Here is a 57127-nt window from a genome sequence, read left to right on the forward strand (position 1 = left end):
CCCCGTCGCGCGCCACAACCCGCGCGCCCCCGCCATGTTGCGGCCATGCGTCGTCGTGCGGGAACGGTAGGAAGGCATCAATCTCGTCCTTGGCTAAGAGGCTAGGGGGCGCCCTGATCGGCGGCGGGCACAATAGGTCCGAGGCGCCGCATATGCCATCTTTTTCTGACGCCGCGGCATCGCGCCTTTTCCGGCAGGCCGATGGAGACATAAAAATCAGCGGCGGTGTCGGAATCCCCATTGCTGCCGCGTCCTCGGTCCACAGTCCGCCACCGATCACCCCACGACAGATTGCAGGGAGCGAGGAAATGCAGAAAATCACCCCATGCCTGTGGTTCCGGAACGAGGCCGAGGAGGCGGTCGACTTCTATGTCTCGATCTTTCCCGACGCGAAGAAGGGAAACGTGCTGCGGAGCGGCGAAAGCGGCCCCGGGCCCGCGGGCAGCGTCATCATGGTCGAGTTCGAACTGGCCGGCCAAGCCTTCCAGGCGCTGAACGGCAACATGGAAGATCCCTTCAACAATGCCATCTCGCTGTCCGTCGACTGCAAGGACCAGGCCGAAGTCGACTATTACTGGGACAGGCTGATCGGCGACCGCGGCAAGGAGATCGCCTGCAGCTGGCTGAAGGATCGCTACGGCGTGTCATGGCAGATCGTGCCCGCCATCCTGCCGAAACTGCTTCGCGACCCCGACAAGACCAGGGCGGCGCGCGCCATGCAGGCGATGCTGAACATGACCAAGATCGACATCGCCGCGCTGGAAAAGGCCGTCGCCGGCTGAGCGGGCCCCCCCAAAAAAGCAAACAGCCCGGCCAAGGCCGGGCTGCTTTTTTGCAGGCGGCCGCCGCTCAATGGGAGGCGGCGGGCTCGGCCTCCGGCGGCGGCGTCTCATGGGCATAGGCATCGCCATGATCCTTGCTGGCCAGGAAGGTGTAGAACATCGGCACGACGAACAGCGTGAACACGGTGCCGATGAGGATGCCGGAGAAGATCACCAGGCCCATGGAGTAGCGGGCGGCGGCGCCCGCGCCCTGGGCGGTGATCAGCGGCACCACGCCCAGCGCCATCGCCGCCGTGGTCATCAGGATCGGCCGCAGGCGCACCTTGGCCGAGGCCACGATGCCCTCGCGCCGCGACAGGCCCTGTTCGGCGCGTAGCTGGTTGGCGAATTCCACCAGCAGGATGCCGTGCTTGGTGATCAGGCCGATCAGCGTGATCAGGCCGACCTGGGTGTAGATGTTGAGCGTGCCCAGGCCCAGATTGAGCGGCACGATGGCGCCGAAGATCGACAGCGGCACCGACATCATGATGATGAGTGGGTCGCGGAAGCTCTCGAACTGGGCGGCCAGCACCAGGTAGATGACGACCACGGCGAGGCCGAAGGCGATCAGGATGGTGTTGCCCTGCTCCTTTTCAAGACGGGACTGGCCCGAATAGTCCATGAAGAAGCCCGTCGGCATCAGCGGCCGCGCGATCTCCTCGATGGTCTGCACGCCCGTGCCGGTGGTCACGCCGGGCACCGGCAGCGCCGAGATCGTGGCCGAGTTCAGCTGGTTGAACTGGTCGATCGACGCCGGCGAGGAGTTGGTCGAGATCTTCACCACGGCCGACAGCGGCACCATCTCGCCGGTGGAGGCGCGCACGAAGAACTCGCCCAGCCGGTCGGGATTGTTGCGATATTCCTGCGGCACCTGCGGAATGATGTCGTAGGAATTGGAGTCGCGGTCGAACTGCGCCACCTCGGCCCCGCCCACCAGCAGGCCGAGCGTGGTGCCGATGTCGCTGATGGGAATGTTCAGCGCGGCGGCGCGGTCGCGGTCGATGGTGATGGTGACCTGCGGCGCGTCGTAGGACAGCGAGTTCTGCACGATGATGAACCGGCCGGAAGCCTGCGCCTCCTGCTTGATCTTCTCGGCCACCTCATAGACCTGGCTGGCCTCGCCCGTCGACTGGATGACGATGGAGATCGGCAGGCCGCCGCCGGCGCCCGGCAGCGAAGGCGGCGCGAAGACCAGCGCCTCGACGCCGGCCACCTTGGACAGGCGGCCCTGAATGTCGGTCTGGATCTCCTTTTGCGAGCGCGAACGCTCGGCCCAGTCCTTGAAGGCCCAGATGGCGAAGCCGCTGTTGGTGCCACCGCCGATGCCGACCACCGAGAAGGCGGCGCGCAATTCGGGCAGGTCCTCGGTCAGCTCGTAGATCTGGTCGAGATAGACGCTGGTATAGTCGGACGTCGCATAGCGCGGACCGGTCACCAGCGAGAACAGCGCGCCCACGTCCTCCTCGGGCGCCAGTTCGCTGGAGGTCTTGAAGAACATGAAGCCGGTCACCGACACCAGCGCGATGACGATCATCAGCGTCACCGGGCGGTATTTGAGCGAACCGGACACCAGCCGCTCGTAGCGGTTGGCGACGCGGTCGAAGGTGCGGTCGACGAAGGCGGCAAAGCGGCTGTGGCTGCCCGACTTGAGGATGCGCGCCGACATCATCGGCGTCACCGTCAAGGCGACGACGCCGGAAATGACCACGGCGCCGGCCAGCGTCAGCGCGAATTCACGGAACAGCGCGCCGGTAAGGCCGCCGGTGAAGGCGAGCGGAGCGAACACAGCCGCCAGCGTGATCGTCATCGACACGACCGGACCGGTGATCTCGCGCATGCCCATGAACGCGGCGTCCATCGGACTGAGGCCTTCCTCCATGTGCCGGTGGATGTTCTCCACCACCACGATGGCGTCGTCGACCACCAGGCCGATGGCCAGAACCATGGCCAGCAGCGACAACAGGTTGATCGAATACCCCATCAGGAACAGGAAGAAGCCGACACCGATCAACGACAACGGAATGGTGATCACCGGCATCAGCACCGAACGCAGCGAGCCGAGGAACAACAGGATGACGAGGATGACGATGATCACGGCCTCGCCGATGGTCTTGAAGACCTCCTCGATCGAGGCGCTGATCTGGTCGGTCGCGTCATAGACCAGGGTGATGGTCATGTCCTGCGGCAGGCTGGCCTGAATGTCGGGCAACTCCCGCTCCACCGCTGCCGCGGTGTCGAGCGGATTGGCCGACGGCGTCGGGAAGATGCCGATGAAGGTGCCTGGCTTGCCGTTGAACACCACGCGCGTGTCGGTGCTCTCGGCGGCCAGCTCGACCCTGGCCACGTCGCGCAGGCGCACGACATTGTCGCCGTCGGACTTCAGCGGCAGGGCACCGAAGGATTCCGGCGTCTGCAGCGTCGATTCCAGCGTGATCGACTGCGCCACATATTCGTTCTCCGTCTTGCCCGGCGCAGCCAGGAAGTTGGAGTTGTTGATGGCGCCCAGCACGTCGGCGGCGGTGAGGCCGCGCGCGGCGAGCCGGATGGGATCGATCCACACGCGCATCGAATAATTGGCCGCGCCCAGCACCTGCACCTGCGCCACGCCCTCGATGGTCGACATGCGCGGGCGCAGAACGCGCTCGATATATTCGGTGAGCTGCTCGGCCGTCATGTGCGGGTTCTGCACCGCCAGATACATGATGGCGAACTGCTGGCCGGTGCCCTTGACGATGGTCGGGTCCTTAGCGGCGCTCGGCAGCTCGCCGCGCACCTGCTGCACCTTGGACATCACCTCGGTCAGCGCCGTATCGGGATTGGAGCCGAGCTTCATCTGCACGGTCACCACCGACGACGACGGCATGCTTTGCGAGCTGACATAGTCGATATTCTCGGTGGTCGCGACCGCCTCGGCGATCGGCGAGGTGATGAAGCCCTGGATCAGGTCCGGGCTGGCGCCGGCATAGACCGTCGTGATGGTGATGACGGTTTCGTCGACCTTCGGATATTCACGAACCGACAGGTTGAACAGGCCCTGGAAGCCGAGCAGCAGGATCAGCAGCGCGACAACGGTCGAGAGGACCGGGCGTCGGATGAAAAGCGCGGAAAAATTCATTCGGCGTTGCTCCGCGGCTGCCCGGCTGAAGACGGGTCGATGGTGTTGTCGACGGTGACGGGCGAGCCGTTGGCGAGGCGGTTCTGGCCGGCGGTGACCACCTCGTCACCGGCCTGGACACCGCGCACGATCTCGACGCGACCGTCCGAGCGGCGGCCGATGGTGACGAAGACCTGCGTGGCGACCTGGCCTTCCTTGGCCCCCTCGTCGGCCCCGGCGGCCGGCTTTTCGGCGGCGGGTTCTTCCGCCGGCTTGTCCTCGGCCGGCTTGTCCTCCGCGGGCGCGGCCACGGCGGCGCCGGTCTCGGCATTCTTCGGCTCGGCTTCCGTCTTGCCGGCCGGGCGCACGACATAGACATAGTCGCCGTAAAGGCTGCTGACCAGCGCCGTCTGCGGCACGGCAATGACATCGCCCTCGCTCGGCAATTCGACGCGCACCTGGAGGAACTGGCCCGGGCTCAGGCGGCCATCGGGATTGGCGATCTCGGAGCGGACCGAAACGAGGCGGCTGACCGGGTCGATCTTGGGGTCGATGCCGGTGATGGCGCCCTTGTAGGGCATGTCGTCGCCGTTGAAGCCGTACCGGACCGGCTGGCCGATCTTCAATTCGGGGAAGCGCTGCTCGGCCACGGTGAAATCGGCACGCAGCCTGTCGAGGTCCTGCAAGGTGGCGACCGGATTGCCCGGAGCCACATACTGGCCCTCCTCGATGCGCGGAATGCCGATGGTGCCGGAGAAAGGCGCCTTGAGCAGCTTCTGGTCGAGCACGGCCTGCAGCTTGGCGACCTGAGAAATCGAGGTCTGCCAGCTCGCGCGCGCCGCGTCGAGCGTCGCATCGGTGCCGACGCCGCGCTTCTGCAAGGCCACGGCGCGGTCGAGCGCCTGCTTATCGAGCGCCTCCTGCGTCTTGGCGGCCTCGAGATCGGCCTTCTGCACGGCGTCGTCCAGGCGCACCAGCACCTGGCCCTGTTCGACCTTCTCATTGGCCTTGAACAGGATTTCCTTGACGATGCCGGTCGTCTCGACCGTCAGGTCGACGCCGCTGGCGGCCGAAACCGTGCCGATGGCCTCGATGCCCGGCGTCCAGGTCATCGGCTCGACCTTGACGGTCGACACCGTCAGCGGATTGACCGGCATGTTGGCGAAGAAGTCCTGGATCGCCTTGTCGCGGAACAGGTTGAACCCGACAATGCCGCCGCAGACGATCACGAGGAGGATAAGGGCGATAATGAAGCGCTTGATCAAGGTGGTCCCTCTCGGTCGGCTGGTCTGGAGTCAGCTTTCGGGCAGCGTGGCGTAAATTCGGGGCTCTCTACTGTACCGTCTGGACGGTATTGTCAATTGGGTTTAGGCTTCGTATGGGGAGCGCCTATGAAACCCAGAAAGTCAAATTCACGCGATAGAATCCTCGTGGCGGCAGCCGATGTAGCGCGAGAAGCCGGTCCCGGCAATCTCTCGCTCGACGCTGTTGCCAGCCGCGCCGGTATATCGAAAGGCGGCCTGCTTTACAATTTTCCGAGCAAGGCGAAGCTCATGCAGGCGCTGGTGGAGCAGCATTTGCAGGACTTTCACGCGGCGCTGGAAGCCACCCACGCCGCCGACAAGCGGGAAAGCCTGCTGTCCGCCTATATCAGGCTTTCGGTGCAGGAATGTCAGGAGACTGAAGCCGCGGCCTCCTGGATTTTCTCGGCAATTGCCGAGGACCCGGAATTCCTGACGCCATTGAAGTCGTTCAAACACCAGCTTTTCGAGCGCCTGAAGTGCGAAACGCCGGATCTGAAGGCGCTGCTGGTCACCTATCTGGCGATCGAGGGGCTGCGCAGCATGACCCTGTTCGAATTTCACGCCTTGGGCGAGCAGGACCGGCAGGTCCTGGTCGACGCGCTGCTCGACATGGCCAAAAGCTGAGCCGCCTCCCCGCCCTTTCGGGCGAATCAAACTCTCCGGACATCCCTCGTTCGCCCCGCGCCCCCCAGGACGCCCAAAGCGGACGAAGAGGCACAAAGGCCGTTGCCGTCAAAACCGGAAAGACACAGCTTTCAACCCGGGACCTTTTCGGCCGGCGGCGGCTGGCGCACCGCAGCGGCGGCCTCGACGACCAGTCTGTCGAAGCCCGCACCGCCCGCCTCGATCATCTCGAAGAACTGGCGGCGCATGCGCGGCTCCCAGAACTTGTTGATGTGCTCGGCCACCCCGGCGACGCCTTCTTCGTGCGGCTTGGAGTGGAAGAATTTCGCGATCTGGTTGGCCTGGTAGACGAGTTTGTCAGGCGACATGCGTGGCAACTCCGGAAACGACACGGTCGGGGTGGGTGAAGATGTCGAACTCGTCGCCGCGCACCAGCGCCACCAACGTCATACCGGCCGCATCGGCCGTGCGGATGGCGAGCGCGGTCGGCGCCGAGACGGCGATAATGAGGGGCGAGCCGATGGATGCGGTCTTCTGCACCATCTCCACCGACACGCGCGAGGTGACGACGACCGCGCCGCCGGCACCGGCAATGCCGGCGCGCGACAACGCCCCGGCGAGCTTGTCGAGGGCATTGTGGCGGCCGACATCCTCGCGCGCCATCACCACGCCCTTGCCGGGAATGTAGAAACCAGCCGCATGGACGGCCCCGGTCTGCCGGTGCAGGGGCTGCTGCTGCGCCAAAAGCCGCACCGAGCGGGAAATGTCGTCAGGCGTCAGCGCCAGCCTGGGCGCGCCGACGGCGGGCACGGCGCGCATCGCCTCCTCGATCGATTCGATGCCGCACAGGCCGCAGCCCACCGGGCCGGCCAGCCGGCGCCGCCGCGCCTCGAAACGGGTGTTGGCGACGTCGCGGAGGCGGATCTGGATGTCGATGCCGGCGCCGAGGTCCTCCACCTCGACCGCCTCGATCTCGTCGGCGGCCGCGACGATGCCCTCGGTGATGGAGAAGCCGAGGGCGAAATCCTCGAAATCGGCCGGCGAGGCCATCATCACGGCATGGGTGGTGCCGCCATAGGAAAGCGCGATCGGCGTCTCCTCGGGCACCATGCGATCGGCGGTCGAAATGCTTTCGGCCCGATGGGCGATGCGCCGTGTCGCGGTCACCACGGGGCGCGCATCACTTTCCTTTGCCGGGGAAGGCCAGGCCTCACCGGAAGGGCAGGCAGCGGAATGCGTCACGTCAGGTCGGCTCATGGCGCCAATCATAGCACCCGGCGCGGCATCCGGCACCCCGCCGCGCCCGGGCGCCCGCCTGCCGGTCCGGACGGAATGCCCGTCCGGCATCGGAAAGAAGAGGCGCCACGGCCGGCCGCCTCACTCTGCGGCCGCCAAGGGCGCGATGCGCCGGCTGCGGCGGGCCTGCTCCTCATATTCGACCTGCCAGTCGCTCGGGCCGTTGGACGGCGCGATCTGCACGGCGGTGACCTTGTATTCGGGGCAGTTGGTCGCCCAGTCCGAATACTCGGTGGTCACCACATTGGCCTGGGTCAGCGGATGGTGGAAGGTCGTGTAGACCACGCCCGGCGACACCCGGTCGGTGATCAGCGCCCGCAGCGTCGTCTCGCCGGCGCGGCTGGCCACGCGGACCCAGTCGCCGTTGCGGATGCCGCGATGCTCGGCGTCGTGCGGATGGATCTCCAGCCGGTCCTCGTCATGCCACACGACATTGTCGGTGCGCCGCGTCTGGGCGCCGACATTGTACTGGGACAGGATGCGCCCGGTGGTGAGCAGCAGCGGGAAGCGCGGACCGGTCTTCTCGTCCGTCGCCACATATTCGGTACGGATGAACCTGCCCTTGCCGCGCACGAAGCCGTCGACATGCATGATCGGCGTGCCCTGCGGCGCCTTGTCGTTGCAGGGCCACTGCACCGAGCCCATCTCCTCGATCAGGCCGAAGGAGACATTGGCGAAGCTCGGCGTCGTCGCCGCGATCTCGTCCATGATCTCGGAGGGATGGGTGTAGTTCCAGTCGAGACCCAGCGCACGGGCCAGCTCCTGCGTCGCCTCCCAGTCGGCATAGCGGGCCTTGGGCTCCATCACCTTGCGCACGAGGTTGATGCGGCGCTCGGCATTGGTGAAGGTGCCGTCCTTCTCCAGGAAGGTCGAGCCCGGCAGGAAGACATGGGCGTAGTTGGCCGTTTCGTTCAGGAACAGGTCCTGCACCACCACGCATTCCATGGCGGCAAGGCCGGCGGCGACGTGATGGGTGTCGGGGTCGGACTGCAATATGTCCTCGCCCTGCACATAGAGGCCACGGAACGTGCCCTCCACGGCGGCGTCCAGCATGTTGGGAATGCGCAGGCCCGGCTCGTTGTCGAGCTTCACGCCCCATATCTCCTCATAGATGGCGCGGGTCGCGTCGCCGGAGATGTGGCGGTAGCCCGGCAGCTCGTGCGGGAAGGAACCCATGTCGCAGGAGCCCTGCACATTGTTCTGCCCGCGCAACGGGTTCACGCCGACGCCCCGGCGGCCGATATTGCCGGTCGCCATCGCCAGGTTGGCGATGCCCATGACCGCGGTCGAGCCCTGGCTGTGCTCGGTCACGCCGAGGCCGTAGTAGATCGCGCCGTTGCCGCCGGTGGCGTAGAGGCGCGCCGCCCCGCGGATGTCCTCGGCCGGCACGCCGATATAGGCGGCAACGGCCTCGGGGCTATTGGCCTCGTCAGCGACGAATTCGGCCCAGTCCTGGAAGGCGTCCCATTCGCAGCGCTCGCGCACGAACGCCTCGTCGACCAGCCCCTCGGTGACGATGACATGGGCGAGCGCGGTGAGCATGGCGACATTGGTGCCCGGCCGGAGCGGCAGGTGATAGTCGGCCTTCACATGCGGGCTCTTGACCAGGTCGATGCGGCGCGGATCGATGACGATCAGCCGCGCGCCCTCGCGGATGCGCTTCTTCATGCGCGAGCCGAACACCGGATGGGCGTCGGTCGGATTGGCGCCGATGACGAGGATGACGTCGGTGTTCTCGATCGAATCGAAATCCTGCGTGCCGGCCGAAGTGCCGTAGGACTGCCCGAGGCCATAGCCGGTGGGCGAGTGGCAGACGCGGGCACAGGTGTCGACATTGTTGTTGCCGAAGCCCTGCCGCACCAGCTTCTGGACGAGATAGGTCTCCTCGTTGGTGCAGCGCGAGGAGGTGATGCCGCCGACGGCGGTGCGCCCGTACTGGTACTGGATGCGGCGGAACTCGCTGGCCGTGTGGGCGATCGCCTCCTCCCACGTCACCTCGCGCCACGGATCGGAAATCTTCTCGCGGATCATGGGCTTAAGGATGCGGTCCTTGTGCGTGGCATAGCCATAGGCGAAGCGGCCCTTGACGCAGCTGTGGCCGTGATTGGCGTCGCCGCCCTTGTAGGGCATCATGCGCAGCACCTGGTCGCCCTTGACCTCGGCCTTGAACGAGCAGCCGACGCCGCAATAGGCGCAAGTGGTGACCACCGAGCGCTCCGGCATGCCGTGCTCGAGCACCGTCTTCTCGCGCAGCGCGTCGGTCGGGCAGGCCTGCACGCAGGCGCCGCAGGACACGCATTCGGACTCGACGAAATCCTCGCTCATGCCGGCCACGATGCGCGAATCGAAGCCCCTGCCCTCGACGGTCAGCGCGAAGGTGCCCTGCACGTCCTCGCAGGCGCGCACGCAGCGCGAGCAGACGATGCATTGCGAGGCGTCGTAGGTGAAGTAGGGGTTCGATTCGTCGCGGACCAGATAGTCGATGTTGAGCGAACCGTTGCCCGGCGCGACATGGTTGCGGCCGTCATGACCGTAGCGGTTCTGTTCCAGCCCCACCTGCGCGGCGACCCTGTCGAACTCGCTCTGGCCGGTGCCGCGTTCTTCGTTCCAGCCGCTCGGATGGTCGGAGACATAGAGCTCCAGCACGCCCTTGCGCAGCGCGTCGAGCCGCTCGGAACGGGTGTGGACGACCATGCCTTCGCCGACCGGCGTGGTGCAGGAGGCGGGCGTGCCGTTGCGGCCCTCGATCTCCACCAGGCAGATGCGGCACGAGCCGAAGGAATCCAGCATGTCGGTGGCGCACAGCTTCGGAATCTCGATGCCGGCCTCCATCGAGGCGCGCATGATCGACGTGCCCTCGGGCACGGTGACCGGCTTGCCGTCGACGATCAGCGTCACCTGCTTTTCGGCCTGCGATTCAGGCGTGCCGTAGTCGATTTCGTGGATCAGACCCATGGCTCAGGCTCCCAGAAAAGAAACATAGCACCCAAAGACGGCGCAATCGCGGAAACGGGCGCGGAAATGGAGATGTGTGGACATGGCTATTCCGCAGCCTCCCGCACCGGCGCCGGCTTGAAGTCCTCGGGGAAGTGCGTCAGCGCGCTCATCACCGGATAGGGCGTGAAGCCGCCGAGCGCGCACAGCGAGCCGAGCTTCATGGTGTTGCACAGATCGGTGACCAGTTCGATCTGGCTGTCCGGCGCGATGCCGGCGGCCAGCCTGTCCAGCACCTCGACGCCGCGCGTCGAGCCGATGCGGCAGGGCGTGCACTTGCCGCAGCTTTCGATGGCGCAGAATTCCATGGCGAAACGCGCCTGCTTGAGCATGTCGGCGCTGTCGTCGAAGACGACGATGCCGGCATGGCCGATCAGCCCGTCCTTGGCCGCGAAGGCCTCGTAGTCGAAGGGCGTGTCGAACAGGTCGCGCGGGAAATAGGCGCCGAGCGGACCGCCGACCTGCACCGCCTTGACCGGCCGGCCGGTCGCCGTGCCGCCGCCGATGTCGTCGACGATCTCGCCGAGCGTCAGGCCGAAGGCCGTCTCGAACAGGCCGCCATGGCGAATGTTGCCGGCGATCTGGAGGGGGATGGTGCCGCGCGAACGGCCCATGCCGAAATCCTTGTAATAGGCGGCGCCCTTGTCGAGGATGATCGGCACGGAAGCCAGCGAGATGACGTTGTTGATCACCGTCGGCCTGCCGAACAGGCCCTTGTGGGCCGGCAGCGGAGGCTTGGCCCGCACCATGCCGCGCTTGCCCTCGAGGCTGTCGAGCAGCGCCGTCTCCTCGCCGCAGACATAGGCGCCGGCGCCGACGCGCACCTCCATGTCGAAGGCCCGGCCGGAGCCCAGCACGTCCGGCCCAAGCACCCTGGCGCGGCGTGCGATCTCCACCGCCCGGCGCATGGCGGCAACCGCATGCGGATATTCGGAACGGATATAGATGAAGCCCTTGGTCGCGCCCGTGGCGAGGCCGGCGATGGCCATGCCCTCGACCAGCACGAAGGGGTCGCCCTCCATGATCATGCGGTCGGCAAAGGTGCCCGAATCGCCCTCGTCGGCGTTGCAGACGATGTATTTGCGCACGTCGCCGGTATCGAGCACCGTCTTCCACTTGATGCCGGTCGGGAAGCCGGCGCCGCCGCGCCCGCGCAGGCCCGATTCGGTGACCTCGGCCACGATCTCGGCCGGCGCCATGGAAGCCGCCTTGCGCAAGCCGGCAAGGCCGCCGTGGCGCTCATAGGCCTCCAGCGAGAACGGATCGGTGATGCCGCAGCGGGCGAAGGTGAGGCGGGTCTGGCGTGCGATGAAGGGAATCTTTTCCGGATCGCCCAGCGCCAGTTCGTGGGCGCCGCCCGACAGGAAACCGGCATCGAACAGGCCCTTGACCTGCGACGCCCTTACCGGACCGTAGGCGACACGTCCCGCATCGGTCTCGACCTCGACCATCGGCTCAAGGAAATAGGCGCCGCGCGAGCCGTTGCGAACGATGCCGGCCTCGATGCCGCGCTGCTTCAGCTCGGCGGCAATGGAAGCGGCCACCTTGTCGGCGCCGAGCGCCAGCGCACCGGAATCACCGGGGATGTAGATGACGGGGTTCATGCGCGCACCTCCGCGACGATCTCGTCGACCTTGTCGGCATCGATGCGGCCGATGACCTCCCCGTCGAGCATGGCGGCGGGCGAGCAGGCGCACAGGCCGAGGCAATAGACCGGCTCCAGCGTCACCCGCCCGTCCGGCGTGGTCTGGTGGAAATCGATGCCCAGCGCCTGCTTGAGACGCGCCGCGACGTCGTCCGAACCCATGGACTGGCAGGATTCCGCCTGGCAGACCTTCAGCACATGGCGGCCGGCCGGTTGCTTGCGGTAGTCGTGATAGAAGGAGACGACGCCATAGACCTCGGCGCGCGACAGGTTGAGGCCCTTGGCGATGACCGGCAGCGCCTCCTGCGGCACATAGCCGAACTCCTCCTGCACCTCGTGCAGGATGGGCAGAAGCGGCCCCTCCATGCCTCTCATGCCATCGACGATCGACGCGACCTGCGCTTCGATCTCGGTACCTGCGCCCTGCACGACCATGCAGCGCCCTCCCTGAATAGAATGCCAGCTTTCGCTAAGTCGTTATGCAATCAGAGAATAACGCCCTTATCAATAGCTGCTTTCCGTGGCGTGATAGAATTTTTCTATCGACGCCCAGTGAAATATCCTAACTGCTAGGAAAATAATAGCTTATTTCTCGCGCTGAAAATAGCGCGCCAGCGCCATTGCCTCGTTCAGAAGCGCCGAAACCAGCGGCGTGTGCGGCATGCGCGGCGCCGCGACCAGCCCCACCGTATGGCTGGCGTCGGGCTCGACGATGGGAATGGCCCTTATCGGCTCGGAAAAGCCGAAGGTCTCGGTCAGGGTGAGCGGCATGATCGACGACCATTTGCCGGTGCGGATGTGCGAGAACAGCACGATCATGGAATTCGATTCCAACGTCGGGCGTATCTGCACGCCGGCTTCGCCCAGATGCTGGTCGATGATGCGGCGGTTCTGCATGTCGGGCGTCAGCAGGCACAGCGGCAGCCGGCTCACTTCCGCCCATGAGACCTTGTCGCGGTCGGCCAGCGGATTGCCGCTGGAGGTGATGAGCTGGTAGCGCTCGTGATAGAGCGGCACGCTGGTCACCCGACCGAGCGGCTCGTTGTCGAGATAGGTGATGCCGGCATCGACCTCGAAATTGCCGAGCAGCGACAGGATCTCGATTGAGGTGCGCGACAGGATCGAGAAGGTCACGCCCGGATGCTTCTCGCGGAACGGCGTGGTCAGCCGCGGCATCATCGCCAGCGCGGTGGGGATGGCGGCGATGCGGATGCGCCCGGAAAGGCCGTGGCGGGCGGCGCGCATCTCCTCGCGCATCGCCTGCGCGTCGCCGACGATGCGCCGCGCCCAGCCCAGCACCTGTTCGCCCTCGGGCGTCAGCCCCTGGAAACGCGAGCCGCGCTTGACCAGCATCACGCCGAGCTGGTCCTCGAGTTGCTTGATCGCCGCCGAAAGCGTCGGCTGGGTGACGCCGGACACTTCCGCCGCACGGCCGAAATGCTCCTCGCGGGCCAGGGCGATGAAGAATTCCAGCTTGTCGATCATGGGTCAGGGGTCCGCTGCGGATGTCGTTATTTCTAAAGTCGGGGAATTCGCCACGGTGCGCAAGCCGGGCGCGCCAAACAGGCGGCTCGCGCCCGGCTTCCACATTTTTCAGCCAACTATGTGTTTGCAGCGGGCCAAAGCGGCGCTAAGGGGAAACATCGGTAACCGACGAAAGATCCGACATGCTTGGCTGGTTCAGGAAGCTGCTTCCGCGCGAGGACGGGTTCTTCGATCTCTTCGAGCGCCATTCCCGCACCGTGGTGGAGGCCGCCGAAGCGCTGCAGCGCCTGCTTGCCGGCCAGGACGTCGCCCGCAACGGCGACGAGATCGTGCGGCTGGAAAAGGAGGCCGACACCATCACCGCCGAGGTGATGCTGGCCGTGCGCCGCTCCTTCATCACCCCCTTCGACCGCAGCGACATCCAGGACCTGATCCAGTCCATGGACGACGCCATCGACATGATGCACAAGACCGTCAAGACGGTGCGCCTGTTCGAGAAGACCGAATTCGACCCGCTGATGCAGGAAATGGGCATCGCCATCGTCGAGGCCGCCCATCTGGTCGCCGAGGCGATCCCGCTGCTCAACAAGGTCGGCCAGAACGTGCACCGGCTCACCGCCATCGCCGAGGAGGTGGTGCGGGTCGAGGAGCGCTCCGACGATCTGCACGAGCGCGGGCTGAAGGATCTCTACCACCGTCACGGCAAGGGCGACGCCATGAGCTATTTCGTCGGCTCGGAACTCTACAGCCAGCTCGAAAAGGTCGTCGACAAGTTCGAGGACGTGGCGAGCGAGATTTCCGGCATCGTCATCGAGAACGTCTAGCAGAACATGGACGCCACCCTCGCCCTCCCGCTGCTGATCGGCCTGATCGGCGTCGCCCTGTTCTTCGACTTCCTCAACGGCTTGCACGATGCGGCGAACTCCATCGCCACCATCGTCTCGACGCGGGTGCTGCGGCCGCAATATGCCGTGTTCTGGGCGGCTTTCTTCAACTTCATCGCCTTCCTGTTCTTCGGCCTGCATGTGGCCGAGACGCTGGGCACCGGCATCGTCGATGCCAACATCGTCTCGCCGGGCGTCATCTTCGCCGCCCTTGCCGGCGCGATCGCCTGGAACATCATCACCTGGCTGGCCGGCATCCCGTCGAGCAGCTCGCACGCGCTGATCGGCGGCCTTCTGGGCGCGGGCATCGCCAGGGCCGGGCTCGACGCCGTGGTGTGGACCGGCGTGCTCAAGACGACCTCGGCCATCGTCCTGTCGCCGCTGACCGGCTTCGTGCTGGCGCTTCTTCTGGTGCTGGCCGTGTCGTGGCTGTTCGTGCGCCAGACCCCGTTCGCGGTCGACCGCTCGTTCCGCGTGCTGCAATTCATCTCGGCCTCGCTCTATTCGCTCGGCCATGGCGGCAACGACGCCCAGAAGACCATGGGCATCATCGCCGTGCTGCTCTATTCGCAGGGCATGCTGGGCGACACTTTCTACGTGCCGCTGTGGGTGGTGCTGACCTGCCAGGCGGTGCTGGCGCTGGGCACACTGTTCGGCGGCTGGCGCATCGTCCACACCATGGGCTCCAAGATCACCCGGCTGAACCCGATGCAGGGTTTTTGCGCCGAAACCGGCGGGGCGCTGACCCTGTTCGGCGCCACCTGGCTCGGCATCCCGGTCTCGACCACCCACACCATCACCGGCGCCATCGTCGGCGTCGGCGCGGCCCGCCGCGTCTCGGCGGTGCGCTGGGGCATCGCCGGCAACATCGTCGTCGCCTGGGTGGTGACGCTGCCGGCCACCGCCGCCATCTCGGCCCTCACCTATTATGTGACCCATCTGGCAGGATGACGCAGCCGGCGGCGCTTGGAGCCGCCGGGCTTATGCAGTATCCCAGGGGACGCCATCGGCAGCAGACCCAGGCATGAGGTACACGCAATGTCCGTCACCAAGGAACTTGTCACCGAGCGGTTGAGAAGCGTGAGCGGGCCGGATTTCTCCGGCAACATCGTCGATCTCGGCATGCTTTCCGAAATCTTCATCGCCGACGGCAAGGTGTTCTTCTCCATCACCGTGCCGGCCGAGCGGGCCGACCACATGGAGCCGCTGCGGGCGGCCGCCGAACGCGTGGTGAAGGCCATTCCCGGCGTCACCGGCGCGGTGGTGACGCTGACCGCCGAGAAGAAGGGCGGCGGCATGGAGGCGGCCCCTCCGCCCCGCCCGGCCCCGCCGAGACCGGTGCCGCAGAGGGCGGCCGCGCCGGCCGCGCGCACCCCACCGCCGGCACCGCCTTCGCGCGCGCCGGGCAAGCGCGGCGTGCCCGGCATCGACGCCATCATCGCCGTCGCCTCCGGCAAGGGCGGCGTCGGCAAGTCGACCACGGCCGTCAACATCGCGCTCGGCCTCGCCGCCAACGGGCTGAAGGTGGGCGTGCTCGACGCCGACATCTACGGCCCCTCCATGCCGAAGCTGCTCGGCATCCACGGACGCCCCGAGAGCGCCGACGGCAAGATTCTCAAGCCGATGCTCAACTACGGCCTCAAGGTCATGTCGATGGGCTTCCTCGTCGACGAGGAGACGCCGATGATCTGGCGCGGGCCGATGGTCGTTTCGGCCCTCACCCAGATGCTGCGCGAGGTGGACTGGGGCCATCTCGACGTGCTGGTGGTGGACATGCCGCCCGGCACCGGCGACGCCCAGCTCACCATGGCCCAGCAGGTGCCGCTGGCCGGCGCCATCATCGTCTCGACGCCGCAGGACCTGGCCCTCATCGACGCCCGCAAGGGGCTGAACATGTTCAGGAAGGTGGACGTGCCGCTGCTCGGCATCGTCGAGAACATGAGCTATTTCATCGCCCCCGACACCGGCAAGCGCTACGACATCTTCGGCCATGGCGGCGCCAGGCGCGAGGCGGAGCGGCTCGGCGTGACCTTCCTCGGCGAAGTGCCGCTGGAGATGGGCATCCGCGAAAGCTCGGACGCCGGCCGGCCGGTCACCGTCAGCCGGCCGAACGGACCGGAAGCGGCCGTCTACCGCGACATCGCCGCCCGGGTCTGGCAGCGGCTGCAGGAGGAAAAGGGCGCCGGCGCCAGCGGCCCCGCCATCGTGTTCGAGTAGGAACGTCCTTTCAGGCAGCGGGCCACCGGCGTGGCCCGCCAGGGCCCGGACGGCCGCATTGTGTTAGCCGTTGCTTACCTTTTCGCCGAAGGTCGAGAAGAACTCGCCGGCCAGCTTCTTGGAGGTCGAGGTGATGAGGCGGCTGCCGAGCTGGGCGATCTTGCCGCCGACATCGGCCTTGGCCTCGTATCGAAGCAGGGTGGCGTCCGGTCCGTCCTCGCTCAGCGTCACGTCGGCGCCGCCCTTGGCGAAGCCGGCTATGCCGCCCTTGCCCTCGCCCTGGATGGTGTAGGAATGCGGCGGCTTCAGGTTCTTCAGCGTCACCTCGCCATTGAAGGTCGCCTTGATCGGCCCGATCTTGAGCACCACCGTGGCGGCGAGATCGGTGTCGGACTTCTTCTCCAGGCTCTGGCAGCCGGGTATGCTTTCCTTCAATATTTCGGGATCGTTCAGCGCCGCCCAGACCTTGTCGATGGGCGCGGTGATGCGTTCCTCGCCTTCAATCACCAGAGCCATGAAAGCCTCCTCTCCAACCGGGGCAAACGGTAGCGCGGGCAGGGGCCCGTGTCCATTGCGCCGGAGCGGCTGCGGGCCTGTCCGTTCAGTAAAAGCCGATCGGGAAATAGCGCAGGTAAAGCTCGGCGAAGATGCCCTTGGCCGAAATCTCCTGCAAGGCATAGTCGAAGGCGGCCGGCAGCAGCGCATCGTCGGCGCGGGTGGCGATAGCAAGCCCCGTGCCCAGATATTCGGGGGCCAGATAGGGGCCGCCGGCGAAGCGGCAGCACTTTTCCGACTCCGCGTCGGCCAGCCAGAAGGACAGGCGCATGCCGTCGCCGAAGGCGGCGTCGATCCGGCCGGCCTTCAACTCGGCATGGAGCGCCTCCTCGTCCGGCAGCGGCACGGCCTTCACCCCGCCGAAATAGTCCTGCAACATGCGTTCATGCGCCGACCCGGCGACAACACCGACCGGCTTGCCCTGCAGGCGCTCGTAGATCGGCTCCGACAGCGGCTTCGACTTCAGCACCACGAAGCGGGCGGGAAATTGCAGGTAGGGGCGCGAGAAGGCGTAGGCGGCGCGGGTTTCGGCCGTCACCGCCAGCCCGGCGACGATCGCCTCGCCCTCGCCCAGTTCCAGCGCCGCCTGCAGCTCGTCCCACGGCACCGCCTGGATCTGGCATTTGTCGGCAAGCTCGAGCCGGGCGCAGATGGCGCGGGCCAGATCGACGTGGAAGCCGGACAGCCGCCCCTGGTCGTCGAGGAAGTTGAAGGGCGGGAAATCGGTGGTGGTGAGGAAGCGCAGCCTCGGCAGCGCCGAAAGATCAGGCTTGGGCAACCGCTCCTTGGCGTCCCACAACAGCGGAATCTCCGGCTCCTGCGCACGCGCGCCCGGCAGCAGGCCGGCAAGGAGAAGAGAGAAGGCGACAACAATCCGGAAACGCACGATTCGATATCCGACCGACCTGGAACCGCCCGCTTTTCCTATGAAATCGCAGCCGCGACAAGTTTTACCCTGATATTCACGGCATTTAGCTGCATTCTATGCGCAGTGATGCCACAATTTGCCTTAACATGCCGGGCTGCGGATGGTCGGCTGCGGCAAAAGCTGTCACACTGATTCATGCGCATGCAAGACCGCCGCGGGCAGGCCGGAGCGCCCTTCCGCCGACGGCCGGCTCTTTGGAGATGGCGAAGTGAAAGGTCTACCCGGTTTCGGCAAACCGAGACGGCAGCGTTCGGTTCAATATGGATACAGCGCGCCCGCCGCGCACTGGCACCGGATCAGGGAACACGCCCCCCTCGTCATCGCCGCCCTCGGCAGCTTCGTCTTCGTCGCCATCGCCGCCACCGCCATATGGTTCGCCCTGCCCCGCGACGACCGGCAGGTGCTGGCGGACGCGACGCCGCAGGAGATGACGAGCCCGCCCGTTGCCGAGGCGGAAGCCGCCATCGCCGAACCGCCCGCATTGCAGGCCGCCACACCCGCCGAAGCCGCGCCGGCGGCCGTTGCGGCGGCGCCCGCACCCCAGCCTGAAAGCACCGGCGAGCCGGAACTGGAGCCGCTGGCGCTGATGGAAGAGCCGCAGGTGCCGGCGCTCGACGCCAAGGCCGCCGCGGCGATCATCGTCACCGACGGCGAGGTCGGCGACACGGCCGAACCAGCCAGCGGGCCCCAGACCGCCGCCATTCCGGCCCCGAAGCCGAAACCGCCTGAACCGAAAGCGGACACGCCGAAAGCAGCGGCCGCCCCCGGAAACGGCCGCATCATCCGCGGCGTCACCTTCCGCGCCGGCCCCGGCGGCTCCGCCATCGGCACCATTCCGGCCGGCACCAACGTCAAGGTCATTTCCTGCGGAAGCTGGTGCGAGATCGTCCACGACGGCAAGCAGGGCTTCGTCTACAAGACCTTCCTGAAGCGGGACTGAAGCATTTTGCAGCCAGACGGAATCGTCTGGCGTCGCACAAATGCGGCTAAGAAATCGGGTAACCGCCCGCGCCGTTCTCCACTCAGATGCAGCGGCCGCCGTCCACCTCCAGCGCAACGCCGGTGATGAAGGAGGCCTCGTCCGAGGCCAGCCACAGTGCCGCATTGGCGATGTCGAGCGGGGTCGACAGCCGCCCCAGCGGCACCGAGGCGCGGAACTTCTCGCGCAGTTCCGGCGTGTCGGACCCCATGAAGCGCTCCAGCATGGCGGTGTCGCCCGCCACCGGGCACAGGCAGTTCACCCTTATGTTGTGCGGCGCGAGTTCCACCGCCATCGACTTGGTGGCGGTGATCGCCCATCCTTTCGAGGCATTGTACCAGGTGAGCCCAGGGCGCGGCCGGAGGCCGGCGGTCGAGGCGGTGGTGAGGATGACGCCGCCGCCCTGCCTCTGCATGGTCGGCACCACCGCCAGCGTGCTGTAGTAGATCGCCTTCATGTTGACGGCGGTGATCAGATCGAAGGTCGCTTCGTCCACGCCCAGCAGGTCGCCGTTGCGGTGGGTGAAGCCGGCATTGTTGACGACGATGTCGACCCGGTCGAAGGCGCTCTTGGCGGCATAGACCATCTGTTCGACATCGGCGCGCTGGGAAACGTCGGTGGTGACGGCGATGGCGCCGTTGCCGATCTCCTCGGCAACCTCGGCGGCGCCGCGCGCGTTGAGGTCGGCCACCACCACCTTCGCCCCTTCTTCCGCGAAACGGCGGGCGATGCCCTCGCCGAACCCCGCCGCCGCCCCGGTGACGATGGCGACCTTGTCCTTCAATCTCATGTCCTGCTCTTTCGCCTGTTGCCCTGTCTGTAACTGAACGCTTACCGATGGTCGAACACGACCGTCTTGGTCGCCGACATGTCGTAGAGCGCCTCGAACCCCTTCTCGCGGCCGTGGCCCGAGCGGCCGAAACCGCCGAAGGGCAGCTCCACGCCGCCGCCCGCGCCATAGCTGTTGACGAAGACCTGCCCGGCTCGCACCCGCTTGGCCAGCCGGTGCTGGCGCGCGCCGTCGCGCGTCCAGATACCGGCGACGAGGCCGTAGTCGGTGCTGTTGGCGAGCCGCACCGCCTCGTCCTCGCCCTCGAAGGAAAACAGCGACAGGACCGGCCCGAAGATTTCCTCCCGGGCGATCCTCGCCGCCGGATCGACAGCGCCGAACAACACCGGCGCCGCGTAGAAACCGCCCTGCGGGGCATGCTCGTCCACCCGGCCGCGCGCCAGCACGGAAATGCCGGACGCCTCGGCCTCCTCCACCATGGCGGCGACGCGGGCCTGCTGGCGGGCGCTGACCAGCGGGCCGAGATCGCGTTCGGGGTCGGCATCGTGCGGGCCGGCGACCAGCTTCGCGAAACGGTCGGCCAGCGCGTCGGCCAGTGCGTCATAGGCCGGCCGCTCGATCAGCACGCGGCTGCCGGCCGAGCAGGTCTGCCCGGCATTCTGGATGATGGCGTTGACCAGCACCGACAGCGCTTTGTCGAGATCGGCGTCGGCAAAGACGATCTGCGGCGATTTCCCGCCAAGCTCCATGGTCACGCCGCGATTGTTGAGGGCCGCCGCCTGCTGGATGGCGGTTCCGGTCGCGGGCGAGCCGGTGAAGGTGACGTAATCGACCCCCGGATGGCCGGAAAGGGCTGCGCCCGCCTCGCCTCCGGTGCCGGTCACCACATTGAAGACGCCTTCGGGAAAGCCGGCCTCCAGCCCCAGTTCCGCGATGCGGATGGTGGTGAGCGAGGCGTCCTCGGCCGGCTTCACCACCAGCACATTGCCCATGGCGAGCGCAGCACCCGCAACCCGCGCCAGGATCTGCAAGGGATAGTTCCATGGAATGATGCCGGCGACCACGCCATGCGGCTCGCGCAGGGTCAGCGCCGTATAGCCGTCGAGGAAGGGGATGGTGTCGCCATGGAGCTTGTCGGCCGCGCCGCCGTAGAACTCGTAATAGCGCATGGTGGCCGTCACATCCGCGCGGCCTTGCCTGAGCGGCTTGCCGGTGTCGCGCGATTCGAGCGCCGCCAGTTCCTCCGCATGGCGCTTGACCAGTTGGCCCAGCCGCGTCAGCAGCCGCCCCCGCTCCACCGCCGGTATGCGGCCCCACGGTCCCTCGTCGAAGGCCCGTCGCGCGGCGCGCACCGCAAGGTCGACGTCCTCGGCCGAGGAGGCGGGAATGGTGGCGAACACCTCGCCGTCCGAAGGGCAGGTCACATCGATGCGCGCGCCCGACACGGCTCCGGTCCGCCTGCCGCCGATGACCTGCCGCCAGGCCGCCGGTGCGGCCGCCCTTGTCAGCGAATCACCATCCATGACGCGTTTTCTCCCCTGCGCTCACCTTGGTTCGACATGCCCGCCGCCCTAGAATGATGTGGTGGCCGGGTGGTGCAAGCGTCGCGCGCCGCCCGGTCCCGACCTGCGATTGGTAACAATGCCAGCGCTGCGACGCCATGGCACTGGTCAAATTAAATCGATTAGATTATATCGGCTGCGTTGCCCGAACGATGCCGACAACGACGATGCCGAACAACATGGACGCACCATGACCAGTCAGATCATCCCCGTCGATCCCTTCGACTTCATCATCTTCGGCGGCACCGGCGACCTGTCGGAACGCAAGCTTCTGCCGTCGCTCTATCACCGGCAGCGCGACCACCAGTTTTCCGAGCCGACGCGGATCATCGGCACCTCGCGCTCGAAGATGAGCGATGACGAATTCCGCGCCTTCGCCCGCAAGGCGATCGAGGACCATGTCGCGGCGGAATATATCGACCCCGCCGAGGTCGACGAATTCCTCGGCCGCATTTCCTATGTGGCGGCCGATGCGGTGAGCGGCGACGGTTTCGAGGACCTGAAGGCGGCGATCGGCGACAGCACCTGCATCCGCGCCTTCTATCTGGCGGTGGCGCCGGCCCTGTTCGGCGACATTTCGCGCAATCTGGAAGCCCACGGGCTGATCACCCCCGCCTCGCGCATCGTGCTGGAGAAGCCGCTCGGCCGCGACCTCGCCTCGGCCCGCGAGCTGAACGACCTGATCGGCAGGAACTTCCGCGAAAGCCAGATCTTCCGCATCGACCACTATCTCGGCAAGGAGACGGTGCAGAACCTGATGGCGCTGCGCTTCGCCAACGCGCTCTACGAGCCGCTGTGGAACTCCGCCCATGTCGACCATGTCCAGATCACCGTGGCCGAGACGGTGGGGCTGGAAGACCGCGTCACCTATTACGACAAGGCCGGCGCGCTGCGCGACATGGTGCAGAACCATTTGCTCCAGCTCCTGTGCCTCGTCGCCATGGAAGCGCCGTCCTCCATGGATGCCGATGCGGTGCGCGACGAGAAGCTGAAGGTCCTGCGCGCGCTGAAGCGCATCAACGGCAACGAGGCGCCCAAGCACACGGTGCGCGGCCAGTACCGCGCCGGCGCCTCGGCCGGCGGTCCGGTCAAGGGCTATGTCGAGGAACTGGGCAAGGACAGCGGCACGGAGACCTTCGTCGCCATCCGCGCCGAGATCGAGAACTGGCGCTGGGCGAACGTGCCCTTCTACCTGCGAACCGGCAAGCGGCTGGCCACCCGCGTCTCGGAGATCGTCATCGAGTTCAAGCCGATCCCGCATTCGATCTTCGGCGACGGGGCGGGGCCGATCTTCGCCAACCAGCTCGTCATCCGCCTGCAGCCCGACGAGGGGGTGAAGCAGTTCATCATGATCAAGGACCCCGGCCCCGGCGGCATGCGCCTGCGCCAGATTCCGCTCGACATGAGCTTCGCCCAGTCCTTCAAGGGCCGCGCGCCGGACGCCTATGAGCGGCTGATCATGGATGTGGTGCGCGGCAACCAGACCCTGTTCATGCGCCGCGACGAGGTCGAGGCGGCGTGGAGCTGGATCGACCCGATCCAGCAGGCCTGGGAAAACGCCCGGCAGGAAGTGCAGGGCTATACGGCCGGCACCTGGGGCCCGTCCGCCTCCATCGCGCTGATCGAGCGCGACGGACGCACCTGGCACGAAAGCACCTGAGCATGGCGGCGAACGGCTATAGCTGGACCGAGTTCCCGACCCGCGAGGCGCTGGCCGAGGCGCTGGCCGGCCAGGTGGCGGACAGGCTCGCCGACGCCATCGAAAGGCGCGGCGCCGGCCTGCTCGCCGTTTCGGGCGGCACCACACCGGGCCGCTTCTTCGAGGCGCTTTCGTCGCGCCCGATCGCGTGGGACAAGGTGACGGTGACGCTGGTTGACGAGCGCTTCGTGCCGCCCTCCTCGCCCCGCTCCAACGCCGCGCTGGTGGCTGAAAAACTGTTGCGCGACAAGGCCTCGGCCGCCCGCTTCGCGCCGCTCTACCATGCCGCCGACAGCGCCGCCGAGGCAGCCTCGCAGGCCGAGGCGGACCTCTCGGCCCTGCCTTGGCCGCTCGACGCCGCCGTGCTCGGCATGGGCACCGACGGCCACACCGCATCGTTCTTTCCCGATGCCGACACACTCGCCACCTTGCTCGATCCGGCCGGCGGGCGCACTATCCTGCCCGTCGACGCACCGAGCGCCGGCGAGCCGCGCGTCACCTTGTCGATGACACGCCTCATCGAGGCCGGCTTCCTCGCCCTGCACATCGAGGGGGCGGAAAAACGCGCCGTATTCGAGACGGCGATGGGGAGCGGGGACAAGAAGCCGATCCGGGCGGTGATCGAGGCCTCGCCGCGCCCGGTCAAGGTGTTCTGGGCAGCGTGATGCAGGGCCGCCAGACAGGTTTACCGCACCCAAAAAACCATTTCGCCAGGATCGTGCCATGACAGCCAGAAGCGACATCCAAGCCATCACGGAGCGCATCAGGGAACGCTCGCGCCCCGGCCGCGAGGCCTATCTCGCTCGCATCACCGACGCCGCCGGAAAATCCGCGAACCGCGCGGTGCTGGGCTGCGGCAACCTCGCCCACGGCTTTGCCGTGTGCAGCCCGCAGGAGAAGATCGCCCTGTCCGGCGACACGGTGCCGAACCTCGGCATCGTCACCGCCTATAACGACATGCTTTCGGCGCACCAGCCGTTCGAGACCTTCCCTGCCCTCATCAAGCAGGCGGCGCGCGAGGCCGGCGGCATCGCGCAGGTGGCCGGCGGCGTGCCGGCCATGTGCGACGGCGTCACGCAAGGCATGCCCGGCATGGAGCTGTCGCTGTTCTCGCGCGACGTCATCGCCATGGCTGCCGCCGTCGGCCTGTCGCACAACATGTTCGACGCCGCCGTCTTCCTCGGCGTCTGCGACAAGATCGTGCCGGGCCTTGTGATCGCGGCGCTGACTTTCGGCCATCTGCCGGCTGTGTTCGTTCCGGCGGGCCCGATGACCAGCGGCCTGCCCAATGACGAGAAGGCGCGCGTGCGCCAGCTCTATGCCGAGGGCAAGTGCGGCCGCACCGAGCTGCTGGAGGCCGAATCGAAGTCCTATCACGGCCCCGGCACCTGCACCTTCTACGGCACCGCCAATTCCAACCAGATGCTGATGGAGATCATGGGCCTGCACACGCCGGGCGCCTCCTTCGTCAATCCCGGCACACCGCTGCGCGACGCGCTGACCAGGGAGGCCGCCAGGCGGGCGCTGGCCATCACGCGGCTCGGCAACGCCTATACGCCGGTCGGGCGCATGATCGACGAGCGCGCCATCGTCAACGGCGTGGTCGGCCTGCACGCCACGGGCGGCTCCACCAACCACACCATCCATCTCATCGCCATGGCGGCGGCGGCCGGCGTCAGGCTGACCTGGCAGGACATTTCCGACCTGTCGGAAGCGGTGCCGCTGCTGGCACGCGTCTATCCGAACGGGCTCGCCGACGTGAACCATTTCGCGGCGGCGGGCGGCATGGGCTTCCTGATCCGCGAGCTGCTCGACGCCGGCCTGCTGCACGAGGACGTGCAGACCGTGTGGGGCGAGGGCCTGCGCGGCTATGCGGTGGAAGCCAGGCTCGGGCCTGACGGTTCCGTGGTGCGCGAGGCCGCCCCGGCGACGAGCGGCGACGAGAAGGTGCTGGCGCCGTTCCAGAAAGCATTCCAGCCGACCGGAGGCCTCAAGGTGCTGGCCGGCAATATCGGCCATGCCATCATCAAGATCTCGGCGGTCAAGCCGGAGCGGCATGTGATCGAGGCGCCGGCGCGCGTCTTCCACAGCCAGCAGGGCCTCAACGACGCCTTCAAGGCAGGTGAGCTGACCGGCGATTTCGTCGCCGTCGTCCGCTTCCAGGGGCCGAAGGCCAACGGCATGCCGGAGCTGCACAAGCTGACCACCGTGCTCGGCATATTGCAGGATCGCGGCCAGCGCGTCGCCCTGGTCACGGACGGACGCATGTCCGGCGCTTCCGGCAAGGTGCCGGCGGCCATCCACGTGACCCCCGAAGCCCTGGAAAGCGGCGTGATCGGCAAGATCAGGGACGGCGACATGGTGCGGCTCGACGCCACCGCGGGCATGCTGGAACTGCTGGTGCCGGCCGCCGAACTGGTGCTGCGGCCACAGGCCGGCGCCGATCTGTCCGAGAACGAATTCGGCTTCGGGCGCGAGCTGTTCGCCGGCTTCCGGCATCTGGCCGGCCGCGCCGACCAGGGCGCCAGCGCCTTCGGCAACGCGGCCTGACCGAACGCAGGTCCGATCAGAATTCCGGTCGGGCCAGTCCGGCAACGAGATAGGCGGAAGCGACCGTATTGGCCATCAGCATGGCGATGGTCATCGGCCCGACGCCGCCCGGCACGGGCGTGATCGCGCCCGCCACTTCCGCCGCCCCGGCATAGGCGACGTCGCCGACCAGCCGCGTCTTGCCCTCGCCCCTCTCAGGTGCTGCAATGCGGTTGATGCCGACATCGATGACGGTGGCGCCGGGCTTCACCCAGTCGCCCTTCACCATTTCCGGCCGGCCGACCGCCGCCACCAGAATATCGGCGGTGCGGGCGAGCGCGGCCAGGTCCCTGGTGCGCGAATGGGCGACGGTCACCGTGCAGTTGGCCGCCAGAAGCAGGTTGGCCATAGGCTTGCCGACAATGTTGGAGCGGCCGATGACCACGGCGTTGAGGCCGGACAGATCCTTGCCGCGCACGCGCTCGATCAGCAGCATGGAGCCGGCCGGCGTGCAGGGCACGAAGGCGGTTTCCGCCTCGCCGGTGCCAAGCTTGCCGACATTGACGAAGGTGAAGCCGTCGACATCCTTCTCCGGCGCGATGGTCTGGATGACCTTGCCGCTGTCGATGTGGCCCGGAAGCGGAAGCTGCACCAATATGCCGTGAATGGCGGGATCGGCGTTCAGCTCGCCGATCAGCTTCAGCAAATCCGCCTCGCCGGTGTCGGCGGCCAGCGTGTGCTGCACCGAATGGAAGCCGCATTCCTTGGCCGTGCGCGACTTCGAGGCCACATAGACCTGGCTGGCCGGGTCCTCGCCCACGATCACCACGGCAAGCCCAGGCTTGCCGCCGCCGCCGGCGGCCAGATCGGCGGTCAGTGTTTTCACCCGCTCGACCACCTCCGCCGCTCGCTTCTTCCCGTCGATCACTTCACTCATGCTGATCTCCATTGCGCTGCCGGACGGCATATGACTTGAAAAATGGGGCGGGCACCTACGTCAATGCGTCGCAAGATGCCCTAAACCCGAACTGGAGGGGTCATGCCCGGTCAGAAAAGGCCGCGGGAGCGCCGTCGGGCCAGATCCTGCGTGGCGGCGCGTAACTGGCGCAGGCTGGCGCGGATCTCCTCCACCGAAGGAGGACGGCCGAGCGCAAGGTCCCCGCCGGCCTCGGCGAGGGACGGATCGGGCGAATCTTCGTGAAACTCATGCCGCGTTTCGCGAATGCTCGCGGGCACCGCGGCATCGGTGGCGGGCGGGGCAGCTTCCGGCTTGCGCCGCCGCGCCAGCAGCAGGCCGGCGACAAGGCCGAGCACCAGCCCGGCCAGGGGCAGGAAAGCGGCAGCCGCGCCAAAGGCGTTCCACAGGAGCAGGGCGACGGCGATGCCGATCAACGCCCCCAGCAGGGTCATGCGCAGGATCATCGGCCGCGAGGCCGCGAGCCCGGGTTTTGCGGGCGTGCCGAACCTTGCAGGCGGGGAGGACGGTTCGTCCGGTCGCGCCGATCCGACTTCGGCGGACGGTTGGGGAGGCGCTTCGGCAACCGCATCCGCGCTGTCTTCCGGCTGCTCGAGCCGATGATCCGCATCCGCGACAGCCGGCTCGTCCGGCGGGACAAAGATGTCCGGCCCGGCGGTCTCCAGCGGCGGCACGACGGGCGCTCCGGTCTCCGACGGTGCTGGTCCTACCGGCTGCGCGATGTCCTGTTCTATCTGTGGTGCGACATAAGGCTCAACCGGACGGGTTTCGGCTTGCTGCTCCGCCAGCCACCCAGCTTCCCGCTGCTGCCGGGCACGCCGGTGGCGCTCGGCCGCCGTGCGGCGCCAGTCCGTCGCCGCCTCGTCCGCCATGGACAGCAGCGAGCCTTCGGGGCGGGCGTCATCCTCGCCGCGCATGGCGCGGGCCAGCGCCGCGAGGGCGCGCTCGCGTCTCCAGTCCTCGGGGCTCTGTCCGTCACTCATCGCGCGCTTGCCGGTTCACCGCCGGCTCAAGGGCCGGCCAAAGGTTAAGACAGGCTAAAGGAATGCGGCAAACAAAAGGTTAATTTTCGTCACGGCGCTCAGCGTCATCCCGCCTGTCCACAGTTTGCCGGCATCCCGCGCGTTGCGGCCGGGACCCTGACCCTGCCCGAAAAGTCGCAACCTTGCGGCATCCGGCGCTAAAACCGCGACGGGGTCGAAAAAGCGCGTTGACAGGACAGGCCGGCCCGCTTACATGAGCGCCACCAGCCCAGATGGCGGAATTGGTAGACGCGCACGGTTCAGGTCCGTGTGCCGCGAGGCGTGGAGGTTCGAGTCCTCTTCTGGGCACCATCAACCGTACAGGTTGTTCCCGTACATCATCCGAAAATCGCAGACAGACTTCCCCGCAAGGGGAAATCCGCACGTCCGGCGGGCCGGATGCTGCATATCGCGATAATACCAGTTTAATACACGAACAGAATTTTGCATAAAGGAAGCCATCTTCCTAAGGTGGCTTCCATGGGCGATCAGGCAACACTCGACTTTCTTGCGCAATCGCTTGCCTCCGGCAGCGGCGAGCCGCTCTACCGGCAGCTCGAGGAGGCACTGAAGCTGGCCATCGCCAGGGCAAAGCTCAGGCATGGCGCCGTCATCCCCAGCGAGCGGACGCTGTGCCAGGCGCTCGGCATGTCGCGCGTCACCGTGCGCAAGGCCATCGACGGGCTGGTCCATGACGGGCTGCTCGACCGCCGCCAGGGCGCCAAGACGGTGGTGGCCTCGCGGGTGGAGAAATCGCTGGCCACCATGACCAGCTTTTCCGAGGACATGCGCTCGCGCGGGCTGGAGCCCGGCTGCGTGTGGATTTCGCGCGAAACCTGCCGCCCTTCGCCGGCCGAAATGATGGCGCTCGGCATTTCGGCCGGCGACCGCATCGTGCGGCTGCAGCGTCTGCGCACGGCCGACGATACGCCCATCGCCATCGAGACGGCCGCCCTGCCCGCCCGCTTCGTGCCCGACCCCGACGCCATCCAGTCCTCGCTCTACGACTATCTCGACGCCAATGGCGCCCGCCCGGTGCGCGCCGTGCAGCGCATGCAGGCCAAGCCCGCCACCGAGGAGGAGCGGCAACTGCTCGGCACGCCCGACAACACCAGCCTGCTGGTGATGGAACGGCGCTGCTTCCTCGCCGACGGCCGTATCGTCGAGTTCACCCAGACCAAGTACCGGGGCGACGTCTACGACTTCGTCATCGAGCTGGTCAGATAATACCAGTTAAAGTCCTGTTGCTTTCTGGTCTTGTGCTGGTACTGTGATCCGGCCACAGGAGAAGCCGCGCGTGCCGTTTGACCTTCACTCCCTGAGAAACGGACTGGTGGTGTCGTGCCAGCCGGTCAAGGGCGGCCCCATGGACCGGGCCGACATCGTGGTCGGCTTCGCGCTTGCGGCGCTCGACGGGGGTGCTGCCGGCCTGCGTATCGAATCGGCGGATTATGTGCGCGCGGTGCGCGCCGCCACCGCCCGCCCGATCATTGGCCTCGTCAAGCGCGACCTCGACGATAGCCCGGTGCGCATCACGCCATGGCTGGAGGATGTCGACGCATTGGCCGGCGCCGGCGCCGACATCATCGCCTATGACGCGACCGACAGGGTGCGGCCGACAACCACCCGCGCGCTGGTCGAGCGCATCCACCACCATGGCCGCATCGCCATGGCCGACTGCTCGGTGCTGGCCGATGCCGGGCGCGCATTGGCGGAAGGCGCGGAAATCGTCGGCTCGACGCTGGCCGGCTATACCGGGCCGGTCGAGCCGACCACGCCCGATCTGGAACTGGTCGCCGCCATGGCCCGGCTCACGCCCCATGTGGTGGCCGAAGGCAATATCCGCACGCCCGAGCTGGCGGCAGCGGCCCTGCGGGCCGGCGCCTTTTCCGTGGTGGTCGGCTCGGCCATCACCCGGCCCGAGCACGCCACCTCCTGGTTCCGCGACGCGGTCGACCGGGCCGCCGCCGAACGGGCGGCTGACGCCATGGCCGGCCCCGCCCTCGCGCTCGACATCGGCGGCACCAAGATGCTGGCGGCGCTGGTCGAGGGCGAGCGCGTCCTCGACACGCACCGGATGCCGACGCCGACCGGCGGCACGCCGGGCGACTGGCTGGCGGCGCTGTTCGCCGGCATCGCGGCATGGCGCGGGCGTTATGGCAGCGTCGGCGTCGCCGTCACCGGCATCGTCGACGACGGGCTATGGTCGGCGCTCAACGCCAGGACCCTGAACATTCCCGAGCGCTTTGCGCTGGTCGAAACCGTGGCGGGCCTTGCCGGCGCGCCCGTACTGGCGGCCAACGACGCGCAGGCCGCCGCCTGGGGCGAATACCGCTTCGGCGCGGGCCGCGGCGCCGACATGGTGTTCCTGACAATCTCGACCGGCATCGGCGGCGGCATCGTCGCGAACGCCCGCCTGCTCGGCGGCATGGCCGGCAATTTCGGGCAGTTCGTCGGCGACGACGCGCAAGGCCCGCTGGAAGACCGCGTCTCGGGCAAGTGGATCGCCGCCGAGGCCGGCCGGCATCAGCCGGGCGCGACCGCGCGCGAGGTCTTCGCTGCCGCGGCCGGCGGTCAGGACTGGGCGAACGCCATCCTCGACATATCGGCCGGCCGGGTGGCGCAACTGGCCCGCAACATCCAGCTCGCGCTCGACCCGGCCCGCATCGTCCTCGGCGGCGGCATCGGGCTGGCGCCATCCTATCTCGACCGCGTGCGGCAGGCGCTCGCGGAACTTCCGGCCCGGCTCAGGCCCGACATCCATGCCGCCGCGCTCGGCGAACATGCCGGCATCGTCGGCATCGCCGATCTGGCAGGACACAATCCGACAGGAGGAGAACGGACATGACATTCTCGCAGATCAGAAAAGCCGGGCTGCTGGCCACCGCAATCGCCGCCCTCATGGCAAGCCCGGCGCTGGCCAAGGTCACCGTGCTCGGCTGGCCGGGCGGCCCGGAGGAAACGGCCCTGCGCGCCGCCGCCGACGCCTACAACGCCAAGGCCGACGTGGCCGAGAACGACAAGGTGGAGCTGCTGTTCTTCAACCGCGACGGCTTCTGGGACAAGCTGCAGGCCGATCTCGCCGCCGGCTCCACCGCCTTCGACGTGAACCTGCTCGCCACCTATTCGATCGGCCGCTACGCCCCGTTCATGGAACCGGTCGAGCTGTCCGGCGAGGCCGAGAGCGTGTATGGCGAGGCCGTGCTCAAGACCATGCAGTTCGAGGGCAAGCAATATGGCGTGCCGACCGACCTGTCGCTGCATTTCATGTATTACCGCAAGGACCTGATCGACGCACTGTTGAACGACGACGCGGCCAAGGCCCGCTATGGCGAGATCTCGGAAAAGCTGCTCGGCAAGAAGCTCGAGCCGAAGGACCCGGACGCCTGGGACTGGGACGACTATGCCGCGACCGCGCTCTATTTCACCCAGAGCGTGAATCCGGACAGCCCGACCCGCTACGGCACCGTCTTGCAGATCAAGAACCTTCTGTTCAACATCATGGTGTGGCAGTCGCTGCCGCGCGCCTATGGCGGCGACTGGATGGACGCCGAGGGCAAGGTCACGGTCAATTCCGACGCCTACCGCAAGGGCCTCGAGACCTACAAGCTGCTCTATGACAACGGCGCCACGCCGCGCGACTCGCTGTCCTACGAGTTCCCGGAAGCCAATGCCGCCTATGCCTCCGGGCAGGTGGCGGCGATGCTGCAATGGAACGCGGCCGCCAGCGACCTGACCAGCACCGAAAAGTCGCCGGCCGTGGCCGAGGTGACGGAAACTGTCGCCCCGCCGAGCGGCCCCGAAGGCCGCTTCACGCATATCCACGGCCTCGGCTTCGGCCTCAACAAGAACGCCGCCAACAAGGAAGGCGGGATGAAGTTCCTGCAATGGCTGTCGTCGAAAGAGGCTGCGCTCACCTATGCCCGCAACAACGGCGCGCCGGCGCTGACACCGGAAGTGGTCAAGGAGGTGTCTGAGGAGCGGCCCGACCTCGTCCAGCTCGGCGAGTTCGCCGGCAAGTACGGCTATGTCATGACCGGCGGCACCTCGGCCAAGGCGCTTTCGGTCTACGAGCTTCAGGCGAAGGAGTTCACCGGCTACTGGTCCGGCCAGCAGTCGCTCGACGATGCGCTGGCCAATACCGAAAAGGGCATGGCCGAGCTTTTGAAGTAAGGGCGCGGGAACGCCGATGACCACGACCAGCCCCAGCGTGCGGACCTCGGAGTTCAGGCTTCTGGCGACGCCGCTGGTGCTGTTCCTCTTGGTGTTCCTCGGCTTCCCGGCCATCGTCAATCTGGTCTACTCGGTCTCGCAGGTGTCGTTCGAGACCCTGCGCAGCCCGCAATTGTCCGGCTTCTCGAACTTCGCCGCGGTGTGGAACGACGCCGCCTTCTGGCGGTCGGTCTGGTTCTCGCTGCGCTTCGGGGTGCTCACCGCGCTGCTCGAATGCGGGCTCGGCCTGTTCCTCGCCATCTTCCTGTCGCCGCTGATCGTGAAGCGGAGCTGGCTGCTGGCGATCCTGATGCTGCCGCTGATGGTGGCGCCGGCGCTGGTCGGGCTGATGTACCGGCTGGTGCTACACGAATTCGTCGGCCCGGTGCCCTATTATCTGTGGACCTGGTTCGGGGCGGGCGTCTCCTTCCTCGGCCCCGGCTCGGCCTTCTGGACGCTGGTCACGGTCGAGACGCTGCAATGGACGCCCTTCGCGCTGCTCCTGTTCTACATGGCCTATCAGGCCATTCCGGCCGACATCGGCGAGGCGGCGGCCATCGACGGGGCCGGGCCGCTCCGGCGGCTGTGGCGCATCGAACTGCCGCTGATGGCGCCGACCATCGTGGCGGCGCTGCTGATCCGCTTCATCGACGGCTTCCGCGTCTTCGACAATGTCTATGTGCTGACCGGCAGCGGCCCCGGCGGCGCGACCGCCTCGCTGTCGATCTACATCTACGAAGCCTTCTTCAAGCAGGGCGCGATCGGCAAGGCGGTGGCGGCCTCGGTGCTGCTGTTCGCCGCCTCCTTCGCCGTGCTCTACGGCCTCAATGCGCTTGCCACGCGCCGCAAGGGAGCCGCCGCATGATCACCGCGCTGCGCTGGCTGGTCTTCGCCGTCGCCGCGCTGGCGATGAACTTCCCGATCCTGGTGACGCTCGCCACCTCGTTCAAGAGCGCGCGCGAACTCACCACCAATCCGGGCCTGTGGGTGCAGGCGCCGACGCTGGCGAACTATATGGCCGTGTTCCAGGTGACGGACCGGCTCAACATCGCGCTCTACCTGTTCAACAGCATGGTCGCGGCGCTGACCGGCACCGTGCTGGCCGTGGTGCTGGCCCTGCCCGCCGCCTATGCCATCGCGCGCGGCCGGGTGGGCGAGCGCACGCTGCTGCCGCTGATCGTCAACCTGCGCGCCGTGCCGCTCATCATCTTCGCCATTCCGCTCTACATGATGTTCCAGTGGCTGGCCCTGCTCGACACGCGGCTGGGGCTCGGCCTCATCCTCACCATCGTCAACCTGCCGCTGGCGCTGATCATCCTCGTCAACGCCATTCGCGAGCTGCCGGCCGAACTGGACGAGGCGGCACAGATCGACGGCGCGGGACGCACCCGCACGCTTGTGCGCATCATCGCCCCGGTGTGCCGGCCGGCCATCGTCACCAGCCTGATCTTCGGCTTCATCACCGCCTGGAACGAGTTCCTGTTCGGGCTGATGCTGACCACCTCCAAGGCGGTGCCGATCACGGTCGGCGCCTCGTTCTTCTTCGCGGCCAGCGGCGGCGGCGTGCAGTGGGGCGTGGCCTCGGCGGTGATGATCGTCGGCGCGCTGCCGCCGGTGCTGCTCGGCCTCGTCATGTACCGCCAGATCAGCGGCTCGATGACCGCCGGCGCGGTGAAGGGCTGACCGGCCCGGCCGGGGTTCAGAGCCTGCGGCCGTCCTCGTCGAACAGGAAGGCGCGCGCCGGATCGATGCCGAAGCGGGCCTCGTCGCCGGCGGCGAAGCTGCGCGCATCGCGGCTTTCGACGGTGAGGCTCTCGCCATTACCGAGCTGGGCATGGGCGTAGGAGACGCCGCCCAGCCGCTCCATCAGCGTCACCAGGCCGGCGAGTGCGGCCGCGGCACCTTCCGCCGGCACGAAATGCTCCGGCCGGAGGCCGAGGCTGACCTTTGCGCCCGGCTTCGGCAGTTCGCCCCGCGTCGCCACGGCGAGCCCCGAAAGACCGGCTTCCGGTGCCGAGACGACCGCCTTGCCGCCCTCCACCGCATCGACCGTCGCGGGAATGAAATTCATGCGCGGCGAGCCGATGAAGCCGGCGACGAAGCTGTTGTCGGGGTTCTCGTAGAGGTCGAGCGGCGCGCCGACCTGCTCGATGCGCCCGGCGCGCAGCACGACGATGCGGCTGGCCAGCGTCATCGCCTCGACCTGATCGTGGGTGACGTAGATCATGGTCGTGCCGAGCTGCTGGTGCAGGCGCGCGATCTCGATGCGCATCTGCACGCGCAGCTCCGCGTCTAGATTCGACAGCGGCTCGTCGAACAGAAACACGCCGGGCTGGCGCACGATGGCGCGGCCGATGGCGACGCGCTGGCGCTGGCCGCCGGAAAGCTCGCGCGGCTTGCGCTTCAGATAGGGCTCCAGATGCAGGATCTTCGCCGCCTCGGCCACCTTGCGCTCGATCTCCGCCTTCGGCCGCTTCGCCATTTCCAGTGGAAAGCCCATATTGGCCGCCACCGTCATGTGCGGATAGAGCGCATAGGTCTGGAACACCATGGCGATGCCGCGCCTGGCCGGGTCCTCGCCGGTGACGTCGCGTCCGCCGATCTCGATGCGGCCTTCCGAGGTGCTCTCCAGCCCGGCGATCATGCGCAACAGAGTGGACTTGCCGCAGCCCGACGGGCCGACGAAGACGACGAACTCGCCATCGGTCACGTCGAGATCGACGCCACGGATCACTTCCGTCTCGCCGAAGCGCTTCTTCACCGATTTGAGCGACAGGCCGGCCATATGTTTCTCCTATGCTATTTCACAGCGCCTTCGGTCAGGCCGGCGACGAACCAGCGCCCGACGAGGGCGAAAAGGACAACGACGGGGATGATGGCGGCGGTGGCGCCGGCCAGCAGCAGGCCCCAGTCGATCTGGTACTGGCCGATGATGCCGGCGAAGCCGACCGGGATGGTGCGCCGCGCATCCGAGACGATCAGCACCGAGGCGAACAGATATTCGGTCCAGGACGAGATGAAGGCGAAGATCGCCACGCTGGCGATGCCGGGCGCGATCAGCGGCATGAGGATGCGCACCAGGATGGTGAGCGGCGGCGCGCCGTCGACCACGGCCGCCTCCTCGATCTCGCGCGGCACGGTGGCGAGGAAGGAGCGCATCATCCAGATCGAGAAGGGCAGCGCCAGCGCCACATTGACGATGACCAGCGCCGCGCGGTTGTCGATCAGGCCGACGCGGGCGAACAGGCCGTAGAGCGGGATGAGCACGACGACGCCCGGAAAGGCATAGGCCAGCAGGATCACCCGGTAGAGCGCGGCGCGGCCCGGGAACTCCATGCGGAAGAAGGCATAGGCGGCCGGCAGGGCGAGAAGCACGGTGAAGGCGGTGGAGAAAAGCGCCACCGCCAGGCTGTTGACGAGATAGACCGGGAAGTCGGACGCCTGCAGCAGCTTCTCGAAATGCTGGAGGGTGAAGGAGTGCGGCACCATGGTGGGCTGGCGCTGGATGATCTCGCGCGGCAGCTTGATCGAGCCGGTGGCCACCCACCAGAACGGCAGGCCGATGATCAGCGCGATGAAGGCAAGGCTGCCATAGAGCGCCGCTGCCTGCCGCCGGCTCCGCCTCATCGGGCCGGCTCCGTCGCGGTCATGACGCGGGTGGTGAGGAAGGCGAAGCCCATCAACAGGATGCTGGTCAGCACCGAGACGGTGGCCGCCTCGCTCAGCCTGTAGCCCTTGAAGGCGGTCTCGTAGATCAGCACCGGCAAGGTGGTGCTGGCGCCGGCCGGCCCGCCGGCGGTGAGCAGCCAGATGATGTCGAACACGTTGAAGGAGAGCAGCGTGCCGACCACGCCCAGCACCAGCAGCGTCGGCTGCAGCAGCGGCCAGGTGATGCGCCGGAAGCGCTGCCACGCGCCGGCGCCGTCGATGCGCGCCGCCTCGTAGAGGTCGCCGGGGATGCGGGTGAGGCCGGCCAGCATCATCAGCGCCGTGAAGGGAAACCAGCGCCAGGAATTGATGAGGATCAGCGTGGTCATGGCGCTCTCGCGGGTGGCGAAGAAGCCGACCGGCCGCTCGATCACGCCGGCCTGGATGAGCAGCGGGTTGATCATGCCGCCCGAGGTGGAGAGCAGCCAGCGCCAGATGATGACCACCACCACCGTCGGCACGATCCAGGTCAGGATGATCCACACGCGGGCGACGCGCACGCCGGGGAAACGCTGGTTGAGGACCAGCGCCGTCACCAGCGCCAGCGCGGTCTGCACCGCGGCGTTGCCCAGCACCCACACCACGCTGCGGCCGAGCGCGCGCCAGAAGCCGGCGTCGCCCAGCACCGCCGCATAGTTGGCGAGGCCGACGAAACGCCCCTGCGAGCCGATCACCCCGACATTCTGGAAGCTGAGCAGCAGCGCCTGCACCAGCGGCCAGCCCAGCACGGCGAGCAGGAACAGCATGGCGGGCGAGACGAAGAGGAACGCAAGCGTGGTGTTCTTCATCGTCCGCGCCGTCCGCCGCACACTTCCAGATCGCCATGCGTCCTATCGGACGCATGGCAGCGACCTGTCCTTCTGTTTGAGCATCGGATTTTCCGAAAACCGGATTCCACTTTTCGGTCCGATGCTCTAGCGGGCGATGTCGCTCATCTTCGCCTGACCGGCCTTGACCGCATCGGCCGGGCTCTGGCCGTCGACGACGATTTGCTGCAGGGTTTCGGCGATGACGTTCTGCGCCGAGATGGCGCCGATCGAGGGGAACACCTTGCCGGTGGTGAAGCCGAACAGCTTGCCGCCATGCGAATTGGCGATCATCGTCTCGACCTGCGCCTTGTACTTGGTCACGACCGGATCGTTCCAGAACGAGTCGGCCTTGGCGCCGTCGCCGGTCACCGGCAGGAACAGGCCCGGTTCCATGTTGAGGAAGCGGCCGTAGTTTTCCGGCTCCAGCAGCCAGGCGATGAAGGTTCCGGCCGCCTTCTGGCGGGCCTCGTCCTTGGTGGTGACCATCAGCGCGTTGGGATAGGAGATGGTGCCGGATCCGCCCTGGCTCTCGGCATGCGGGACGGCCGCGACGCCGAGGTCGGCGGCATCGCCTTCGGCCTGCGTGTCATAGGTGTTGATGACGCTGAATTGCAGGATCATGCCGCAGGTGTCGGAGGCGAAGCAGGCTTCCGCCTCGCCCCAGGTCCATGACCCGTTGTCGGCGGGCGAGAGCTTGGCCAGCTTGCTGTAGAAATCATAGGCCTCGACGGTCGCCGGCTTGTCGAAATCGACGCTGCCGTCGTCCTTGTAGATGTCGGCTGCGCCGGCATTGACCATGAAGGTGTAGACGGTCTGGTCGGTGTAGAGCTGCTTGTTGGCCGGCAGGCCGATGCCGTAGCGCCCGTCCACGGACAGTTTCTCGGCCGCCGCCTGCCATTCGCTCCAGGTCTTCGGCACCTCGATGCCGGCCTCCTTGAAGACGCTGTTGCGATACCACAGCGACAGCGCCATGTTGTAGGCCGGCACCGCCCAGACATGGTCGTCATACTGGTAGGGCTTCAGCGCCGCCTCGATGAAGCCGTGCTTGCCGTCCAGCTCCTTGACCAGATCGTCCACCGGGACGACCGCGTCGATGCCCTTGATGACGGTGGTGAAGTCGGGGATGGTGAACAGGATGTCCGGCCCCGTGCCCGCCGCGAAGGCCGCCGGCGCCTTGGCATAGACCTCGCCCCAGCTCTGCGGTTCCTGGCTGACCTGGATGTCGGGATGGGCCTTGTTGAACTCGTCCAGCAGCTCCTGCACGCGCTGCACGCGATGCGGCGGCTGCTCCATGTGCCAGAGCGTGAGCTTGACGGTCTCGGCCTGCGCCGTGCCGGCCAGAAGCAGGGCGGCGAAGCCGGCAAGAAGGGAAAGTCCAGTTGGCTTCATGACAATTCTCCCATTGACCCGGCCGTGGCCGGCTTGCTCAAAGATGCGGGTTGCGGGGCCGGTAGCGGGCCACCAGCCCTTCATTGACCTCCGCCGCGCCCGGCATGTTGGCGCTGAGATAGATGGGAGCGGCGGCGCCCGAGGATTGCAGGCGCACCGCGGCCTCGGCAAACACCGCGTTCATCAGCGCCGCGCCGATCGAGGTCGAGATCGGCCCGACGCGCAGTTGCGAGCCCGGCACGCTCATGATGGCGTCGCCGGGCGGCGCGCCATTGTCGAGCACGATGTCGGCAACGTCGGCGACCCGGGTGCGGCCGCGCGCCGCCTGCCGGGAATAGTCCTGCGAGGTGATGGCGATGACGGTGGCGCCCTTGGCCTTGCCGGCCTCGGCCGCCTCGACGGTGGCGGCGTTGACGCCGCTGTTGGAGACGATGATGAGGACATCGCTGGGGCCGATCGGATAGCGGCGCAGCACCGGCGCCACCATGCCCGGCATGCGCTCGAACGCGGTGCTGGCCACCGCGCCCTCATGCACCATCAGCGGCGTCGACAGGATCGGCACGGTCAGCGCCAGCCCGCCGGCGCGGTAATGCGCCTCCTCGGCCATGGTGTGGCTGTGGCCGGTGCCGAAGATGTAGACTAGCCCGTCGGCGCGCGCCGTGCGCTCCACCGCATCGGCGGCGGCGGCGATCGCATCTCCGTTCAGCTCCATCAGCCTGGCGGTGCGCTCGGCAAGCTCGGTCAGATAGGCGGCGGCGGTGGGCGTCTTGGTCATGCCTGGTTCCTGGCCTTGTTCCGGAAAGTCACGGTGAGCTGCATAGCCGCGCCGCATCCATGGCGGCCGGCCCGTGCATATTCGGGCGGGCGGAGCAGGATGGCAAGCGGCGGTTCGGCATGCTGCATCATCGGCCGGTATGCTCCAGGTATGTAAGTGGTATGTACCACTTTGCCCGGCGCTGTAAAGTGCGGCGGCTTCCTTATCCCAGCACTTTGTCGCGATGGGCGCGGTAGGCGGCGAAAGCGCGGTCCCATTGCGGCGCGGCCGCCGCGTCCGGCTCATGCCGGCGCTGAATGGCGCGGGTGGAGACCGAAGCCTCCTCCACGCTGGCGAAGCGGCCAACCGAAGTGGCCGCCAGCAGGGCGGCGCCGCGAGCGCCGAACTCGGTGCCGGCCGGCACCAGCACGGTGACGCCCAGCGCATCGGCGATCATCTGGCTCCACATCGGGCTGCGGGCGCCGCCGCCGGTCAGCAGGATCTCGCCTCCCGTTCCTCCCAGTTCCCGGAACAGGTCGCGCAGCGCCAGCACGACGCCCTCATAGACGGCGCGCAGCATATGCGCGCGGCCGTGCCGGGGCGTCAGCCCGTGGAAGCCGGCGCGGGCCGCGCGGTCGACCACCGGCGCGATGATGCCGCTTTCGCTGAGATAGGGCAGGTAGACCACGCCTTCGCTGCCCACCGGCACCGGCGCGATCATCGCCTCCATGCGGGCATAGAGGTCGGGCGCACCGGCAAGGTCGGGCAGCAGCGTCGCCACCGCCCAGTCGAGATTGAGCGTGCCGGCGACATTGACCATGGCGCGATACCAGCCGCTGCCTGGCAGGGTGAAGAGCAGGCCGAGATCGGGCGGCGTGAACACCGGCCGGTCATGCACCACGCCGACCATGCAGGTGGTGCCGAGCACGGCCAGCGCCATGCCGGGCTGCAAGGCGCCGGCTCCGGTCACCGTCGCCGGCACGTCGCCCGCGCCTATGGCAACGGGTGTGCCGGCCGCCAGCCCGGTCGCTGCGGCGGATTCCGGGGTTATGTCCCCGCCGACCGTTTCGGAGTCGCGCACCGCCGGCAGTTTCGGCGCCAGATCGGAGACGCCGAACAGGTCCAGCATTTCGGCGCTGCGGTCGCGCCGGGCGGCGCTTCCGGGGGCCACGGCAGCCTCGGTGCGGTCGGCCGCGACGCGGCCGGTCAGTTTCAGGCGCAGGAAATCCTTGTAGCTGAAGGCATGGGCGGCGCGCGCCAACACGTCCGGCTCGTATTCCTTCATCCACATCAGCAGCGGCAGGGTGCAGCCCTGCTGCAGCACGCAGCCGTTCGACAGGAAGACGCGCCGGTAGAGATCCGGGATTTCCGCCGCACGCCGGTCGAGGAGGTCCTGCGCGCGGCTGTCCTCCCAGATGATGCCGGGGCGCAGCGCCCGGCCCTCGGCATCGACCAGCCACAGGCCGACCATGGCCGCCGACAGGCCGACCACTGCAATATCCCTGCCGGTCACGCCGGCATCCTGCAATGCGGCGCGGATCGCCGCCACCGCCGCCTGCCAGGCCGCATCCGGATCGATCTCCGACCAGCCCGGCTGCGGCCGCAGCAGGCGGATGCGATGGCCGCCGGCGCCAAGCTGGCGGCCGGCGGCGTCGAACACCGCCGCCTTGGTCACCGAGGAGCCGGCATCGATGCCGAGGAACAGGTCGCTCATGACGGTTTTCTCCCGACCGCGGCCTGCCCGCCGGACCGTTCGCGATGAGATATGGAAGTCACGCCTGTCGCCCGCGTTTCAAGGGACTTTTGAAAAGCATTCGGGAAATAAAGCATTTCGAGGCGAAGGGGAACGCAGCCCGGCAAGGCGGGGTCAGCGCCGTTCGGGCGTGCGGCCCGCCACCAGCTGCAAGGCTTCCACCAACTCGACCATCCACAAGCGCATCAGGACGAGGATGGCGACGAGCCTGTAGCGCAGGGGATGGCGGCGGTCGCGCAGGAACGCCCACGCGCCGCGCAGCGGCGGCACCAGCGTGCGCACCAGCCACATCAGCCGCCGCGACGCCGATCCGGCCCTGAGCTGGCCGCCCTTGATGCGGCGCGCCTTGGTGGCGATCTCCTGCCATGTGGTGCGGGCGGGATGGTCGACGCGCATATCGGCTGCGTAGATCAGCGCATGGCCGGCGGCGACCGCCCGGCGGCACAGATCCGCGTCGCCCCCAGAGAAGCGCTTGCTGTCGAAGCCGCCGAGCTTCCTGAACACCGGCATCGGCACGGCGAGATTGGCCGTGGCGGCATAGCCGCGCCCCACATAACGCTGCTGTGGGATGCCCTTGACGACATCATAGATCTCGGCCGCGCCCGGCCGGGCCGATTGCGCCACGACCATGACCGCCCCGGCGATCAGCGCATCGCCGTTCGTATCGGCGGCGGCCCGGTCCAGCCCTGCGAGCCAGCCCGGGGCCGGCAGGCAATCGCCGTCGGTGAACACCAGCCAGTCGCCTTTCGCCTGCGATGCGCCGAGATTGCGCGCGGCATAGGAGCCGGGCGTGTCGCAGCGCAGGATGCGCGCATTGGCCGGCAGATGGTCGGGCGGCGCGAATTCCGGCGAGCCGTTATCGACGAGGATCACCTCGAAGCGCGCCGCCGGCAGGGTCTGCCGCTCCAGGCGCTCAAGCAGCGCCGGCACCAGATGCCATTGCATGTAGACCGGCACGATGACGGAGAACAAGGCGCCCGCATCGTCCGGCATGGCTTGGGCGGTCGGGCCTGGCTGCGCTGGGCGTGTCATCGGCTGTCATGCTCCGTTTCGAGCCCGTCTTCATGTCCGCCCGGCGCGGCGCTGCCGGCAAGGTCTTCTATGCGCCGGGACAGGTCCGCATAGATGGCCGAGGCACTGTAGCGGGCAAGGAACTGGTCCCGTATGCGGGAGCGGTCGATGCCGACGCGACCGGTATCGGCGTCTTGGGCCAGCACCTCCCCGATCGCCGCCGCCATGGCCTCGCCGTCGCCGGCGGCCACCGTGCGGCCGGCGCCGAGGCGGGCCAGAAGTTCGGCCGCCTCGCCCTGAAGCGTCGATATCTGGAAGGCGCCATAGGCCATGTATTCGAAGATCTTGTTGGGCAGGCCCTGCGGCGCGCCCTGCCTGTAGGGCATCAGGCCGATGGCGCTCGCATCGAGAAGCAGGGCGATCTCGCCGGCCGAGAGCCAGCCGGGCGCCACCACGTTCGACAGGATATCGATGCGCTTGAGCAGGCGCTCCCGTTCATGGCCGTCGCCGGCCAGCACGAACAGGGCATCGCTGCGGCCTTCGAGCCGCGCCGCCGCCTCGACCACCGTGTCGAGATCGTAGGTCGCGCCCCAGTTGCCGACGAAGCTGACCAGCGGCCGTGCCGGATCGGCCCCCAACTGCCGCAGCAGGTTCGCGCGGTCGCCGTCGGGCACCGGGGCAGGCTGGTAGCCGAGGGGAACGACCGCATCGAGCGCGCTGCCGGCGCGGCCGCCTTTGGCCAGCCCCCACTCCAGATAGCGCGGCGAGATGCCGATGATCGCCGTGGCATGGCGGCAGGCATAGGCGGCCTGGCGCTCGAAGCCAGCCAGGGCGAACCGGGTCAGCGGTCGCACCGCGGGCGGCAGGAAGTCGCTGAAGAAATCCGGCCACAGGTCGCGGATGGACAGAAGCGAGGGCAGGTTCCATTGCCGGGCCAGACGCATGGCGGCCTCGGCCGCCTCCGTGGTCGGCAGGTCGGCGACGATGATGTCGGGACGCTCGGTGGCCCGCTCCGCAGCGGCGCGGAAGGCACGGGCGAAGACGCGGTTGTGCCACACCCTGAACGGGCTGATGTTGTGGCGGTAGCCCGGCGCATGCAGGACCTCGATGCGGTAATTGTCCGCGATCCGGTGGGTTTCGCTGCGGCGCGTGCGCTGGCGCTTGGCGTAATGGTCGAAGCTGGAGGTGAACCACACCACCTCGTGGCCCCGCCCGGCCAGCGCATTGCACAGCATGGCGCAGCGCATCAGCCGGCGGTCGCCGTCATCGGTGGGCAGCGGCTCCATGTCGCGAACCACCCAGATGCGCAGGGCCCGGGGCGCAGAGCCGCCGCCGGCGCCGGGCATGTGCCGTTCCGCCGCCTCCTCTTCCCGCTCACCCCCCGCCAGGGGATGCGATCGCGGCTCTGTCATGTCAGGGCTTTTCCGCTCGCGGCAAGCTCATGGGGTCCGTATGCTGACGATTCATCGCGGCATGGGTAACGGCTGGCGGGGCCGGACGCAACCGCCATGGCCGGCATGGCGATCCATCAGATTCCCGGGGATGCCGCTTCCTGCGACTGGAGCCGTGCCGCCTTGCGCGTGGCACGGACGAAGGCGGCAAGGAACATGCAGCTCATCAACAGCACGATGGTGGGCGCCGGCGCGCTGTCGATGAAGAAGGCGGCGTAGACGCCGAGGAACGACGCCGCCACCGCCACGACGAGCGATACCAGCATCATGCCGGCGAAGGTGCGCGCCAGCAGGAAGGCGATGGCGCCGGGCGCGATCAGCATGGCGATGGCCAGGATGATGCCGACCGCCTGCAGGGCACCGACAATGGTCAGCGAGATCAGCGCCAGCAGGCCGTAGTGCAGCAGGCCGACCCTGAGGCCCACAGCCTGAGCCTGCGCCGGATCGAAGGCATGCAGCAGGAAATCCCGCCACTTCAGCGCGATGATGCCGGCGGTGACGGCTGCGATGACCGCCGACATGGCGATGTCGTTCCACGACACGCCCAGCATGTCGCCGAACAAGATGTGGTCGAGATGCACGTCCGACTGGATCTTGACGTAGAGAACCAGTCCCAGCCCGAACATGCCGGAAAAGACGATGCCCATCACCGTATCCTGCTTGATGCGGCTGTTGTCCTTGAGGAAGCCGGTGGCGACGGCGCAGAACATGCCGGCCACGAAGGCACCGATGGCATAGGGAAAGCCGACGATATAGGCGATCACCACGCCCGGGAACACGGCGTGACTGATGGCGTCGCCCATCAGCGACCAGCCCTTCAGCACGAGGAAGCAGGACAGGAGCGCCATGGGAATCGCCACCAGCACCGAGATGATCAGGGCGTTGACCATGAAGTCGAACTGGAAGGGCGAGGCGAGCGTTTCGAGGAAGCTCATGGCGCGGCCTCCTGCATTGCCTCTGCCGCGCGGCGGCGGGCGGCCAGCATGCCGTGCTTGGGGGCGAAGACGAAGGCGGCGAGGAACACCGCCGTCTGCAACACCACGATGATGCCGCCGGTGGCGCCGTCGAGGAAATAGCTGGCATAGGCGCCGGTGAAGCTGGTCACCGCGCCGATGGCCACGGCCAGCGCCAGAAGACGCGGGAAGCGGTCGGTGAGCAGATAGGCGGTGGCGCCGGGCGTCACCACCATGCAGATGACCAGAAAGGCGCCCACCGTCTGCAAGGCCGCGACGGTCGAGGCCGACAACAGGGTGAAGAACACGATCTTGAGCAGTGTCGGGTTGAGGCCGATGGTGCGGGCGTGGCTCTCGTCGAAGAAGGTGACCATCAGGTCCTTCCATTTCGCCAGCAGGACCGCCAGCGACACGAAGCCGATGATGGCGAGCTGGAGCGTGTCTTGCGGCGTGATGGCGAGGATGTTGCCGAGCACGATGGTCTGGATGGACACGGACGTCGGCGAGATCGACACCATGAACAGGCCGAGCCCGAAGAAGGAGGAGAAGATCAGGCCGATGATGGCGTCTTCCTTCAGCCGGGTGCGCTGGTTGAGGAACAGCATGGCGGCGGCGGCGAGACCGCCCGAGAAGAAGGCCCCGATCGAGAACGGCAGGCCGAGCATGTAGGCGCCGGCCACGCCCGGAACGATGGAGTGCGAGAGCGCGTCGCCGATCAGCGACCAGCCCTTGAGCATGAGATAGCAGGACAGGAAGGCGCAGACGCCGCCGACCAGCGCCGACACCCACATGGCGTTGACCATGTAATGGTAGGAAAAGGGCTCGAGCAGCAGGCTCATTTGCGCCCCCCGCTGAGCTTGTGCTCCATGGCGTCCTTCTCGCCGTAGAAGACCAGCGGCCGCTCGTCGTCGGTGATGACCGAGAGCCGGCGGCGGTCGTCGTCCTCGTGCAGGCCGGCCCCGCCGAGCACGAAATGGCGCAGCACGCCGCCGAAGGCGCGCTCCAGATTACCTTGAGTGAACACGTCCTGCGTCAGGCCATAGGCCAGGACCGTGCCCTTGATGAGCACGGTGCGGTCGCAGAATTCCGGCACCGAGCCCAGATTGTGGGTGGAGACCAGCATCACCCTGCCCTCGTCGCGCAACTCGCGCAAAAGGGCGATGATCTGCTCCTCGGTCTTGACATCGACGCCGGTGAACGGCTCGTCGAGCAGGATGACGCGGCTGTCCTGCGCCAGCGCGCGGGCAAGGAAGACGCGCTTCTTCTGGCCGCCGGAAAGCTCGCCGATCTGGCGCTTGCGGAAATCGCCCATGTTGACGCGGGCAAGGGCGGCGGCCACCGCCTCATGATCGGCGCGGCGCGGAATGCGCATCATGCCCATATGGCCGTAGCGGCCCATCATCACCACGTCCTCGACCAGCACGGGGAAATTCCAGTCGACCTCCTCGGCCTGCGGCACATAGGCGACGAGGTTGCGGCGCAGTGCCTGCTTCACCGGCATGCCGAGCACCGAAATCTCGCCCCTGGCCAGCCGTACAAAGCCCATGATCGCCTTGAACAGAGTCGATTTGCCGGAGCCGTTGACGCCGACGAGGGCGGCGATGGTGCCGGTGGGGATCTCGAAACCGGCATCGCGCAAGGCGGTGTGGCCGTTGCGGTAGGTGACGGTCGCGCCCCTGACCGCGATGCCCGATCCGGCGTCACCCGGCCCCGCATCTTCCGAAGCGGGGCGGCCAGGGGTCTTCACATGGCCGGGGTTTTTCACATGGCCGGGGTTTTTCACATGGGTTGTCACGGTGTCATTTCCCTTGGGATCAATCCGCCTGCGCCAGGCCCTTGGCGATGGTGTCGGACGTCACCCGCAACAGGTCGATATAGGTCGGCACGGGACCGTCCGCCTCGGTCAGCGAGTCCACATAGAGCACACCGCCATATCGGGCGCCTGTCTCGCGGGCGACCTGCTTGGCCGGCTTGTCGGAAATGGTGCTTTCGGAGAACACCACGGTGATGCCGTTCTCCCGCACCGCGTCGATGACCTTGCGCACCTGCTGCGGCGTGCCCTGCTGGTCGGCGTTGATCGGCCACAGGTAAAGCTCCTTCAGGCCGAAGTCGCGGGCGAGATAGGAGAAGGCGCCCTCGCTCGACACCAGCCAGCGCTTGTCCTGCGGCACCGCGTCGAGCTCGGCCTTGATCGGCGCGATCGCGGCGGTGATCTTCGCCTTGTAGGCTTCCGCATTGGCCTTGTAGGCCTCGGCGTTCTCCGGGTCGTATTTCACGAAGGCATCGCGGATGTTGTCGACATAGATGAGCGCCGAGGTCGGAGACATCCAGGCATGCGGATTGGGCTTGCCCGTGTAAGGCCCTTCGGAAATGCCCATCGGCTCGATGCCCTCCGACACCACCACGCCGGGCACATCCTTCAGGTTCCGGAAGAATTTCTCGAACCACAGTTCGAGGTTCAGCCCGTTCCACAGGATGAGCTGGGCGCCCTGCGCGCGCTGGATGTCGCCCGGCGTCGGCTGGTAGTTGTGGATCTCGGCGCCCGGCTTGGTGATCGATTCCACGATGGCCGCATCGCCGGCGACATTCTGCGCCATGTCGGCAATGACGGTGAAGGTGGTGACGGCCTTGAACTTCTCGGCCGCCTGGGCCGGCAGGGCCACAATAAGGGCGGCAAGGGCGCCGCTCACCATGGACGTGAGAACCGCGCGCCTCGGCAGGTCGAACATATGGGCTTCCTTCTTGCGACTGTGTCTTGTTTGCAATCTTAGCGCGCACCGTCGGGCCATGGTCGCGTTTCATCTGCGACAGGTTTCCGGCAGGTGGCCTTCGCACTTAATATGCTTTTAAGAATGAATTGCAATAGTGACAGCGAAAATTTCCTGATGAGGCGGGAACAGAAACATTGCGATATCCGCCCTCCCCCCGCGCTTCAGCGCCGCTTTCGTGCCGGTTGCGAGCTGCAAACGGCTCCCTTTCAGGCGCGCCACCCCTTCCCGCTCACAAAGCCAGGGCAGGAACCGGCAAAGCGGCGGGACCATGCCCCGCCGCCTGTTCTCACTTCGCCCAAGGCCGGATGCGGCAGTCGCGCCGCCCTATTCCGCCGGAACCGGACTGGCTTTCGCCTCGAGCACCGCCAGTTCCTCGGCCTTCGGCACCGACAGCCACACCGCCAGCATGAAGCCGGCCACACCGCCCAGCAGCTTGCCCAGCATCAGCGGCAGGATCATCGTCGGCTGGAAATTGGCCGAGAAGGCCAGATGGTCGCCGAAGGTGAAGGCCGCGCACACGGCAAAGGCGATGGCCAGCACCTTGTCGCGCGGCTGCATCTTGCCGACCAGCCGGTACATGGCGAGGATGTTGGCGCTGGCGGCCAGCAGCCCGGCCGCCCCCTCCGGCGACACGCCGATGCGCGCCCCGATCACCTGCATCGGCCCGGCAAGATATTTGGTCAGCAGATAGACCATGGGGAAGGCGCCGGCCAGCATGATGCCGATATAGCCGGCGATCTCCAGCGCCCGGAACTGGTCCTGCTCGTCGGCGATGATCGGGTCAAAGCCCCAGGAGCCGAACACGGTGCTGAAGAAGCCGGTAAAATATTCGACTATTGAAGCGACCAGCACCAGGGTGATGCCGGCATACATGATGCGGCCGAACCACAGGAAGCCGGCGATCATGGCATCCGGCGCGAAGCGCAGGCCGAGCGCGATGGCCACGCAGAACACGATCAGCGGCAAAAGATTGCGCAATATGTCGCCGATGGTCAGCGCGATCTGGTGGGTGGCCTCGGCCGTGGTCGAGACCTCGGGCCGGATGTCGAGGCCGGCCAGCGCGATGATGGCGCAGGCGATGAACACGCCGATGGGCACGCTGAGGATGCCCGACATGATGCCGAGCGCCATGTATTTGTGGTCGGATTTGGCGAGCATCGCCAGACCCACGGGGATCGAGAAGATGATGGTGGCGCCGGACGTGAAGCCGACGATGGTGGCGATCATCCAGGCGTCGCGCGAACCGGCCAGCGTGTCGGCAAGCTGGTAACCGCCCATGTCGACGGCGATCACCGTGGTCGCCGCGATCGAGGGATCGGCCCCGATCATGGCGAACAGCGGCCCGACCGCGATGCGGATGAACTCGGACAGGTAGGGGATGGCGGCCATGATGCCGGCCACCGGAATGAAGATCGGGCCGATGGAATGCAGGCCCTCGATGAATTCCTTGCCGAGCCCGGTTTCCGGATTGCGGATCGAGGCGATGGCGCCGGCGACGGCGCACGCCATGATGATGTAGATGACGAAAGTTCCGATAGAAGCCATTTGCCTTACCTCCCAGTGGCGCGTGCGCGCCGGCAGACTTTATCGACGCCCTTCCCGATCAGGCTTTCACGCGTTCCCCTTGCGGATCGTAGAGCGGCGCCATGTGGATCGTGGCGGCGAAGCGCTCGTTCGCCACGATGAGTTCGTAAGTGCCGGACGACAGGAATGCATCGTCCACGCCGGCCGCGTTGCGCACATAGCCGTAGCCGATGGGCAGGCCGACCGTGTAGCCGAAGCCGCCGCTGGTCAGGTAGCCGACCGGCTCGCCATCGCGCAGGATGGTCTCGCGGCCGAGCAGCACCACCTCCGGGTCCTGCGTGGTGAAGCAGGCCAGGCGCTTCGGCAGCGGCTTGCCGGCTGCGGCCGCGCACGCCTCGCGGCCAATGAACTCAGTGCCCTTCTTCAGCTTCACCGCCCAGCCGAGGCCGGCCTCGAACGGGTTGTCGTTGGGCGTGATGTCCGAGCCCCAGGCGCGGTAGCCCTTTTCCAGCCGCAGCGATTCGATGGCCCGGTAGCCGGTCGGGCGGATGCCGTGCGGCCGGCCCGCCGCCATCAGCGCATCGAACACCTCACCGGTGCCGGCGATGGGCACATGCAGTTCCCAGCCCGGCTCCCCGACATAGGTGACGCGCAGCGCCCGCACCTTGTGGCCGGCGATCCCGATCTCCCGCACCCGGCCGAAGGGGAAGGCGGCATTGGAGACCTCCGCATCGGTCACCTTCTCCAGCACCGACCGCGCCGCCGGCCCCATCAGCGACAGCGTGCCGTGGTCCTCGGTGACATCGACGATGCAGGCATCCGCGCCCGCTGGCAGATGCTCCTCGATCCACGCGAAATCATGGGTGCGCGAGCCGGTGCCGGTGACGATGTAGAAGCGGTCTTCCGCCAGTCGCGCGACGGTGAGGTCGCATTCGATGCCGCCGCGCGTGTTGAGGATCTGCGTATAGGTCAGGCGCCCCGGCTCTCTGGCGACAGCGTTGGCGCAGATCAGCTCAAGTGCAGCGGCCGCATCCCTGCCCTTCACCTCGAACTTGGCGAAGGACGACTGGTCGAACAGGCCGACTTTTTCGCGCACGGCCCTGTGTTCTTCGCCCAAAGGGCCGAACCAGTTCTGGCGGCCCATCGAATAGACGTCCTTCGGCTCCATGCCCTCCGGGGCGAACCAGTTCGGCCGTTCCCAGCCGAGCTTGGAGCCGAACACGGCGCGGTGCTTTTTCAGGCGCTCGTAGAGCGGCGAGACGATGCGCGGGCGGCCGCTCTCATACTCCTCATGCGGGAAGGCGACGGTGTAGTGCTTGCCATAGGCTTCCAGCGTGCGCTCCTCGACCCAGGCACGGTCGCGGTGCAGACCGGAGAAGCGGCGGATGTCGACCACCCACAGGTCGAGCGGGGCCTCCCCGCGAACCACCCATTCGGCCAGCACCCAGCCGGCGCCGCCGCCGGAGGCGATGCCGAAGGCGTTGAAGCCGGCGCCGACGAACATGTTGGCGCATTCGGGCGCGCGGCCGAGGATGAAATTGCCGTCCGGCGTGAAGCTCTCTGGACCGTTGATCATCTGCTTGACGCCGCTCTCGGCCAGCGCCGGCACACGGGCGATGGCCTGCTCCATGTGCTGCTCGAAATGATCGTAGTCGTCGTCGAAGAGCTGGAATTCCCACCGGTCGGGCACGTCGCCGCCAGGCAGGCCGGTAACCCAGCTTTGCGGGTTCGGCTCGTAGCCGCCCATGACCAGGCCGCCGACCTCTTCCTTGAAGTAGATGCGCCGGTCGGGGTCGCGCACCGTCGGCGTGTCGGGCGAAAGGCCGTCGATCTTCTCGGTGACGATATATTGGTGCTTCACCGGTTGCAGCGGCACGGAAACATTCGCCATCGCGCCGATCTGGCGGGCCCACTGGCCGCCGCAATTGACCACCGTCTCGCAGCCGATGCGGCCGTGGTCGGTTTCCACCGCCGTGATGCGGTTGCCGTCCATGACGAAGCCGGTGACGCGCACGCCCTCGAACAGCTTCGCGCCATGCATGCGCGCGCCCTTCGCCAGCGACTGGGTGATGTCGGAAGGGCTGGCCTGCCCGTCGGTCGGCAGCCAGGACGCGCCGATCAGATCGGACGTGTCCATCAGCGGCCACATGCGCTTGACCTCGTCGGGCGAGATCAGGTGCATGTCCATGCCGAAGCTGCGCGCCGTGGTGGCGAGCCGGCGGAATTCGGTCCAGCGGTCCTCGTTGGTGGCGAGCCGCAGGCAACCGGTCATCTTCCAGCCGGTCTCGAGGCCGGTCTCCTCATGCAGCTTCTTGTAGAGCTCGACCGAATATTTCAGCACGCGGGTGATGGAAGCCGAGGAGCGCAGTTGCCCCACCAGCCCTGCCGCGTGCCATGTCGAACCCGAGGTGAGCTTGCCCTGCTCCAGCAAGATCACGTCCGCCTTGTGGTCGCGGGCCAGATGATAGGCTGTGGAACAGCCGATGATGCCGCCGCCGATGACGATGATCCGGGCATGGGAAGGCAGGGAATTGACCATCAGGCGCGTCCATATTGGGTGCGATAGGCGTCGAGCGCGGCGTCGAGCCGCTTGAGATTTTCCGCCGTATAGGCGACGTAGTCGGTGCCGGGCGCATCGAGATAAAGCTCCGACACCATGCTCCACATCGCCTCGCGCAGCAGCGAGGCGCATTGCATGGCGGCCAGCGAACGCCTCAGCGCCTCGTCCGGCGCGCGCCCGAAATAGGCGCCGAGCAGCGCTTCCGATTCCTCCGGCGAGAAGCCGGCATTGGAGGAAAGGCCGGCAAGGTCGAACATGGCGGTGGAGAAGCCCGCATATTCGAAGTCGATCAGCCACAGGCGGTTGCCGTCATCGAGCAGGTTGGCGGGCAGAAGGTCGTTGTGGCCGAAGACGATGGGAAGCGGTATCTGTGCGGCTTCAAGCTCATCCGCCATTGCCAGATAGGTCGGCAAATGCTCCGCCATGCGGCTCCCACCCTCGTCCAGCGTGCGCGCATAGTCGCGCACCACATGGAACGGCCAGAACATGAAGCCCGGGCCCGAGACATGGTGCGGCATCTTCTCGTGGAAACCGCGCACGATCTCGGCCACGCGCCCGATATTGGCGCGCACATCGGCCTCCGCAAAAGTCCTGGCGCGCAGATAACGGCAGACCATGACGCCGGGCTCGGCATGTTCCACTTCCGGCGCGAAGCCCGCCCTCTCGGCGGCGCGCGCCGTCATCAGCTCGCGGTCGCGCAGCACGTGATGGAACGGATAGTCCTGGCCGAAGCGGACCACATGCCCGCCGGCGTCGTCGGTGACCAGCCAGCTCTCGTTGCTGATGCCGCCCATCAGCGGCTCGATAGCGATAGAGCCCTTCCAGATGGGCAAAGCCGCGATCCGCCCGGATCGCACGGCCGTGATTTCCCGGACCACCGCCATATTTCCTCCCGCAACCTTCGGCTGCCTTGTTTTGTCGAAGGATCGGTTCGACGGCTCATTAAGTCAACAGGAAAATGTGGATTTTTGACCGGAGTTGCGCGATTCTACCTTAATGACCGGTCATGAACCGTAAAAACCGGTCACGCTCAACGAGGCTCAGCAAGATGGACTACTCCCCCCGCCACGGCCGCATCCTCAGCCTTCTCAACGACGAAGGCACCATAGGGGTCGGCGAACTGGCCCAGCGCCTCGACGTGTCGGTCGAAACCGTGCGGCGCGACATCAAGGCGCTGGCCGGGCGCGGCGACATCGTGCGCATGCATGGCGCGGTCGGCCTGCCCTCGGCCATCAGCGAAGCGCCGTTCGAGCGCCGCATGCGCGAGAACCGGCAGGCCAAGGAGGCCATCGCCCGGCTTGCCGCCGCAACCATCCGCGACGGCGAATCGATCATGCTCGACACCGGCACCACGACCAGCATCCTGGCCCGCGCCCTGCTCGGCCACCGGCGGCTGACGGTGGTGACCAATTCGTCCGACATCGCCCGCACGCTGGCGACCATCAACGGCAACAAGGTCTACATGGCCGGCGGCGAATTGCGCAGCGACAGCGGCGCGGCGCTCGGCTTCTCGGCCATCGAGTTCGTCAATCGCTTCAGCGTCGACCACGCCGTCATCTCGGCCGGCGCGGTCAACGCCGCCACCGGGGTGATGGACTACGATCTCGAGGAAGCGCAGTTCGGGCAGGCGGTGCTGGCGCGCGGGCGCAGGCGCGTTGTCGTCACCGACGCCTCCAAGTTCGGCCAGAAGGGGCTGGTGCGGGTCTGCGCGCTGTCGGATTTCGACGAACTGGTCGTCAACCGCGCGCCGCCGGACGATCTGGCCGATGCGCTCGCCCGGGCCGAGGTCGCGGTCAAGGTCTGCGCCTAGACAGAATTGCGTCAAAACATCGCCATCGCGGCCGAAAGCGTGTAGCGGAAGGCATGTCGATGAGATGCATGGGAGAAGAGGATGAGCGCAATGGATGTCGTCAAGGTCGGCCGGCAGGATGATGTGGCGGTGGTCACGCTGAACAACGCGCCCGTCAACGCGCTCTCCCACGCGGTGCGATCGGCCTTGCAGGCTGCCTTTCACGAAGCCGACCGGGACGACGCCATCCGTGCCATCGTTCTGGCCGCCAACGGCAAGGTGTTCTGCGCCGGCGCCGACATTTCCGAATTCGACCAGCCGCCGCGGGCACCGCTGCTGCCCGACCTGCTCGCCTTCATGGATACGCTGGCCAAGCCGGTGGTGGCCGCTGTCGGCGGCGCCGCGCTCGGCGGCGGCTGCGAACTGGCGCTGGCCTGCGATGCCCGCATCGCCACCCCTTCGGCCGGTTTCGGCCTGCCGGAGGTCAAGCTCGGCCTGCTGCCGGGGGCCGGCGGCACGCAAAGGCTGCCGCGCCTGATCGGGGCTGCCGCCGCGCTGGAGATGATGACCGGCGGCGAGCCGCGCAAGGCCGAGGAGGCGCTGGCGCTGGGCATCGCCGACCGCATCGCCACTCCGCAGGACCTGCTGGCGGAAGCGGCCGCTTTGGCCCGCCAGGTCGCCGGCGAGGGCAGGCGGCGCCTGAGCGCCAGGGGCATGGACGCGGGCGCGTTGCCCGGCTTCGAGGAAAAGGCCGCGGTGCTGGTGAACAAGCACGAGGACGCCGACGAGATCGCGGCCATAATCGCCAGCATCCGCAACAGTTTCGGCACCGACTTTGCCGCCGCCTGCCGCGAGGAGCAGGCCCTGTTCCAGAAGCTGCGGCAGGGCGCGCGCTCGAAAGCGCTGCGCTACGCCTTCTTCGCCGAGCGCCGCAGCGCCCATGTCGAGGGCGTTTCCCCCAAGCCGGAAAAGCCCATCGAGACGGTCGCCGTCATCGGCGGCGGCACCATGGGCAGCGGCATCGCCATGTCGTTCGCCAATGCCGGCTTTCCGGTGACCCTGATCGAGACCGATGAGGAGGGCGCCGCGCGGGCGCAGGAACGGGTCGGCGCGACCTATGACATATCGGTCAGGCGCGGCAGCCTCAGCGCCGAGGACAAGACGCAGCGCATGGCGCGGATTTCCTTCAAGGCCGGGCTCGACCATGCCGCGGGCGCCGATCTCGTCATCGAGGCCGCCTTCGAGGACATGGGGGTGAAGCGCGATATTTTCGGCCGGCTCGATGCGGTCGCCAGGCCCGATGCGGTGCTGGCCACCAACACCTCCTATCTCGATGTCGAGGCGATCGCCGGCTTCACGGCCCGGCCGCAACAGGTGCTGGGCATGCATTTCTTCAGCCCGGCCAATGTCATGCGGCTGGTCGAGGTGGTGCGCACCGGCAAGACTTCGCCCGAGGCGCTGGCGCGCACGCTTGCCGCCGCACGGGCGCTCGGCAAGCTGCCGGTGGTGGTGGGCGTATGTCACGGCTTCGTCGGCAACCGCATGCTGGCGCGCCGCTCCGAGCAGGTCGACCGCATGCTGCTGGAAGGAGCGACCCCGGCGCAGATCGACGCGGTGCTGACCCGCTTCGGCTTCCGCATGGGCCCCTGCGCCATGGGCGACATGGCGGGGCTCGACATAAGCTGGCGCATGCGCAAGGCGACGGGCCGGCGCGCGCCGGTCGCCGATGCGCTGTGCGAGGCGGGCCGCTTCGGCCAGAAGACCGGCGCCGGCTACTACGCCTATCCGCAAGGCGCCCGGCAGGGCGTGGAGGACCCGGAGGCGCTGAAGCTGATGGAAGCGGTCTCGGCTCGCGAGGGCGTGGCGCGCCGCATCCTCGACGACCAGGAGGTTCTGGAACGCCTGGTCTACCCGATGATCGACGAGGGCGCGCGCATCCTGGCCGAAGGCATCGCCGCGCGCGCCTCCGACATCGACGTGATCTGGCTGCACGGCTACAATTGGCCGCGCGGGCTGGGTGGCCCGATGCACTATGCCGGCGAGGTCGGCCCCGACCTCATCGCCGAGCGGCTCGACGCCTATGCCGAACAAACCGGCGACGCGTCGCTGCGCCCGTTCGAACGGCTGGGCGAGATGGTCGGGAAGAAATGAACGGGACAGAAATGCGAACCGTCATCGCCATCGTTGCAACGCTTTTCATCGGCGTCATGGCCGCGCCGCTCGCCGCCCGGGGACAATCCATGCAGGACACCGCGCTTTTCACCGCCGCCGCCCGGGACGATGCCGAGGCCGTCCGCGAGCTGCTGGCCGCCGGCGCCGATATCGACGCAAGGGACGGCGAGGGGCGCACCGCCCTTCTGCTCGCCACCCACGCCAATGCGGTCGAGGCCGCCCGCGTCCTCATCGAAGCCGGCGCCAACGTCAACGCCAAGGACGGGATCGACGACAGCCCCTATCTCTATGCCGGGGCGCGCGGGCATCTCGAAATCCTCAAGCTGACGCTGGCGCACGGTGCCGACCTGAAAAGCACCAACCGCTATGGCGGCACGGCGCTCATCCCGGCCTCGGAACGCGGCCATGTCGAGACGGTGCGCACGCTGATCGAGGCCGGCGTCGATGTCGACCACGTCAACAGGCTGAACTGGACCGCGCTGCTGGAGGCGATCATCCTCGGCGACGGCGGCCCCCGGCACCGGCAGATCGTCGAGCAGCTGGTCAAGGCCGGCGCCGACGTGAATCTGGCGGACGGGAACGGCGTGACGCCGCTCCAGCATGCCCGCAGCGCCGGCTATGGCGAAATCGAGCGGATTCTTGCCGCCGCCGGCGCCCGATAAGGAAAGGGAGAACCCGATGAGCGATGCGAACCGCTTCCTGTGCCAGGCGATCGAGCTTGCCCATGCCAATGTCGAGGCGGGCGGGCGCCCCTTCGGCGCCGTCGTGGTGCGCGCGGGCGAGGTGATCGCCACCGCCGTCAACGAGACGCATCTCAGCCGCGACGTGACCGATCATGCCGAGCTTCTGGCCATCCGCGCCGCCGCCCGCACGCACGGGCCGGAGGCGCTCAAAGGCAGCGCCGTCTATGCCAGCGGCCACCCGTGCCCGATGTGCCTGGCCGCCATGCGGCTGGCCGGGGTGGGCGAGGTCGCCTACGCCTATTCCAACGAGGACGGCGCGCCCTTCAACCTGTCCACCGCCGACATCTATGCGGAGCTGCGCAAACCCTTCCCCGAACAGTCGATGACCATCCGCCACGTGCCGACCCGCCTCGAGACGCGCACCGACCTCTATGACGACTGGAGCAGCCGGCAGGTCCGCTGCGGCTGAACCTCGGAGCCCGGGGCATATCCACAGCCGCCGATGTTCCCACCCGGCCGCAAAATGCTAACCTCGGGCTGCAACGAGCAGGGAGCAGGAACGGATGGCCACCAAGCTGGAGCGGATGATCGATCAGGGCACCGGGCGCGCACCCGCCGACCTGGTGCTCAAGGGCGGCCGCTTCCTCGACCTCGTCACCGGCGCGCTGGTCGAGAGCGACATCGCCATCTGCGGCGAGCGCATCGTCGGCACCTGTGCCGACTACGATGGCGCGAAGGAAATCGACATTTCCGGCCGCATCGTCGTGCCCGGCTTCATCGACACCCATCTGCACATCGAATCCTCGCTGGTCACGCCGCATGAGTTCGACCGCTGCGTTCTGCCGCGCGGCATCACCACGGCGATCTGCGATCCGCACGAGATCGCCAATGTGCTGGGGCTGGACGGCATCACCTATTTCCTCGACAGCGTCGCCGAGACGGTGATGGACATCCGCGTGCAGCTTTCGAGCTGCGTGCCGGCGACCCATCTGGAAACCTCCGGCGCGGAACTCACCGTCCATGACCTGCTGCCCTTTGCCGACCACCCCAAGGTGATCGGACTGGCCGAATTCATGAACTTTCCAGGCGTGCTGGCCAAGGACCCGGAGTGCATGGCCAAGCTGGAGGCTTTTCAAGGCCGCCACATAGATGGCCATGCGCCGCTGCTGCGCGGCTACGACCTCAACGGCTATCTCGCCGCCGAAATCCGCACCGACCATGAGACGACCACGGCCGAGGAGGCGCTGGAGAAGCTGCGCAAGGGCATGCATGTGCTGGTGCGCGAAGGCTCGGTGTCGAAGGATCTCGCCGCACTGATGCCGGTCATCACCGAGCGCAACTCGCCCTTCATCGCGCTGTGCACCGACGACCGCAACCCGCTCGACATCGCCGACCAGGGCCATCTCGATCACATGATCCGCACCGCCATCGCCGCCGGCGTCGAGCCGCTGGCCATCTACCGCGCCGCCTCGATCTCCGGGGCGCGCGCCTTCGGCCTCAAGGATCGCGGGCTGGTGGCGCCGGGCTGGCGCGCCGACCTCGTGGTGCTCGACACGCTGGAGGACTGCCGCGCCGAAATGGTGCTGGCGGCCGGCCGCATCGTCTGCGACGACCTCTTCGCCGCCCGCAAGCCGGTCGCCCCGGTCGGGCGTGGAAGCGTCAAGGCAAGACAGGTGGCGGAAGCGGATTTCCGCGCCCGTTCCAACAGCGGCCGCACCCGTACCATCGGCATCGTTCCGGGCCAGATCATCACCCGCGACCTCGAATTCGACCTGCCTGTCGGAGAAAACGGCGTCGGGATCGATCTCGCCAATGACGTGGTCAAGGTCGCGGTGGTCGAGCGCCATGGCCGGAGCGGCAACATCGCCACCGGCTTCGTGCACGGCTTCGGCCTCAAGGCCGGCGCCATCGCCTCGACCGTCAGCCATGACAGCCACAACATCTGCATCGTCGGCTGCTCCGACGCGGACATGGCGCTGGCCGCCAACCGGCTGGGCGAGATCGAGGGCGGCTTCGTGGTGGTGCGCGACGGCAAGGTCCTGGCCGAACTCGCCCTGACGGTCGCCGGGCTCATGAGCCTCGCCGGCTACGAGACGGTGCGCGACGAACTGAAGACACTGCGCGCCGCCGCCTTCGAACTCGGCTCGACGCTGGAGGAGCCGTTCCTGCAACTCGCCTTCATCG

48 protein-coding genes and 1 tRNA gene (1 of these 49 cut by a window edge) are annotated in these 57127 nt (G+C 67.4%); 20 read left to right on the forward strand and 29 right to left on the reverse strand.

Features of this window, described 5'->3' with window-relative positions:
• Positions 1 to 308: 308 nt before the first annotated feature.
• Positions 309 to 782 (forward strand): VOC family protein, encoded by a 474-nt coding sequence (locus ABID37_RS05170; RefSeq protein WP_354193066.1) that lies wholly within the window; start codon positions 309 to 311, stop codon positions 780 to 782.
• A gap of 67 nt (positions 783 to 849) precedes the next feature.
• Here the strand turns inward: ABID37_RS05170 and ABID37_RS05175 are convergent, their stop codons facing one another.
• Positions 850 to 3936: an efflux RND transporter permease subunit gene (locus ABID37_RS05175; protein ID WP_354193067.1), complete on the reverse strand. Its 3087-nt coding sequence runs from the start codon at positions 3934 to 3936 to the stop codon at positions 850 to 852.
• Positions 3933 to 5180: an efflux RND transporter periplasmic adaptor subunit gene (locus tag ABID37_RS05180; protein WP_354193068.1), complete on the reverse strand. Its 1248-nt coding sequence runs from the start codon at positions 5178 to 5180 to the stop codon at positions 3933 to 3935. The genes ABID37_RS05175 and ABID37_RS05180 overlap by 4 nt, the downstream gene beginning before the upstream one ends.
• A gap of 126 nt (positions 5181 to 5306) precedes the next feature.
• Here ABID37_RS05180 and ABID37_RS05185 point away from each other — a divergent pair, with 126 nt between their 5' ends.
• The gene (locus ABID37_RS05185; RefSeq protein ID WP_354193069.1) at positions 5307 to 5843 is read left to right on the forward strand and encodes a TetR/AcrR family transcriptional regulator; all 537 of its coding nucleotides are present in this window, start codon (positions 5307 to 5309) and stop codon (positions 5841 to 5843) included.
• A 131-nt stretch (positions 5844 to 5974) separates the two neighbouring features.
• On the opposite strand, the gene ABID37_RS05190 is transcribed toward ABID37_RS05185, so the two are convergent.
• The 6 genes from ABID37_RS05190 to ABID37_RS05215 all read right to left on the reverse strand — a co-directional run bounded on the left by ABID37_RS05190 (position 5975) and on the right by ABID37_RS05215 (position 13263).
• Positions 5975 to 6211, reverse strand: a complete 237-nt coding sequence (locus ABID37_RS05190) for a formate dehydrogenase subunit delta (protein WP_354193070.1) — start codon at positions 6209 to 6211, stop codon at positions 5975 to 5977.
• Positions 6201 to 7100, reverse strand: coding sequence for a formate dehydrogenase accessory sulfurtransferase FdhD (gene fdhD / locus ABID37_RS05195; protein ID WP_354193071.1), 900 nt, complete (start codon positions 7098 to 7100; stop codon positions 6201 to 6203). Before fdhD ends, ABID37_RS05190 begins: the two co-directional genes overlap by 11 nt.
• A 120-nt stretch (positions 7101 to 7220) precedes the next feature.
• Positions 7221 to 10094 carry a formate dehydrogenase subunit alpha gene (gene fdhF / locus ABID37_RS05200; protein ID WP_354193072.1) on the reverse strand — a complete coding sequence of 958 codons (2874 nt, stop codon included), beginning with the start codon at positions 10092 to 10094 and terminating at the stop codon, positions 7221 to 7223.
• An 86-nt stretch (positions 10095 to 10180) separates the two neighbouring features.
• Positions 10181 to 11737: a formate dehydrogenase beta subunit gene (locus ABID37_RS05205; RefSeq protein ID WP_354193073.1), complete on the reverse strand. Its 1557-nt coding sequence runs from the start codon at positions 11735 to 11737 to the stop codon at positions 10181 to 10183.
• On the reverse strand, positions 11734 to 12213 hold the full coding sequence (locus tag ABID37_RS05210; protein ID WP_354193074.1) for a formate dehydrogenase subunit gamma: 480 nt from the start codon (positions 12211 to 12213) through the stop codon (positions 11734 to 11736). Before ABID37_RS05210 ends, ABID37_RS05205 begins: the two co-directional genes overlap by 4 nt.
• Positions 12214 to 12363: 150 nt before the next feature.
• Positions 12364 to 13263 carry a LysR family transcriptional regulator gene (locus tag ABID37_RS05215; protein WP_354193075.1) on the reverse strand — a complete coding sequence of 300 codons (900 nt, stop codon included), beginning with the start codon at positions 13261 to 13263 and terminating at the stop codon, positions 12364 to 12366.
• A gap of 182 nt (positions 13264 to 13445) precedes the next feature.
• On the opposite strand from ABID37_RS05215, the gene ABID37_RS05220 reads away from it, so the two are divergent.
• From ABID37_RS05220 to ABID37_RS05230, 3 genes are all read left to right on the forward strand, one after another.
• Positions 13446 to 14087: a DUF47 domain-containing protein gene (locus ABID37_RS05220; RefSeq protein WP_354193076.1), complete on the forward strand. Its 642-nt coding sequence runs from the start codon at positions 13446 to 13448 to the stop codon at positions 14085 to 14087.
• Between the two features lie 6 nt (positions 14088 to 14093).
• Positions 14094 to 15098 carry an inorganic phosphate transporter gene (locus tag ABID37_RS05225; RefSeq protein WP_354193077.1) on the forward strand — a complete coding sequence of 335 codons (1005 nt, stop codon included), beginning with the start codon at positions 14094 to 14096 and terminating at the stop codon, positions 15096 to 15098.
• An 87-nt stretch (positions 15099 to 15185) separates the two neighbouring features.
• Positions 15186 to 16364, forward strand: coding sequence for an Mrp/NBP35 family ATP-binding protein (locus tag ABID37_RS05230; protein ID WP_354193078.1), 1179 nt, complete (start codon positions 15186 to 15188; stop codon positions 16362 to 16364).
• 63 nt (positions 16365 to 16427) lie between these two features.
• Here the strand turns inward: ABID37_RS05230 and ABID37_RS05235 are convergent, their stop codons facing one another.
• Together ABID37_RS05235 and ABID37_RS05240 are read right to left on the reverse strand one after the other, a co-directional pair.
• The gene (locus ABID37_RS05235) at positions 16428 to 16880 is read right to left on the reverse strand and encodes an SRPBCC family protein (protein WP_354193079.1); all 453 of its coding nucleotides are present in this window, start codon (positions 16878 to 16880) and stop codon (positions 16428 to 16430) included.
• A gap of 85 nt (positions 16881 to 16965) precedes the next feature.
• A complete protein-coding gene (locus ABID37_RS05240) occupies positions 16966 to 17805 on the reverse strand; it encodes an ABC transporter substrate-binding protein (RefSeq protein ID WP_354193080.1) in 840 nt (279 codons plus the stop codon).
• A gap of 250 nt (positions 17806 to 18055) precedes the next feature.
• Here ABID37_RS05240 and ABID37_RS05245 point away from each other — a divergent pair, with 250 nt between their 5' ends.
• Positions 18056 to 18787: an SH3 domain-containing protein gene (locus ABID37_RS05245; protein WP_354193081.1), complete on the forward strand. Its 732-nt coding sequence runs from the start codon at positions 18056 to 18058 to the stop codon at positions 18785 to 18787.
• Positions 18788 to 18869: 82 nt separating this feature from the next.
• On the opposite strand, the gene ABID37_RS05250 is transcribed toward ABID37_RS05245, so the two are convergent.
• Positions 18870 to 19616, reverse strand: coding sequence for an SDR family oxidoreductase (locus tag ABID37_RS05250; protein ID WP_354193082.1), 747 nt, complete (start codon positions 19614 to 19616; stop codon positions 18870 to 18872).
• Positions 19617 to 19657: 41 nt separating this feature from the next.
• Positions 19658 to 21139, reverse strand: a complete 1482-nt coding sequence (locus tag ABID37_RS05255; RefSeq protein WP_354193084.1) for an aldehyde dehydrogenase family protein — start codon at positions 21137 to 21139, stop codon at positions 19658 to 19660.
• Positions 21140 to 21368: 229 nt separating this feature from the next.
• Here ABID37_RS05255 and zwf point away from each other — a divergent pair, with 229 nt between their 5' ends.
• From zwf to edd, 3 genes are read left to right on the forward strand one after another with little or no spacing between them, the layout of a single operon-like run.
• On the forward strand, positions 21369 to 22838 hold the full coding sequence (gene zwf / locus ABID37_RS05260; RefSeq protein ID WP_354193085.1) for a glucose-6-phosphate dehydrogenase: 1470 nt from the start codon (positions 21369 to 21371) through the stop codon (positions 22836 to 22838).
• A gap of 2 nt (positions 22839 to 22840) precedes the next feature.
• Positions 22841 to 23542: a 6-phosphogluconolactonase gene (gene pgl / locus ABID37_RS05265; protein ID WP_354193087.1), complete on the forward strand. Its 702-nt coding sequence runs from the start codon at positions 22841 to 22843 to the stop codon at positions 23540 to 23542.
• Between the two features lie 58 nt (positions 23543 to 23600).
• Complete coding sequence (gene edd, locus ABID37_RS05270; RefSeq protein WP_354193089.1) at positions 23601 to 25427, forward strand: phosphogluconate dehydratase; 1827 nt, start codon at positions 23601 to 23603, stop codon at positions 25425 to 25427.
• 16 nt (positions 25428 to 25443) lie between these two features.
• Here the strand turns inward: edd and ABID37_RS05275 are convergent, their stop codons facing one another.
• Positions 25444 to 26343, reverse strand: a complete 900-nt coding sequence (locus ABID37_RS05275; RefSeq protein ID WP_354193091.1) for a bifunctional methylenetetrahydrofolate dehydrogenase/methenyltetrahydrofolate cyclohydrolase — start codon at positions 26341 to 26343, stop codon at positions 25444 to 25446.
• A 110-nt stretch (positions 26344 to 26453) separates the two neighbouring features.
• Positions 26454 to 27365, reverse strand: a complete 912-nt coding sequence (locus ABID37_RS05280) for a hypothetical protein (RefSeq protein WP_354193092.1) — start codon at positions 27363 to 27365, stop codon at positions 26454 to 26456.
• Between the two features lie 266 nt (positions 27366 to 27631).
• Between ABID37_RS05280 and ABID37_RS05285 the strand changes: the two genes are divergently transcribed.
• The 6 genes from ABID37_RS05285 to ABID37_RS05310 all read left to right on the forward strand — a co-directional run bounded on the left by ABID37_RS05285 (position 27632) and on the right by ABID37_RS05310 (position 33299).
• Positions 27632 to 27716: transfer RNA gene (locus ABID37_RS05285), tRNA-Leu, on the forward strand.
• 168 nt (positions 27717 to 27884) lie between these two features.
• Positions 27885 to 28631: a GntR family transcriptional regulator gene (locus ABID37_RS05290; RefSeq protein ID WP_354193093.1), complete on the forward strand. Its 747-nt coding sequence runs from the start codon at positions 27885 to 27887 to the stop codon at positions 28629 to 28631.
• A 70-nt stretch (positions 28632 to 28701) separates the two neighbouring features.
• A complete protein-coding gene (locus ABID37_RS05295) occupies positions 28702 to 30252 on the forward strand; it encodes a putative N-acetylmannosamine-6-phosphate 2-epimerase (RefSeq protein WP_354193094.1) in 1551 nt (516 codons plus the stop codon).
• Positions 30249 to 31577 (forward strand): ABC transporter substrate-binding protein, encoded by a 1329-nt coding sequence (locus ABID37_RS05300; RefSeq protein ID WP_354193095.1) that lies wholly within the window; start codon positions 30249 to 30251, stop codon positions 31575 to 31577. The genes ABID37_RS05295 and ABID37_RS05300 overlap by 4 nt, the downstream gene beginning before the upstream one ends.
• Positions 31578 to 31593: 16 nt before the next feature.
• The gene (locus tag ABID37_RS05305) at positions 31594 to 32481 is read left to right on the forward strand and encodes a carbohydrate ABC transporter permease (RefSeq protein WP_354193096.1); all 888 of its coding nucleotides are present in this window, start codon (positions 31594 to 31596) and stop codon (positions 32479 to 32481) included.
• Positions 32478 to 33299 (forward strand): carbohydrate ABC transporter permease, encoded by an 822-nt coding sequence (locus ABID37_RS05310; protein ID WP_354193097.1) that lies wholly within the window; start codon positions 32478 to 32480, stop codon positions 33297 to 33299. The genes ABID37_RS05305 and ABID37_RS05310 overlap by 4 nt, the downstream gene beginning before the upstream one ends.
• 16 nt (positions 33300 to 33315) lie before the next feature.
• Here the strand turns inward: ABID37_RS05310 and ABID37_RS05315 are convergent, their stop codons facing one another.
• The 15 genes from ABID37_RS05315 to ABID37_RS05385 form a co-directional block, all read right to left on the reverse strand.
• Positions 33316 to 34401: an ABC transporter ATP-binding protein gene (locus ABID37_RS05315; protein WP_354193098.1), complete on the reverse strand. Its 1086-nt coding sequence runs from the start codon at positions 34399 to 34401 to the stop codon at positions 33316 to 33318.
• A 14-nt stretch (positions 34402 to 34415) separates the two neighbouring features.
• A complete protein-coding gene (locus ABID37_RS05320; RefSeq protein WP_354193100.1) occupies positions 34416 to 35243 on the reverse strand; it encodes a carbohydrate ABC transporter permease in 828 nt (275 codons plus the stop codon).
• Positions 35240 to 36112, reverse strand: a complete 873-nt coding sequence (locus ABID37_RS05325) for a carbohydrate ABC transporter permease (RefSeq protein WP_354193102.1) — start codon at positions 36110 to 36112, stop codon at positions 35240 to 35242. The genes ABID37_RS05320 and ABID37_RS05325 overlap by 4 nt, the downstream gene beginning before the upstream one ends.
• 126 nt (positions 36113 to 36238) lie before the next feature.
• Positions 36239 to 37522: an ABC transporter substrate-binding protein gene (locus ABID37_RS05330; RefSeq protein WP_354193103.1), complete on the reverse strand. Its 1284-nt coding sequence runs from the start codon at positions 37520 to 37522 to the stop codon at positions 36239 to 36241.
• 37 nt (positions 37523 to 37559) lie between these two features.
• On the reverse strand, positions 37560 to 38297 hold the full coding sequence (locus ABID37_RS05335; protein ID WP_354193104.1) for an SIS domain-containing protein: 738 nt from the start codon (positions 38295 to 38297) through the stop codon (positions 37560 to 37562).
• 202 nt (positions 38298 to 38499) lie between these two features.
• A complete protein-coding gene (locus ABID37_RS05340) occupies positions 38500 to 39990 on the reverse strand; it encodes an FGGY-family carbohydrate kinase (RefSeq protein WP_354193105.1) in 1491 nt (496 codons plus the stop codon).
• A gap of 153 nt (positions 39991 to 40143) precedes the next feature.
• On the reverse strand, positions 40144 to 41061 hold the full coding sequence (locus ABID37_RS05345; protein WP_354193107.1) for a glycosyltransferase family 2 protein: 918 nt from the start codon (positions 41059 to 41061) through the stop codon (positions 40144 to 40146).
• Positions 41058 to 42452, reverse strand: coding sequence for a glycosyltransferase family 4 protein (locus tag ABID37_RS05350; RefSeq protein WP_354193109.1), 1395 nt, complete (start codon positions 42450 to 42452; stop codon positions 41058 to 41060). Before ABID37_RS05350 ends, ABID37_RS05345 begins: the two co-directional genes overlap by 4 nt.
• A 116-nt stretch (positions 42453 to 42568) precedes the next feature.
• The gene (locus ABID37_RS05355; protein ID WP_354193110.1) at positions 42569 to 43426 is read right to left on the reverse strand and encodes a metal ABC transporter permease; all 858 of its coding nucleotides are present in this window, start codon (positions 43424 to 43426) and stop codon (positions 42569 to 42571) included.
• Positions 43423 to 44283: a metal ABC transporter permease gene (locus ABID37_RS05360; protein WP_354193111.1), complete on the reverse strand. Its 861-nt coding sequence runs from the start codon at positions 44281 to 44283 to the stop codon at positions 43423 to 43425. Before ABID37_RS05360 ends, ABID37_RS05355 begins: the two co-directional genes overlap by 4 nt.
• Positions 44280 to 45191 (reverse strand): manganese/iron ABC transporter ATP-binding protein, encoded by a 912-nt coding sequence (locus tag ABID37_RS05365; protein WP_354193544.1) that lies wholly within the window; start codon positions 45189 to 45191, stop codon positions 44280 to 44282. Before ABID37_RS05365 ends, ABID37_RS05360 begins: the two co-directional genes overlap by 4 nt.
• Before the next feature lie 67 nt (positions 45192 to 45258).
• Positions 45259 to 46173: a metal ABC transporter substrate-binding protein gene (locus tag ABID37_RS05370; RefSeq protein WP_354193112.1), complete on the reverse strand. Its 915-nt coding sequence runs from the start codon at positions 46171 to 46173 to the stop codon at positions 45259 to 45261.
• 366 nt (positions 46174 to 46539) lie between these two features.
• Complete coding sequence (gene eutH / locus ABID37_RS05375) at positions 46540 to 47760, reverse strand: ethanolamine utilization protein EutH (protein WP_354193113.1); 1221 nt, start codon at positions 47758 to 47760, stop codon at positions 46540 to 46542.
• Positions 47761 to 47818: 58 nt separating this feature from the next.
• Positions 47819 to 50278, reverse strand: a complete 2460-nt coding sequence (locus ABID37_RS05380; protein ID WP_354193114.1) for a GcvT family protein — start codon at positions 50276 to 50278, stop codon at positions 47819 to 47821.
• On the reverse strand, positions 50278 to 51183 hold the full coding sequence (locus ABID37_RS05385) for a phosphotransferase (protein ID WP_354193115.1): 906 nt from the start codon (positions 51181 to 51183) through the stop codon (positions 50278 to 50280). The genes ABID37_RS05380 and ABID37_RS05385 overlap by 1 nt, the downstream gene beginning before the upstream one ends.
• A 164-nt stretch (positions 51184 to 51347) precedes the next feature.
• Here ABID37_RS05385 and ABID37_RS05390 point away from each other — a divergent pair, with 164 nt between their 5' ends.
• The 5 genes from ABID37_RS05390 to ade all read left to right on the forward strand — a co-directional run.
• Complete coding sequence (locus ABID37_RS05390; RefSeq protein WP_354193116.1) at positions 51348 to 52109, forward strand: DeoR/GlpR family DNA-binding transcription regulator; 762 nt, start codon at positions 51348 to 51350, stop codon at positions 52107 to 52109.
• An 81-nt stretch (positions 52110 to 52190) separates the two neighbouring features.
• Complete coding sequence (locus ABID37_RS05395) at positions 52191 to 54239, forward strand: 3-hydroxyacyl-CoA dehydrogenase NAD-binding domain-containing protein (RefSeq protein WP_354193117.1); 2049 nt, start codon at positions 52191 to 52193, stop codon at positions 54237 to 54239.
• The gene (locus ABID37_RS05400; protein ID WP_354193118.1) at positions 54236 to 54922 is read left to right on the forward strand and encodes an ankyrin repeat domain-containing protein; all 687 of its coding nucleotides are present in this window, start codon (positions 54236 to 54238) and stop codon (positions 54920 to 54922) included. Before ABID37_RS05395 ends, ABID37_RS05400 begins: the two co-directional genes overlap by 4 nt.
• A 16-nt stretch (positions 54923 to 54938) precedes the next feature.
• Positions 54939 to 55412, forward strand: coding sequence for a nucleoside deaminase (locus tag ABID37_RS05405; RefSeq protein ID WP_354193119.1), 474 nt, complete (start codon positions 54939 to 54941; stop codon positions 55410 to 55412).
• A 94-nt stretch (positions 55413 to 55506) separates the two neighbouring features.
• Positions 55507 to 57127: the 5' portion of an adenine deaminase gene (ade, locus tag ABID37_RS05410; protein ID WP_354193120.1), read on the forward strand. The gene runs 80 nt beyond the window's last position; the window shows 1621 of its 1701 coding nt (coding positions 1-1621); the start codon lies at positions 55507 to 55509; its stop codon lies beyond the right edge, outside the window.

Source organism: Aquamicrobium terrae, assembly GCF_040545735.1.
GTDB lineage: Bacteria > Pseudomonadota > Alphaproteobacteria > Rhizobiales > Rhizobiaceae > Mesorhizobium > Mesorhizobium terrae_A.

Excerpts from the sequence above, each read along its gene's own strand:
- ABID37_RS05170 (WP_354193066.1), top strand. The coding sequence starts at position 309 with ATGCAGAAAATCACCCCATGCCTGTGGTTCCGGAACGAGGCCGAGGAG.
- ABID37_RS05175 (WP_354193067.1), bottom strand. The coding sequence starts at position 3,936 with ATGAATTTTTCCGCGCTTTTCATCCGACGCCCGGTCCTCTCGACCGTT.
- ABID37_RS05185 (WP_354193069.1), top strand. The coding sequence starts at position 5,307 with ATGAAACCCAGAAAGTCAAATTCACGCGATAGAATCCTCGTGGCGGCA.
- ABID37_RS05190 (WP_354193070.1), bottom strand. The coding sequence starts at position 6,211 with ATGTCGCCTGACAAACTCGTCTACCAGGCCAACCAGATCGCGAAATTC.
- fdhD (WP_354193071.1), bottom strand. The coding sequence starts at position 7,100 with ATGAGCCGACCTGACGTGACGCATTCCGCTGCCTGCCCTTCCGGTGAG.
- fdhF (WP_354193072.1), bottom strand. The coding sequence starts at position 10,094 with ATGGGTCTGATCCACGAAATCGACTACGGCACGCCTGAATCGCAGGCC.
- ABID37_RS05205 (WP_354193073.1), bottom strand. The coding sequence starts at position 11,737 with ATGAACCCCGTCATCTACATCCCCGGTGATTCCGGTGCGCTGGCGCTC.
- ABID37_RS05210 (WP_354193074.1), bottom strand. The coding sequence starts at position 12,213 with ATGGTCGTGCAGGGCGCAGGTACCGAGATCGAAGCGCAGGTCGCGTCG.
- ABID37_RS05215 (WP_354193075.1), bottom strand. The coding sequence starts at position 13,263 with ATGATCGACAAGCTGGAATTCTTCATCGCCCTGGCCCGCGAGGAGCAT.
- ABID37_RS05220 (WP_354193076.1), top strand. The coding sequence starts at position 13,446 with ATGCTTGGCTGGTTCAGGAAGCTGCTTCCGCGCGAGGACGGGTTCTTC.
- ABID37_RS05225 (WP_354193077.1), top strand. The coding sequence starts at position 14,094 with ATGGACGCCACCCTCGCCCTCCCGCTGCTGATCGGCCTGATCGGCGTC.
- ABID37_RS05230 (WP_354193078.1), top strand. The coding sequence starts at position 15,186 with ATGTCCGTCACCAAGGAACTTGTCACCGAGCGGTTGAGAAGCGTGAGC.
- ABID37_RS05235 (WP_354193079.1), bottom strand. The coding sequence starts at position 16,880 with ATGGCTCTGGTGATTGAAGGCGAGGAACGCATCACCGCGCCCATCGAC.
- ABID37_RS05250 (WP_354193082.1), bottom strand. The coding sequence starts at position 19,616 with ATGAGATTGAAGGACAAGGTCGCCATCGTCACCGGGGCGGCGGCGGGG.
- ABID37_RS05255 (WP_354193084.1), bottom strand. The coding sequence starts at position 21,139 with ATGGATGGTGATTCGCTGACAAGGGCGGCCGCACCGGCGGCCTGGCGG.
- zwf (WP_354193085.1), top strand. The coding sequence starts at position 21,369 with ATGACCAGTCAGATCATCCCCGTCGATCCCTTCGACTTCATCATCTTC.
- pgl (WP_354193087.1), top strand. The coding sequence starts at position 22,841 with ATGGCGGCGAACGGCTATAGCTGGACCGAGTTCCCGACCCGCGAGGCG.
- edd (WP_354193089.1), top strand. The coding sequence starts at position 23,601 with ATGACAGCCAGAAGCGACATCCAAGCCATCACGGAGCGCATCAGGGAA.
- ABID37_RS05275 (WP_354193091.1), bottom strand. The coding sequence starts at position 26,343 with ATGAGTGAAGTGATCGACGGGAAGAAGCGAGCGGCGGAGGTGGTCGAG.
- ABID37_RS05280 (WP_354193092.1), bottom strand. The coding sequence starts at position 27,365 with ATGAGTGACGGACAGAGCCCCGAGGACTGGAGACGCGAGCGCGCCCTC.
- ABID37_RS05290 (WP_354193093.1), top strand. The coding sequence starts at position 27,885 with ATGGGCGATCAGGCAACACTCGACTTTCTTGCGCAATCGCTTGCCTCC.
- ABID37_RS05300 (WP_354193095.1), top strand. The coding sequence starts at position 30,249 with ATGACATTCTCGCAGATCAGAAAAGCCGGGCTGCTGGCCACCGCAATC.
- ABID37_RS05305 (WP_354193096.1), top strand. The coding sequence starts at position 31,594 with ATGACCACGACCAGCCCCAGCGTGCGGACCTCGGAGTTCAGGCTTCTG.
- ABID37_RS05310 (WP_354193097.1), top strand. The coding sequence starts at position 32,478 with ATGATCACCGCGCTGCGCTGGCTGGTCTTCGCCGTCGCCGCGCTGGCG.
- ABID37_RS05315 (WP_354193098.1), bottom strand. The coding sequence starts at position 34,401 with ATGGCCGGCCTGTCGCTCAAATCGGTGAAGAAGCGCTTCGGCGAGACG.
- ABID37_RS05320 (WP_354193100.1), bottom strand. The coding sequence starts at position 35,243 with ATGAGGCGGAGCCGGCGGCAGGCAGCGGCGCTCTATGGCAGCCTTGCC.
- ABID37_RS05325 (WP_354193102.1), bottom strand. The coding sequence starts at position 36,112 with ATGAAGAACACCACGCTTGCGTTCCTCTTCGTCTCGCCCGCCATGCTG.
- ABID37_RS05330 (WP_354193103.1), bottom strand. The coding sequence starts at position 37,522 with ATGAAGCCAACTGGACTTTCCCTTCTTGCCGGCTTCGCCGCCCTGCTT.
- ABID37_RS05335 (WP_354193104.1), bottom strand. The coding sequence starts at position 38,297 with ATGACCAAGACGCCCACCGCCGCCGCCTATCTGACCGAGCTTGCCGAG.
- ABID37_RS05340 (WP_354193105.1), bottom strand. The coding sequence starts at position 39,990 with ATGAGCGACCTGTTCCTCGGCATCGATGCCGGCTCCTCGGTGACCAAG.
- ABID37_RS05345 (WP_354193107.1), bottom strand. The coding sequence starts at position 41,061 with ATGACACGCCCAGCGCAGCCAGGCCCGACCGCCCAAGCCATGCCGGAC.
- ABID37_RS05350 (WP_354193109.1), bottom strand. The coding sequence starts at position 42,452 with ATGACAGAGCCGCGATCGCATCCCCTGGCGGGGGGTGAGCGGGAAGAG.
- ABID37_RS05355 (WP_354193110.1), bottom strand. The coding sequence starts at position 43,426 with ATGAGCTTCCTCGAAACGCTCGCCTCGCCCTTCCAGTTCGACTTCATG.
- ABID37_RS05360 (WP_354193111.1), bottom strand. The coding sequence starts at position 44,283 with ATGAGCCTGCTGCTCGAGCCCTTTTCCTACCATTACATGGTCAACGCC.
- ABID37_RS05370 (WP_354193112.1), bottom strand. The coding sequence starts at position 46,173 with ATGTTCGACCTGCCGAGGCGCGCGGTTCTCACGTCCATGGTGAGCGGC.
- eutH (WP_354193113.1), bottom strand. The coding sequence starts at position 47,760 with ATGGCTTCTATCGGAACTTTCGTCATCTACATCATCATGGCGTGCGCC.
- ABID37_RS05380 (WP_354193114.1), bottom strand. The coding sequence starts at position 50,278 with ATGGTCAATTCCCTGCCTTCCCATGCCCGGATCATCGTCATCGGCGGC.
- ABID37_RS05385 (WP_354193115.1), bottom strand. The coding sequence starts at position 51,183 with ATGGCGGTGGTCCGGGAAATCACGGCCGTGCGATCCGGGCGGATCGCG.
- ABID37_RS05390 (WP_354193116.1), top strand. The coding sequence starts at position 51,348 with ATGGACTACTCCCCCCGCCACGGCCGCATCCTCAGCCTTCTCAACGAC.
- ABID37_RS05395 (WP_354193117.1), top strand. The coding sequence starts at position 52,191 with ATGAGCGCAATGGATGTCGTCAAGGTCGGCCGGCAGGATGATGTGGCG.
- ABID37_RS05400 (WP_354193118.1), top strand. The coding sequence starts at position 54,236 with ATGAACGGGACAGAAATGCGAACCGTCATCGCCATCGTTGCAACGCTT.
- ABID37_RS05405 (WP_354193119.1), top strand. The coding sequence starts at position 54,939 with ATGAGCGATGCGAACCGCTTCCTGTGCCAGGCGATCGAGCTTGCCCAT.